Genomic DNA, 57,671 nt, shown 5'->3' with positions numbered 1-57,671 from the left:
GGGGCCCTCGTACCGCGTCGTTCGGCATGTGCGTTCCTCCGTTCCGGCCGCGCCCCGCCCCCGTGCGGGAGCCGTGACGACCGCGGCCGCGGGCGGCCATCATGACCCCGATCGGTCACGTGGAGTGAGTCGCCACGCCCGCTTCGTCGCTGAACGTGACTACTCTCGGTCGATCCGCCGACGATGCGGCCGTGATGACGCCGTCCTGGCCGAGGTGCAGGGCAGGGGGCGGCGTTGGTGATTCATTGCTCAACGAGCGTCCGCAGGAAACGGAGTTGCGCTATTCCGTGTGGCGGCACACAGCTGTCACTCGTCATGCGCGGGAGGGACCTGTGGAGGAGTATTGAAGTAAGTACTCTGCGCTCAAGTCCTTTGAAGGAACTGTCGGATTCTCAGTTGTCAGTAGCGCACTCGGTGTCGTTGAAATCGTGACAACACGGGGCAAATCCGTGCCGTGCGCTCTGCCATCAGCCACAGTCAGCCGGGTCAGGGCGATGCTCCCTTGATCCCGCGATCCGGCTGAAGCGCCTGGCTCCGCTCCCCGGATGTGAAGCGGAGCAAGCTGGACACGGAGGGAAGCCATGGGTGAGCTTCTCATCAACACGACAACCAGTGGCAGTCAGTCCCAACCGTGCGTCGACTCAGTGCGCGGTACGCAGTACGAGGCAATGTGGGCGGATGGGAGTGACGTCAGCATCAAGGGACAGACCTTGAATACGGATGGGGTCAAAGTCGGGCAGGAGTTCCCCGTTGCCGCACCGACTCCATCGGACGGCAACGCGAACCGGCAATGGCCGGCTCTGGAATTCTCGGGCTCGGGCTCGTTCGTCGTCTGGACGGAACAACCCTTCAACATTCCGCCACCCCTCCCGCAGGTGAAAATGCAAAGATTCTTCGACGGGCAACCGGCTGGGCCTCAAGTGCGGGTCAGCACCACCGACATCGACCCGACGAACCGGCCTTCCTTGACGCGCCTGATCGACGGCGGCTGCGTCGTCGTATGGACGGGGGCACGCCAGGACCAGCGGATTCGCGCCCAACGCTTCACCATCGAAGGCAACAAGTCCGGTCCTGAGATGACGGTCAACACCACCGAAGGGTTCCACAACAGCCCGGCGGTGACGGTGCTGGCGAACGGAAACTACGTCGTCGCATGGACGAGTGATCCCTCGTCGATCGGAGGAAATCGGCTCACCTACAGGGTGTTCAATTTCGACGGATCGCCCCGGGGAGGCGAGATCCAACCCAACGTGTCCGGTTTCCAGGGCAGGAACTCATTGACCCTTCTCGATACCGGGAAGTTCGTCATCGCGCACATCGAGGGCATCGGCCCCAGCGATCTCGGTGTCTCACAGACCACCGTGGAAGCCAGCATCTTCGACCCGAACGGTGACGGTTCGGTCATCACCAGTGTGATCGCAGGCCCGCCGCGCGACTTCAACCGGTCGTGGCCGGCGCTTGCCCCGATGCCGGGTGGGCGTTTCCTGCTGGCCTGGGTGGAAAAGAGCGCCGTCACCTTCCAGACCGTCCCCACCGTCATGGCGAAGATGTGCTCTGAGAGTCAGCTCTCGCTGAGTGAGAAGGTTCAGGTCAGCTCGGCGACGACCGGTGGCCGTGCCCAGGTCTGCGCCGCGGCGGCCTTCGGGGACGGAGCCGAAAGCGTGTTCATCGCGTGGTCGGACAGCGGGGGCGCCCAGGGGGACACCTCCGATGCCTCCGTGCGCGGGCGGGCCTTTCAAGTCACCTCATCGGGAGAACTGATCGGGTAGGAGTCCCGCCGTTGTGCGGAGCTCGGCCGCCTCAACCGGGTGCGTTGCCGCCGAGGCGGCTCGGCGTTGGTGCACTTCATCGCAGAACCGGGCAGCTGAGGGACGGCCTCCGGCCGGGTGCGGGTGGCAAGGGCGCCGTTTCTCTCGGCGGACCGGGTGATGATCGGCAACCATCCGCCTGGCAACCTGTCCGGCGTGGACGACGCTCTCATCGGCACCCAGGTGCCGCATCGACGACTGACTGATCCGGCTTCGGCGATTCAGGCTCTGGACCGGGCAATACCCGGGCTGCCTGCTCTGCGGCGTACGGGTCCCGCTGGCATTGACTGGGAGCGAGTGGAGACCGGCCTGGGCGTGCGGCTGCCCTCGGACTACAAGCTGCTCGGTGACACCTATCCGTCCCTGGCCTTCGGCGACTTCCTGTTCGTGGGCTTCCCGGCACCCGGACGGGAGAAGGCATGGGCAGAAGATTCCGACGATCTCGAAATCCTGGCGGAGTGGTGTGCGGACGCGGAGACGTCCCTTCCGCTGCGCCCTTTCCCGGCGCCGGGGGGCCTGCTGCCGTGGGCCACGTCGTACTCGGGCGACTACTTCCTCTGGACCACCGCCGGGGCCGGGTCTGACGAGTGGACTGTCACGGTGGCTTCACGCAATGGCGACTGGTGGCACTACGAAGCAGGTGCTGTTCAGTTCCTGGCGGACTTGATCAGCGGGTCTCTGGAGCCGTGGGGGCTGCCGACGGTACGGCCATCCGTCAAAGGCTGCTGAGCGAACCAGGCGCTCCACGTGACGACGGCATGCGCTCCGGGTGCGGCCGGGCAGGAAGGGCTTGGGCTCCAGTACCGCGTCGCGCCAGGAGGCAGGGGAACTCCTCCTGGCGCGACCAGTCATCACTCCCGACTGGCCCTCACTTCATCGCGCACGGCGCGAACGGACCGAATCGCGGTGATTATCTTCTGGGAGAGAGCAGGGACCTGGTCGAAGAGGTGTCCCACGACAGTGAAACCCCCAACGACCGCCGCAGTCCCGACAGTCACCCATCCCGCGAGTTCCATGTAGCTCCTTTCGAAGAGGGATCGGCTAAGGCGCCGTGCCCGCACCCGATCCCCTCTCAGGAGCGACGCGGTACGCCTGTCAGTGCCGACCTCTTCCCGAACTACACAGCCCTTCGGGCCACTTGAGTTTATCCGCCCCCGCCCTGTCGTGTCCTCGTGATCCCAGATGCGATGCGGGGCCGTCGCGGAGATCGCGGGCGCCCGGGGCAGCGGTGCACAGGGGTGGCGTCCGCGTGATGGGGGACGCGGTCGCGGGGAGTGAAACGGGTGGCCGGATCGGTCAGGAATCGAGAAGCGCGGGGAGACGCGGCCCACCTAGCATGACGGGCATGGACATCACCATTCACACCAGTTTCCTTCCGCACGACGACCCCGACGCGTCCCTGGCCTTCTACCGCGACGTCCTCGGCTTCCAGGTCCGCAGCGACGTGGGACAAGGGAAGATGCGCTGGATCACGGTCGGCCCCGCCGATCAGCCCGGCACGTCCATCCTCCTGGCGCCGCCCGCCGCTGACCCCGGGGTGACCGAGGACGAGCGTCGCACCATCGCCGAGATGATGGCCAAGGGCACGTACGGCTGGATCCTGCTGGCCACCAGAGATCTTGACGCCACCTTCGAGAAGGTGCAGGCCCACGACGCGGAGGTCGTGCAGGAGCCGACAGATCAGCCGTACGGCATCCGCGACTGCGCCTTCCGCGATCCCGCGGGCAACCTGATCCGCATCCAGGAGCTGCGCTGAGCCGTCCGGTCGTCGATTCGGCCGCGACGGCCACCGTCGTGACCACTTGAGAGGAGTACGGCGGCCGGTGCTCGCGGGCCACCGTCGAGTACCTCGACGCCTGCCAAGGCGTGCGACCCAGCACTCACGGACATCGACGAAAGTGGAGATACCTCATGTGTCACCCGTCCTGGGGGCGCGCCCGCACCGCGGCGCAGCGCCTGAGCGACCTGGCGCGACTGCGCCGCGTCCGCGACCGGATCGACCGGCAGTATGCCCAGCCGCTCAATGTCGAGGCACTCGCCCGCGGAGAGAACATGTCCGCCGGGCACCTCAGCCGCCAGTTCCGGCTTGCCTACGGGGAGTCGCCGTACGCCTACCTGATGACGCGTCGCATCGAGCGCGCGGCAGCGCTCCTGCGCCGTGGCGACCTCAGCGTCACCGACGTCTGCTTCGCGGTGGGCTGCTCATCGCTGGGCACCTTCAGTACACGCTTCAGCGAACTGGTCGGCATGCCGCCCGGCGCTTACCGGCGCCATCCGACGGGCCCCGCGCAGGGGATGCCGCAGTGTGTGGCGAAACAGGTGACCAGACCGGTCAGGAATCAGGAAGCGCCGGCCGCCGAGCCGCAACCAGCGTGATGGCCATGGCATCGATGGCATCCGTCCCCACTCGAATCGAAGCGCCGCGCAATGTGGTGCTGCCCGCCGCGCGGTGTGGCGCGGCGGGCCCCACGTGGGGATGACGAGGTGCACGCCCGGCTCGGGATCGAGATACCGGCCACCATGAGGTCCCGCGAGTGAAGGGGCGCGGGGTACGGGGTACGAGGGCCGGCCCGGCGGTACTACACGAGCCCGAGCTGCTTGCATTCGGCCTTGAGCTTGGGGATGCAGATCTGCTCCACTGAGTAGAGGCCGTCAGCGACGACGGTCTCCTTGATGTTGTCCTCCGTCACCGCGATGACGGGGATGCGCACCGTCGGGACGGACTTCTCGGTCGGGGTGTCGATGTCCGTGTGCGCGGCGGCGCCGAGCGACATGTGCCTGGCCAGCAGGATGGCCATCTCCGCGGCGGCCTCTGCCTCCGGTGCGTACTGCTTGTAGACGGTCATGTACTGATCACCGGCAACGATGCGCTGCACGGCCGCGAGTTCGGCATCCTGGCCGGTGACCGGCGGAAGGTCGGTGACACCGGCGGCCTTGAGCGCGTCGATGATTCCCCCCGCCATGCCGTCGTTGGCGGAGTAGACGCCGGTGATGGCGTCCTTGCCGAGGGCGGCGATCGCGGCCTGCATGTTGGCCTTGGCGTTCTCCGGCTTCCAGTCCTTGGTGTCGTACTCGACGCCGATCTCGACCTTGCTGTCCAGCTCGGTGTGGGCGCCCTTCTTGAACATGGCGGCGTTCGGGTCGGTGAGGGCGCCGTTGATCATCACGACCTTGCCCGACGCCGCCCCGGACCCCGAACCGGCCCCGGCCTCGCCCGACAGGGCCTTCAGCAGGGACTTGCCCTGGATGTGGCCCACCTGTTCGTTGTCGAAGGAGACGTACCCGTCGATGGGGCCCTCGGCGAGGCGGTCGAAGGCGACGACCGGGATGCCGGCGTCGTCCGCCTTTTCTATCGCGCCGGCTATGGCCTTGGAGTCCACCGCGTCCACGATCAGCACGTCGACGTCCTCCGCGATCATCGATTCGAGCTGCCGCGTCTGAAGCTCGGCGTCGTTCTTCGCGTTGGCGTAGCGGACCCTGCCCTTGCTGTTGGTCTGAAGCGCGATGCGCTCCTCGATGACCGGCTTGTCGAACTGCTCGTAGCGCGCGGCCTGGTTCTCCGGGAGCAGCAGACCAACAACGATGTCGTCACTCAGCCTCACATTCGGTTCCTCGTTCGTGCCGCATCCGAAGAGGGACATGGCCATCGCTGAGGCGGCGGCTGCGACTGCGGTACGACGCAGAAGTGCGTTCATTGGTTGAATCCAAGCTCCCTGGCAGGCCGCATCAATTGCGGCCAAGGTGGCCGAAAGCCAACTATGTGGTTGGGGAAGCGTCAAGATGCGTACGATTAACGTGACCGCAACGTGATTCTCTGTAAACAACCGTGTAAGCATCTGTGATCGCGGGAGCTGCCGGGCCGTCAGCCGGTAGCCGGGCTGCTCACGAGGGCGGGCCGAGGCGTGCCGGAGCGAGATGAGTGTGAAGGGCTCCCGGGATCCCCCTGCCGCCGGTCGCACTGCCAGCGAGAAGTGACGATAAGTCAGCCCTACGGGCGGTAGGGCCGGGGCGCCGGGGGAGGAGAGCAGGGCAGCCGGGTCAGGCCGGCCTCCCTGCGTACGGAAGGCCGAGGGAACGCGCCCGCTGGGGTCGTATCCTCGTAGCCCCTCTCCGCCGGGGAGCCGGGTCGCCACTGTGTCCGGAGGGGATCAGCGCACCGGTGCCAGGCACAGTGCCGAACCGTCCCTGCTGTAGTCCGGATAGAGGACGTACGCGCCGGCGGGACAGGAATCGTCCGGCGACACGCGGTACTGGCTGTCACTGTCGGAGCAGCTGATGCGCTCGATGTCCTGCTCGGGCCAGGCCGCGTTGTTGCGGACGCAGTCACCGACCGACACCTGGGCCGCCGCCCTGTCACCGCCCGCCACCAGGCCGATGACTGCCAGAACGGTCACCATGGCGAGCGCCAGGCCGACGGCGAGGAGGGGGATGAGGGCCGGGGGCCGGGCCAGTACACGCTTACCGGGGTCGAGAGGACGCCGCACGGCACCGACCGGAGCGGTCAGGCGGCGGAAGACGGCGCGCGACCCGAGATTCAGGAGCACGGTGAAGGGCGTGATGACCATCGACAAGGGGCCCCACCAGCCTTGCCACAGCGTGTCGGAGGTCATCCGGCGGTAGAACGCCGTGCCGCAGTCGCGGCAGAAGTCACCTTCCCGCTTGAGGAAGCGCATGATCACCAAAAAGCCCTGATGTCCACGTATGACCGCGTGCGCGGCCGGCCGCGCACCGCACACCTGGCATGAAGGCCCGGCGGGGGGCCCGTACGGAGCACCCCACGGGAACGTCGCATGCTGTGCGTACGGCGAGGAGCTTGCGTGCGGTGCACCGCCATACGGGGCACCCTGATGGGCGGAGGAGTACGAGCCGAGTGGCGGCGGGGTGGACACGACGATCTCCCGGTAGTTGACGACGGGTCACCCTAGCGGACCACCTCACGACCATCCTGGGTGGTGATGCGGCCGGACGCCGTGCCCTGACCCACGTCGCCCGAGCAGCCAAACGCTGAACCCGGCCGGACGGCTCAGCCCGGCAGGTTCGCCAACACCCGGTCATCTCCTGACCGTGCACTGACTGCCCAGCCGCAACGATGCCGGCACGACCGCCCAAGCGGCGCACGGGAGCGGGCGGTCAGGGAAGCCTGCGCCGCAGCACCCAGAACGCGGCGCCCACCGTAGCGGCGGTCAGTGCCAGGACGATGCCGGTCTCGACCAGTTGGATCGGCCAGTAGTGCGAGGTCGGGTGGATCTTCGCATAGAAGTCGACTGCCCCGTGATCCGACAGGCACGTACTGAGATCGCCGGGCGCGGCCTGGTTGTGGCAGTCGAGACCGCTGACGCGCTCCCCGGATTTCATGATCATCCCAAGTTCGAGCTGATCGACATGGTTGAGTGCCGAGTCCCACGGGCCCCGCACCTCGCTCGCAGGCCAGAGGGAAGACCGGACTCGGTCGCCCAGGTGGTACGCCAACCCGATGCCGACCAAGGCCAGGCCCATCGCGGGGGCGGTGCGGCGGGTGAGCAGCGCCGCCAGCCCGCCAAGCGCCAGTCCGAGCAGAACGTACGCCGGGCCCACTGCTCCGGCGGCGTGGAAGTATTCGCTGTTCCACCGGTTGATGCCGTCGCCGGGACCGGACAGCCACGCCCACCGGAACATCAGGGTCAGCACCGCCGTACCAGCGAGGAGAGCCACCGCCGGCACAGCGAGCTTCGTGGCGAGCCAGCGGACGGGGGACACCGACTGGGTCCACGCCAAGGTGGTGGTGCCGTGCTCCAGTTCGCGGCCGATCAGTGCAGCGCCTGCGCAGGCGGCGATGGCGCACGGAAGCCAGGCGAGGAGCTGGGCGTACCGGAGTTCAAGACCCCAGTGGCGCACGCCTGCCGTGCATTGCAGCAACCCCGCGCCATCACCACAGCGCTCACTGTACGAAGCAGCTCCCTGTCCCAGTTCGTAGAGCCAGAGCAGCCCGCCGGCCCCGGCGACGACCATGGCCGCCCAGACCCCGAGCGGCACCCGGTGCAGCCGCAGCACCGCCCAGGTCAGGCCCCTGCGTGGGAAATGCGAGAGAGTGGTCATGCGACAGCCTCCTGGCTCGGTGCGGACGAAGCGCTTCTCGTGAACAGGGCGGGAGCGCCGGGGTTGCGGAGGTGGGTCAGGATCAGCTCCTCCATGGAGGGTTGCTCGACCAGCCACGAGGCCGTGTCGACCGGACCCCGGGGGCGCACGAGGGCGGTATGGCCGCGGCCTGTGGCGCCGGACTCCACGACGGCGTGCGGCGTGAAGTCGGACGAGGTGCCGGTGAGGCGCGCGTGCGCGGTCAGTACCTCCTCGCTCTCCCCGGCGAGCCTGATCTGCCCGCCCCCGAGCAGCAGGACGTAGTCACACGCGCCCTCCAATTCGGTGAGGACATGAGAGGACATGACGACGCTGGTGCCGTGCTCGACCGCGACGGCCAGCAGGGTGCCCATCAGCTGGTGGCGGGCTACTGGATCGAGGTCCGCCATCGGCTCGTCCAGCAGCAGCAGTTCGGACCGTTTGCCCAAGGCCAGCGCCAGGGCGACGCGGGTGCGCTGGCCACCGGAAAGGGTACGGATCCTGGTCTTCGGATCCAGACCGGCGGCGTACGCGGCGCGTTCGGCGGCTTCTTGGTCCCAGCGGCCCCTGTTGAGCTCGGCGCCCAGCCGGAGCGTCTCCGCCACGGTGAGCTGGGGATGGAGCGGACGAGTCTGCGCCACGTAGCCGATCCGCGGCCGAGACTCGGCGGGGCCGGCCCCGAGCACCCGCAGCGTTCCCCCCGTCGGGCGGAGAATCCCCGCCGCCAATGCCAGTAGCGTGGACTTGCCGGCGCCGTTCGGGCCGACCAGTGCGCATATCCGACCGGCGGGCAGCCGGAAGGAGCAGTCCCGCAGGACCGGATCGCGGCGGCGGCCGTAGCGCATCACGAGTCCTCGGGCCTCAAGCGCGGCCGGTTCCCTGCTCATTGCTCCCCCTCCGTGAACTCCTGCTCCAGAGCGGAGCTGAACAGTGCGGCGACGTCCTCGCGAACGAGTCCGCCCAGGTGGGCTCGCTTCATCCAGTCGGCCAGCTCGTCGGCGAGCGGAGACTGAGTCGCCGCCGCCTCCAGCGACTTCTGCACGAACGTGCCGAGGCCGCGTCGTGCCTGCACCAGGCCCTCGCGCTCCAGCTCCCGATAAGCCTTGAGCACGGTGTTCGGGTTGATGGCTGTCGCCTCCACGACCTCGCGGGCGGTGGGCAGCCTGTCGCCCGGCTCGAGCAGGCCCAAGCGCATGGCGCGCTTGGTCTGTTGCACGATCTGTAAGTACGTGGCTATGCCTGTGCCCCGGTCGATCCGGTATTCGATCACTACAACCCCCCTTCAACTAATCAAGTAGTGAAAGGGTGATGGATGGTGGCGGTCCAGGTCAAGCCCTGGCGCGTATCCGGTGTGAAGCCGGCTGTTCCGCCTACGCCACCGCAGTCCCGGCCGCGGGTGCTTCGGGCGGGGGCGGCCGGCGCGCTTCCCGACCGGTACGGACCACCGGGGGACGGTCTCCTGTTGGCCGGCGCGGGCAGCACGTCTGCGCCGGTCCCGGCCCGGCAGGGCAGGCCGGTCGGGTACGCCGACGTGGCTCGGTCGCTCCGCGTGTGCCCCGCTGCTCGAACCACGTCGTTCGGATCTCGGCGGTGGACTCCGCCAACACGTCGAGGTCAGGGCCGTCGCTGTCCGGCGAAGCCGACTGTGAGCTGATCGGGTTCCACTCCGCCTGCGTGCCGCGCGGAGGAACGACCGAGCGTTCTACCTCTGATCTTGCGCAGTGCTTCACCCTTCAGCACTCTGCTGAGAATCCGCGAATCGGGCTGTCAGACCGCGAGGATGAGGGCTTCGAGGTGGGAGGAGCGCGTGCCGCCGAGCGGGGTGCCGGCGGTCAACGTCGCCAAGGCCGCCGGACTGGCGGTATCAGCCTGCGGAGCGCGGGTAAGACCGGGACCCGTCCCGGCGCAGCGCGAAGAAACAGGAACCCACCCGAAGCCCAAGCCGGTGACCACCGCAGGCAGGCGGGAATCTCCGCCCTTTAGGACCCCGTTGCTGATCTTTCATTTCGAGGGGCGCGCGAGGAGGCGGCATAAGTGGGTGGTGCGGGTGCGCTCAGGGCGGTGGCCTTGCTGCCAGGCATCGATCCGGATGAGGTTGACGGCCGTGGCGGCAAGGCAGTGTCCGAGGTGGGTGGCGGCTGCGGTCCGGTAGCGGCTGCGGCGTGCGCGGGTGCGGTGGATGATCTGGCAGACGGTGGCCTCGATTCCGGCGCGTCGGCGGTAGCGATCCCGCCAGGCGTCGGTTTCCTGTTCGCGGCGGCGCTGCTGGAGGGCCGCTCTCTGGGCGGGCTCGCGCAGGGTGAGTGCCCGCCCCCACTTGCCGTTGCCCGCTGTCGTGCACTGCGAGCGCAGCGGGCAGACACGGCAGGTCGCCGCGTCGAAACGGATCTGGACCAAGGGGACGCGTGTGCGGCGACTGCTGCGGGTGGCAGCCCAGGAGACGCTGGTGTGCCCACCCGGACAGATCGCCTCACGTCGAACGTCGTCGATCTGGAAGTGGTCGTGGCCGAACCGTTGGAGGCCGTCGCCTCCGGCGACAGGGCGTGCAGGGCCGACGAGGTCGATGCCGTGTTCCTGACGGGCGCTGACCAGGGTGCCGGCCGTGACGTAGCCGCTGTCGACGAGCTGCTCGGTGGGCAGCAGCTTCCGCTCGGCGAGGCGGGTATGGATGCCGGGCAGGGCCTCGCTGTCCCCGTCGGCCGCGGTAGCGGTCGCAACGTCCGTGATCAGCCGGGGTGTTTCGTCGTCGCAGGTCTCGGTCAGGTGCAGCCAGTAGCCCGTCCAACTGATGGTCTTCTTGGTGCCGTAGCGCGCCTCGGTGTCATAGGGGCTTACCAGCATCTGGTGCGCAGGGGGCAGGTCCTCGCCTTCACGGACGTGCACGCCGCCCGGACCACGGTGGTACTGCTGCACCCACACCTGGCGCAGGATCTGCAGGGCGGGGATGCGGCGCAGCCAGTCGGGCGCATCGGGCCTCCAGGTAGCCGTGAGCAGGTGGAATCCGTCCTCGCCGACCTGACGCAGCCAGCTGTCGCGGTCCTGGCCGTCGGGCAGCCCGTGCCAGGAGTCCACGCGCTCTCCGTACCGGCCCAGCCAGTCGGTCTCCCGTTCTGCCAGGGACTGCTCCAGCCAGTCCGGTGCAGCAGCGGCGAGCGCCTCCAGGGCAGCACGCAGGGTCTCGGCGACGAACTCCATCCGGTTCAGCAGGCGCACGTCGGCGACCACCCGGGTGGAGTCGGTGCGCTGGCGTCCGCCCCGGCGCAGCAGCCCCTGGCCCGCGGCGGCCTCCAACACCGCCTCCAGGACGCGCTCTTCAAGTCCGTGTGCGACCAGCCGGGCCCGGAACCGGGCCAGCAACGAGTGGTCGAACCCACTGTCGTCGAGATCCAGGCCCAGCAGGTATTTCCAGTCGATCCGCGCCCGCACGGCCTCGGCGGCCTGGCGGTCGGACAACCTCTCGGCGTACTGCATCACCGACACCATCGCCAGCGCGCCGGGCGAGGCTGCCGGCCGCCCATCAGCCGGGAACGCGGCCGCGAACAGTGCGTCATCGAAGATCTGTCCCAGACTGTCGCGCAGCCGTATCGCCAACGAGCTCTTCGGGAAGGCCCTGCGCGCCACCCGCCGGGTCAACTCCGGGATCTCTCCACCCGCCCACGACTCCAACGACACTTGAACATCACCGCCAACGAACTCGATCCTCCACCCCACCATCCCGCTTCCGCACCGGGTACGAGGGGAGATTTGAGAGATCAGCAACGGGGTCCTTTAGGGCGGAGAGGATGTCAAGGTGGGCTGATGCGACCAGTTCCCCGGTGGGCCCTGCTTTCGTCGGGGTGCGCCCCCGTCCTCTTGGTCGGCGGCTGGACGATCGCGGCACTACAGCAGGGGCCCGGCTACGATCCGGTTACCCAGACGATCAGTGTCCTTGGGGCCCATGGGGCCCATGGGGCTGCGGGATTCTGGGTGATGACCGGAGCACTCCTCGGTCTGGGCCTCTGCCATCTGCTCACCGCCTGGGGGCTACGCGCAGCCGCGCTTGCCGGACGTGTGGCGCTGGGCGCCGGTGGAGCGGTGGCGTTGGTGGTGGCTCTGCTCCCGGTGCCGAGCAGCGGGGGGTCACTGGTCCACGGGTCGGTCGTCGCGGTCGGTTTCACTCTCCTGGCGGTGTGGCCGGTCCTGGCCGCCGATCGCGGCGGAACCGCACCATGGGGACTGCGGCCCGCGCCCTCCATCACGGTGACGATTCTCATGGGCGTCGGCGCAGGCTGGTTCCTGATCGAAATGCAGCGTCAAGGTGCCGCCGGTGTTGCCGAACGTTTTGTGACATGCGTTCAGTCCCTTTGGCCCCTGATGGTCGTCGCTTCATGTCTCTGCCGTCGCTGCGACGACGAACCTTCCAGGTGACCGGGCGCGGGCGGCCGGACAGGTCGGCCCCGGCCGCCAGGACCCACGAGCCCACGGGCTCACGGGCCTACGACGGTGGCCGTACGTCCGGTGGTCCCAGTACGTCGGGTGACCCAGTACGTCCGGTGAGACCCGGTGCGCATGGCCGCGTTGCAGGGGCATCGCCTGCTGACCCGGAGCCGCGTCGGGCGTGGCGGCCGGGTCAGCGGCCTGGCGTCAGGGCTTGATGATCAGCTTGCCCCGCGCATGTCCGGCCTCGCTCAGCTCCTGCGCCTTCGCCGCGTCCGCGAGCGCGAAGACCTCGGCGATACGGACGTCCAGCAGCCCCTCGGCGGCGAGACGGGCGTGTTCGGCCAGCCCCGCCCGGATGACCTCGGGCGCCGTACCGCCGGCAGAGAAGACCACGCCGTGGTCGGCGGCGTTGGTATCGGCGATGGTGACGACACGGTCGGCGGCGCCGCCGAGCAGCTCGATCGACAGCGGGAGCACGCCGTGCCCGGCCGTGTCGAAGACCGCGTCCACGCCCTCAGGGGCGGCCGCCCGTACCCGCTCGGCCAGCCCGTCCCCGTACCTGACGGGAACCGATCCGAGCGCACGCAGGTACTCGTGGTTCGCCTCCGACGCCGTGCCGACGACCGTGACTCCGGCGGAGGTCGCGAGCTGTACGGCGACCGAGCCGACCACGCCCGCCGCGCCGTGCACCAGCAGCACCTCGCCGGACTTCACGCCCAGCAGGTCCAGTACCCGCTGGGCGGTTTCGCCGGCCACGGGCAGGGACGCCGCCCGCTCCCAGGAAAGGGCGGCGGGCTTGGCCGTGATGTGCCCGGCCAGCGCGTACTGGGCGTAGGCGCCCGTCGTCGTCCAGCCGAGCACCTCCTCACCCACCGCGGTGTGGGTGACACCCTCGCCGACCGCGTCCACGATTCCGGCGAACTCCAGGCCCGGTACGGCCGGCAGTGTCGTCGGGTAGAACTCGTCCATCCATCCGTTGCGGATCTTATAGTCGAGCGGGTTCACTCCGGCCGCCATCACCCGCACCCTGACCTGGCCCGCTTCCGGCTCCGGCTTACGCACCTGGTCGTGACGCAGGACCTCCGGACCGCCGAACGTGTCGTGAACGATCGCTTCCATGACTGACTCCCCGCTGCTGACGCTGATCGGTTGACGTCCACAGCCTCCGCCGCCGGGACGGCCGTTCGGACAGGTCTTCGGGACAGTCCGTACTGGCCGAAAGACCAGCCGTACGCGACCCGGCCCTGGCTACGCTGGCCGAATGGAGCTGACAACCACCGGGACCGTGACCTTCCTGCCCACGGCGGACACCGCTGCCGCCGACGCGCCGGCCCTCTCGCCCGGCGCCACCGCCCTGGCCGCACTGACCGCGGGTTACGACGTCATCCGGCAGCCGCTGGGGCAGATCCTGCCCCGGCTGTCGGCGGTTCTGGCGGAGGCGGTCCCGCACCTGGCAGCCGCCGAACTGTCCACCCACTGCGCGCACTCGCCCTTCAAGGTGGCCGGTGAAGCGCCGTTCGCCACCCGGATCGGCGCGGCCGACCTGGAACCGCTCTTCCTCGCCGGTGTGCCCGGCCGGCCGTGGCAGGGCGCGGCCACGATCGCCGGGGCCGAGCGGCCCGTGGTCGCCGTGATGTCCGACGCGACGCCGCGGGGCGCGCTGCTGGTCCTCGTACGCGAGGCCGGCGCTCTACCGGTGGAAGAGGGCGCGCTGGCCGTAGTGCAGGCCCTGTGGTCCCTGGTGACCAGCCACTTCGACCGGCTGGCGACGGAGGCGACCCCCGGCGCACTGGCCCGCTCACGCGCCGCCGCCGACACCCGGGCCAGGGTGATCGCGGAGCTGAGCGAGAGGCACTCGGCCGCGCTGACCGGGCTGTTGGGGGTACTGCGCAGCCGTAACCTCGACGACGCGGCCGCGCGGGCCACCGCCACGGAGCTGGCCGTGACCGCGCTCATGGAACTGCGGACCGAGACGGACCGGGACAAGGCCGTCGCCGAGGAGCGGGCGGACGAAGCCTTCGGCCGGCTCGCGGACTCGCTGCGCGCGCTGCTGCGCCACAGCCGCGTCCAACTGGAACTGGGGCCTCTCGACTCCGTCCGCGGGGTCGCCGCAGACGTGGCGCACGCGGCGCGGGCGATCGTGCGGGCGGTGGTGCTGACCGTGCTGGAGCAGGAGACGACGACCCGGGTGCGGGTGGGCTGGCAGATCACCGAGCAGGAGTTGCGCGCGACCGTACGGGACGACGGGCCGGGCACGATGTCCGTGTGCGAGCTGGGGTCCGCCCGCATCGCCGACCGGCTCGAAGTCCTCGGCGGGCGGCTGGAGGTGGACGCGGTGCCCGGCTGGGGGACGACGGTCACCGCGGTGGTCCCCCTGGCTACGCCCGCCGCCCCGGCATCCGCCGATCCGCTGAGCTCTTTGGGGGCGCGGGAACTGGAGGTGCTGGCGAGACTCGCGCTCGGGCACCGCAACCGGGTGATCGCGCAGGAACTCCACATCAGCGAGTCGACCGTGAAGTTCCACGTCGCGAAGATCCTGACGAAGCTGGGGGTCGCCTCGCGGGGCGAGGCGGCGGCCCTGTTCCACGCGGCGGCGTGAGCACGGCCCGCTGCCCGGCTCCGCGGCGGCGGGACGGGGCAACGGGCCGTCACGGTCAGCGCCCGGCGGGACCGGTCAGCGCCCGGCAGAGGGCCGGGCAGCGGGTTGTCGGCCGGTCAGCGCCCGAGCAGGCGCTTGACCTTCTTACCCTTGGCCGACTCGTCGAGCGTCTTCCACAGCTTGGCGGAGCCGGTGTAGGTGTAGACGCCCGGGGCTCCCTGCTCGGCGCAGCCGTCTCCGTACGACACGATGCCGATCTGGTAGACGCCCTGACGGCCCGGCAGCTTGCGGAACAGCGGGCCGCCGCTGTCGCCCTGGCACGAGTCCTTGCCCTCGACGCCTGCGCAGACGTTGACGCTCTTGTCGTAGCCGGGGTAACTGGCCTTGCACTCGATGTGCGAGAGCACTGGCACGTTCACCGCACGCAGCCGGTCCGGGTACTTCGGGACCTCGGTGTCGGTGTTGCCCCAGCCCGCGACCGTGGCCGAGGCGCCGGGCCGGATCAGGGCGTCGGTCCCGGCGGTCGGCAGGTGGACCGGCGCCGTGCCGCGGACCGGCTTGTCCAGTATCAGCAGCGCCATGTCGTACGCCTCATTGCCCTTGGCGTACCTCGGGTGGACGACGATGTCGGCCACGTTGCGCAGCGATCCCTGCCGCTTGTCCGACAGCAGGGTGCGGCCGACCGTGACCTCGATGGTCTTGGCCTTGGTGCCCTCGACGCAGTGCGCGGCGGTCATCACTACGTCCTGCGAGAGCAGGCTGCCGCCGCAGAACTGCCGGTCCACGGCGCTGTCCCTGCCCTTGTTCAGCAGTGCGGCCATGAAGGGGTACGTACCGTTGGGCTTCGCTGCGCCGCCGATGATGTAGGCGCTGGGCCGGTCGCCGTCCTTCGCCACCGGTGCGGCCTGGGCCGTACTCGCACCCGATATGCAAAGGGTGAGCGCCGCGCCGGCCGCCAGACCGGCGACGGTCGTCCGCCCGGAGCGGCGGAGGAATGGAATTCGCATGGGGGGTTTCTCCGATTCGGTGAAATGACACAACGGCCGCATACGAGCGCATGACGAACCGACGGATCGTCAAAAGCCGTCTCAGCAGCGTGTGTTGTAACGCTGACCTACATTAGAAGCCCGAATATGAGCACGTCAAAGAAGGAGTGCGAGATTTCGTCGCCGACATCTCGCGCTGTCTTTCCCGCACATGTTCCCGCGCATGGTTCCCGCCTCTCTCAGACGGAAAAAGGGAGGGGTGGGTTCACTCGTCAGCCGGATTTCTTAACCGTCACCGCCCATCGCCGCCCACGGCCGCGACCCATCGCCGCCCATGGCCGCGCCCCCATCAGGCGCTATCCGTCTCCCGCCCACGCGGTGGCCTGCCCACGTGCCCGCCGTCGCCCCCCGGCCCCGCTCGCCGCACGCCACGTCCTGCCGCTCGGCGGTGAGGGGGCGCCATCCGTACCGCCGGGCCGAATGTGGCGGAATCATCACGGTTTCGCTGAGCCCTCGCCCTGGGCTAACCGACTGCTTAGCATGGTGGCTTCCCGGAGGACGCCGCCGCCTTCCACGCTCCGGCGGCCGACCCTGTGGAGAAACCGCACAGCGCACCGCACAGCGCACCGCGCAGCACACACTTGGCGATCCGCCGCGGTGTTTTGGCACGTCCCGTCCGTTTGGAGGGTCCATGCACACCAACGCCATTTCCGGCAGCGCTCGTACCACCACCCCTGTCGGCACCGGCCGCGGCGACGAGCGCCTCCCGGCGACGACCGGCAAGCTCCGCGCCGAGCTGAGCCGGGAGGGCGCTCGCGGCCACGACGAGGCCGTCGGCGGGCCGCCCGCCGCCGCGGCGGAGTCCACCGCGCTCCAGCTCTTCGATCGTGCCTGCCGACGCCTGCTGGGACGCGGTACCGACTTCACCGACACCGTCGTCGAGAAGATCCGGACCGAGGTCCAGTACTACGCGGACCCGCTCGCCCCGCCCGACCTGCGGCGGTCCGTGAGCACCGGCGTCCGCCACGGGCTGGAGGCGGGCCTGGACCCGGGCAGGCTCGTGGACGTCGAGCGGTACACCAGGGAACTGGGCATCCGGCGCGCCGAAGAGGGCCGCCCCCTCGACGAGGTGATGCACGCCTACCGTGTCGCCGGCTCGGAGGTCTGGAGCGGGATCGTCCGTGCGGTGGAGCGGCACGGGCTCGGCGACTCGCGCCAGCTGGTGCACGTGGCCGAGCTGGTGTGGAAACACAACGACCGCGACGCCGTCCTGGTCGCCGACGCCTACCGGCAGGTCGCCAAGGGCGTCGCCAGCCGGCACGGTGAACGCGTCCGCCTGATCCTCGCCGCCCTGCTGGAGAGCCGCAACGAACCCGACTTCGCCCGGGACGCGGCGGCGATCCTCGATCTGCCGCTCGACGGACGGTTCGCCGTGGCGATGATAGGAGCCACACCGCCGTACGGCCGCCTGCCGGAAAGCGTCCCGGAGGTGCACGGGATACGGGTCCTGCGCCATACCCGCGGGCAGCGCGCTGTGCTCGTCGCGCACCTGGGCGACCGTCCCCTGGACGCCCTGGCGTCGGGCCTGGTCGCCGGTACCGGACTGCGCATCGGCATCAGCCCGGTCGTACAGGGGCTGCACAGCCTGTCCCGGGCCCGTGACATGGCCGGACTCGCGCTGCGTACGTGCCGGGCCGACGGCGAGATCGCCCGGCTCGACTCCCGCCTGCCCGACGGCCTCCTGCTCTCCCGGCCCGACCTGTCCGCCGAACTGACGCTCCAGGTGCTCCAGCCCATGTACGACCTGGAACCCGCGGACCGCGACACCCTGTTCGCCACCCTCGGAGTCTGGATCGAGAAGGGCGGCTCCGCCGTCCAGACCGCCCGGCACATGCTCTGCCATCGCAACACCGTGCTCAACCGGCTGCGCCGCTTCGAGCAGACAACGGGTCTCGCTCTGTCCCGGCCCCGCGATCTGGTGCAGCTCACCCTCGCCCTCGACGCACTCCGGCTGCTCGGGCCGGCCGCCGCCCCCGGCGCGTCCGGCGCCCAGGAGCCATCGCGTCCCCCGTCGGCCCTCTGACGACCCGTGGCCCTGAGGGGCGCGGCCGTGGTGGGCATCGGCACAGTGAACACACCGTGCCGTTGGGCGTCGACAACAGCGCGGGCACAGAGCGTGGACCGGCCGGGCCGTAGCTGTTCTGGTAGGCCCGCATCAGCGGGTAACCCGCCCGCCCTCCACGCCCGCCAGGAGACCGCCATGTCCCGCCAGCACGCTCCCCGGCTTCATCATCGGCCCCATCCGTACCGCCCGGGCCGGTCCTTCGCCCTGGTCAACGGAGTGACCTTCGGCGTACACCTGCTGCTCGCCCTCTTCGCCGCCGAGTTCATGGCCACTCGTACCTGGGGAGAAACGAACATCGGCATGCTGGCCATCCTCGCCCAGGGCTCCCTCCTGCTGTGGACGGCGGTGCGGTACGACCGCCACGCGGACGTGGAGTACTGATACCGATGACGACCGCTCAGCTCGTGCTCGCCGCCTCACCCGGTGCCGGCGTCCTGGACTCGGACACGCGCGGCATGGTTCTCGTGGGATTCCTCGCGTTCATCGTGCCCATCCTCTTCATCTGCGTTCTCAGCGGTCCCGCGCGGGACCGGGTCAACGACTTCTACACAGCCGGTCGCGCGCTCTCGCCCCTCCGCGGCGCCCTCGTGCTGTCCGGCGTCTACCTGTCGGCGGCCACGGTGCTCGGTACAACAGGAACCGTCGCGGTCTTCGGCTACGACGGTCTCTTCATAGCCCTGTGTACGGTGCTGTCCCTCGGCGTACTGCTCCTGCTGGCCGGCCCCCTGCGTGAGCGCGGCCTCTACACCTTCGGCGACATCTTTGCCCTGCGGGCCCCCGGGCCCGCAGCGAGGATCGCGGTCGCCGTCGTCACCTTGAGCGTCTGCGTCCCGTACCTGGTGGTGCAGCTCTCCGGTGCGGGAGTGACCACCGCGATGCTGCTGGGGCTGTCCGGTCCGGGCCCCGAACAGACGTCCATTGTCATGATCGGCCTCCTCGTCGTCTGCGCGACGACGTTCGGCGGGATGCGCGGCATGATCACCCTCCAGGTACTCAAGACGGTCGTACTGCTGGGCATGGCCCTGGTCGTGGCGGCGGTGGTGCTCGACCGTTTCGGCTGGAGCACCGACTCCCTGATCCACGCCGCCGGGCAAGGCAGTGGCCGTCCCGCCGCCTACCCGCAGCCCGGGCTGCGCTTCGCCGGCACCGGCGGAGCCGAAGGCACACTCGACTACATCGGTCTGATGATCAGCATCGTGCTGGGTGTGGCATGCCTGCCCCACGTCGCGATGCAGCTCAACACGGCACCCGACGGGGCCGCCGCCCGCCGTACGGTGCGCCACACCATCGGCATGGTCGGTGCCTTCTGCCTCACCACAGCCGTGCTGGGCTTCGGGGGAGCGGCGCTGGTCGGTGCTCCGAAGATCCTCACAGCGGATCCGGGAGCCACCAGCACGCTGCTGATGCTCACCGGCGAACTGGCGAGCGGCTCGTCCACGGGCGACGCCTGGCTCGTCGTCCTGGTCTCCTGCGCGGTGTTCCTCACCACGCTGGCGGTGGTCGCGAGCGTCACCCTGGCGGCGGCGGGGGCGGTCGCCCACGACCTGGTCACGCATGTCGTGCGCCGAGGCCGCACGACGGAGGGCCGCGAGGTGGCCGCCGCCCGCATGGCGTCCGCCGGGGTCGGACTGCTGAGCATCGGGCTTGCGGTCGGCGTACAGGGCTGGAACGTCGGGTTCCTGTCTGCCCTCGCCCTGGCGGTGGCAGCCTCCTGCCTGCTGCCGGCCCTGGTGTACTCGCTCTTCTGGAGCCGCTACACCCGCGCCGGACTTCTCTGGACGCTGTACGGAGGTCTGTTCTGCGCCATCGGGTTGCAGATCTCAGGACCGGTCTTCTCGGGCTCGCCGATGGCGCTCCTGCCGGACCGCCACTTCGACTGGTTCCCGCTCCAGACGGTGGTCCTCGTGTCGATGCCGGTCGCCTTCCTGCTCGGCGGGCTGGGCAGCATCGCCGGAAGACGCCGGACGCCGGCGTTCACCGAGCACATCCCGGCATGAGCCGGGGAACCGGTGGCGGGGCTCGCTGATCAGCCCGCTGAGAGCGCCGCCTGCGAAGGGATGGGTACGGGCACGCCGAAAGGGTGCCCCGCGCGGGTGCGTTCGTACGAGCGCGACGCGGGGCACCCTGTCGATCCGGTGGAGAGAGTCAGTTCCCCTCGGTTTCGAAGGCGCGCAGCAAATCGGCAGCGACGCTCACGGCAATGGTCGCGGGTTCCTTGCCGGTGATGTCGGCCAGCCCGATCGGGGTCTTGATCCGATCGATGGTGGCCTCGTCTTGACCGCCCTCGGTGGCGAGGCGCTTGCGGAACCGTACCCACTTGGCCGCCGACCCGATCAGCCCGATCGAGCCGAGGTGGTTGGTGCGCAAGGCGGCGTCGCACAGGGCGGCGTCCTCGGCGTGATCATGGGTCATGATCAGGATGTGGGTACCGCGCGGCAGCTCCTCCAGCACCTCCTCGGGCAGCAGCGGCGTGTAGTGCACGTGCACCTGCGCCACCGCGTCCGCCAGTACGTCGAGCCGCTCCTCGGTGAGGATGGCGGAGCGGGTGTCGATCAGATGGAGGTCGAGGTTCTGACGTGCCAAGATGCGCGCCAGTTCCAGCCCGACGTGCCCGACGCCGAAGATGGCCACGGCCCGTACCACCGGCAGCGGTTCGAGCAGCACCGAGACCGTGCCGCCGCAGCACTGCACGCCATGCTGGTTGGTCACCTTGTCGTTCAAGGCGAAATCGATCAGCTCCGGCTCCTGCTCCGGGTTGGAAGCGGCGATCATCTCCCGGGCCCGGTCGATCGCGACGGCCTCGACGTTGCCGCCACCGATCGAGCCCCACGTCTCGGTCTGCCCCACAACAAGCTTCGCACCGGCGTCGCGTGGGGCATGGCCGCGCACGGTCGCGACAGTCACGAGCACGCCGGACTCCCGTCGTGCCCGCAACCGTGCGACCGCGGCGACCCACGTCATGTCAGGCACCGCTCAGCACTGTTGCGTCGGCGTCGGTTCGGGTCGTGCCTTCGGTGGCGTCCCCGGCCGATCCGTTGCGGGCGTGCCCGTTCCGGGACGCATCGCCCCGGTGAGCCGTCTCGATCGCCCAGTACACCGCTTCCGGCGTGGCGGGCGAGGCCAACTCCACGCTGGCACCGCTCGGTCCGAACGCCGCGGCGGCCTGCCGCAACGCTTCCCGTACCGAGAACGCCAGCATCAGCGGAGGCTCACCCACCGCCTTGGACCCGTACACCGAGCCCTCTTCGGTGGCATTCTCCAGCAGCGTGACGTTGAACTCCTCGGGCATCTCCGAGAAGCTCGGCAGCTTGTACGTGCTCGCCGCCTGGGTCAGCAGCCGGCCGCGGTTCGGCCCGTCAGTGGCGTCCCAGCGCATGTCCTCCAGCGTCAGCCAGCCCGCCCCCTGCACGAAGCCACCCTCGACCTGACCGATGTCGATCATCGGCGACAGGCTGTCGCCGACATCGTGCACGATGTCCACCCGCCGGATGCGGTACGCGCCGGTGAAGCCGTCCACCTCCACCTCGGCCGCGGCGGCGCCGTAGGAGAAGTACTTGAACGGCGAGCCCCGGAACGTCTTCGCGTCCCAGTGCAGCCCCTCGGTCCGGTAGAAACCGGCCGCCGACAGCTGAACCCGCTGGAAGTACGCGGTGCGTACCAGGTCGTCCCAGGCCAGTTCCTTGTCGCTGCCCAGGGTGCGCGCGACGCCCTCGACGATGCGTACGTCCGAGGCGTTCGAACCCAGCTGCGAGGCGGCCACCGACAGCAGCCGTTCGCGCAGCTGCTCGCAGGCGTTCTTCACCGCCGCACCGTTGAGGTCCGCCCCGGAACTGGCGGCGGTGGCGGAGGTGTTGGGCACCTTGTCGGTTCGCGTCGGGGCCAGCCGCACCTTGTGCAGCGGGATACCCAGCGTGGTCGCGGCCACCTGGAGCATCTTGGTGTGCAGGCCCTGGCCCATCTCGGTGCCGCCGTGGTTGATCAGGACGGAACCGTCCTTGTAGATCAGCACCAGCGCGCCGCCCTGGTTGAAGGCGGTCAGGTTGAACGAGATGCCGAACTTGATGCCGGTGACCGCGAGTGCCCGCTTGGTGTGCGGGTGCGCGGCGTTGAAGGCGGCGATCTCGCGCTTGCGATCGGCGACGCCGCCGTTGTCCAGGGTCTTCTGCCAGACGGCCGAGATCCGTTCGGGCTGGGAGACCTGCTGTCCGTACGGTGTCGCCTGCCCCTGCTGGTAGAAGTTGCGCTCCCGCAGCTCCATGGGGTCCAGGCCGAGCAGCGGCGCGCAACGGCCCATGATGTCCTCGATCACCAGCATGCCCTGCGGTCCGCCGAAGCCGCGGAAGGCGGTGTTGGAGACCTTGTTGGTCTTGGCGATGCGACCGGCGATGCGGGCGTTGGGAATCCAGTACGTGTTGTCGATGTGGCACAGCGCGCGGGCCACCACCGGCTCGGACAGGTCCAGGCTCCAGCCGCCGTCCGCGGTCAGGGTGGCGTCCAGCGCCCGGATACGGCCGTCCGCGTCGAAGCCGATCTTCCACTGGGCGTGGAACCCGTGCCGCTTGCCGGACATGGTCAGGTCCTGCGTCCGGTTGAGCCGCAGCCGGACCGGCCGGCCGGTCAGCTTGGCGCCGAGCGCGGCGACGGCCGCGAACCCGTGCGGCTGCATCTCCTTGCCGCCGAAACCGCCGCCCATCCGCAGGCACTGCACGGTCACCTCGTGGCTGTGCAGACCGAGTACGTGCGCGACGATCTCCTGGGTCTCCGACGGGTGCTGGGTGCTGCTCTGGACGAACACCTGCTCGGACTCGTCGATGTGGGCCAGCGCCGCGTGCGTCTCCAGGTAGAAGTGCTCCTGGTCGGAGAACTGGAACTCGCCGGTGAACACGTGCGCGGAATCGGCGAAGCCGGAGTCGACGTCACCGGTCAGCATCACGGGCCGAGCGCCGTGGAAACTGTCGGCCGCGATCGCGTCCTGAAGTGTGATCACGGATGGCTGCTCGTCGAGTTCCACCTCGACGGCCGCCGCGCCGAGCCGGGCCGCCTCCAGGGTCTCGCCGAGCACCCAGGCGACCGCGTGGCCGTAGAACATGACCTCGTTGGGGAACAGCGGTTCGTCGTGCTTCATCCCGGCATCGTTGACGCCCGGCACGTCGGCACCGGTCAGTACGCGGACGACGCCGGGCACGGCGAGCGCGGGCTCGGTGCGCAGCGCGGTGATCCTGCCGTGGGCCTTCATGACCTGGACCGGGTAGGCGTGCAGGACGTCCTTGGTGCGATGGACCAGGTCGTCGGTGTAGAGCGCGGTCCCGGTGACGTGCAGGGTGGCACTCTCGTGCGGCATCGAAACGCCGACGACAGGCTTTTCGGGGCGTTCGGACAAGTTACTCATGACGACACCGCCTCGGTGGTTTGCGCGTACAGCTTCAGCAGGCTCTGGCCCAGCATCGCGGAGCGGTAGAGGGAGCTGGCGCGGTGATCGCTCATCGGGGTGCCCTCGCCCCGCAGCTCCCGGGCCGCGGCCTCGACCGTCTCCGCCGTCCACGGCTTGCCCTCCAGGGCCGCCTCGGTGGCGAGGGAGCGGATCGGGGTGGCGGCCACGCCGCCCAGGCCGATACGTGCCTTGCGGACGATTCCGTCCTCGATGTCGAGCGCGAAGGCGACCGCGACGCTGGAGATGTCGTCGAAGCGCCGCTTGGCGATCTTGTGGAAGGCCACGACCGGCGACAGCGGCAACGGGATGCGTACCGAGCGGATCAGCTCGCCGGGACGGCGCACGCTCTGCCGGTAGCCGGTGAAGTAGTCCGCCAGGGGGACCTCGCGCTCACCGTCGGCGTCGGCGAGCACCACCGATGCCTCAAGCGCCAGCAGCACCGGCGGGCTGTCACCGATGGGGGAGCCGGTACCCAGGTTGCCGCCCAGGGTCGCACCGTTGCGGATGAGCCGGGACGCGAACTGCGGGAACAACTCTGCCAGCAGCGGGACTTCACCGTCGAGGCGGCGTTCGATCTCGGTGAGCGTCAGCGCCGCCCCGATCTCGATGCGGTCGGCTTCGACGCGCAGCTCCCGCAGTTCGGACAGCCGGTCGATGGCGACGACGCAATCCGCCCGGCGGGAACGGATGTTGACCTCCACGCCCCAGTCGGTCGAGCCGGCGACCACCACCGCGTCGGGCCGCTCGCGCAGCAACCGCAGCGTTTCGGCCAGGGAACTCTTCCGCAGGAAGGCGCTGTCGTCCTGGGTGTACTCAGTGGTAGCCGGCGCGGGCGGGGACTGCTCGCGACGCTGCGCCAGCGGGTCCTCGTCGGAGGGCGTACCGACGGCGAAGGCGGCATCGCGGATCGGGCGATATCCGGTGCAGCGGCACAGGTTTCCGCTCAGCGCGTGCAGATCGAAACCGTTCGGCCCGTGCTCGGCGTCGACGGTTTCGCCCGAGCCCGAGCCCGAGCCAGCGTGCGAGTCCGGGTCGGAGCCCGAGTCCGCGTGCGCGCCCGAGTCCGAGTGCGCGCAGCGGTCGGGGCGGTAGTACTCGGCAGCCATGCTGCAAACGAATCCCGGCGTGCAGTAACCGCATTGGGAGCCGCCGCGGACCGCCATCTCCTCCTGCACCGGGTGCAGGGTGGGCGGCGTGCCGGGTTCGCCGGCGGTGGCGAGACCTTCGGAGGTGACGATCTCCTGACCGTCGAGTGCGGCGACCGGAACCAGGCAGGCGTTGACCGCCACCCAGTCGGTGGGCTTGTTCACCCCGGGACGCGCCACCAGGACCGAACAGGCGCCGCATTCACCCTCGGCGCAGCCCTCCTTGGTGCCGGTGAGGCCACGATCGCGCAGAAAATCCAGCGTTGTGGTGTGGGGCGCAGCCGGTGAAATCGGTGTTTCTTTCCCGTTGACCGTGATCCGCGCCGCTACCATGACGGACCTTCGATGCGGTGCGCGATGGGTTGATTCATCATGTTCGCCAATTTCAGGCAGCTTTCTGTGTTCAGGCGCGCCACAGGAGACGAGCGGGCGCAAAACGGCACGCAAGAGCGACGTGCGGGGAGGTGGTGACGGGAAACCCGGAACGTGCCACGGACGGGCACATCAGAACGGCGTGTCAGCAGCCGTGCGCGATCCGACCCGGAACCCAGGCTGTGCACTGGGCGAGGCGACCAAGATCAGAGCTGGTGTACATCTGCTGGTCGCCTCCTTTCGGGAGTCATGGGTCGACGTCTACCGCAAATTAGTGGGCTGGAGCCGCCGAGGTCAAGAGGTTGACCTCGGTGTCTCGACATGTGTCGACAACCGATACGGACTGAGGCCCTGCCGCGGTGCGCCACCCGCCGAGCCGCGTCGCCTTGCGCGGCTGCCACGTCGAGCGTTCGAGGACGAGGACGATCAGGAGCTGTCCGGCCGATCGTTTGCCGTATCGCGTGGCCCGGTCCGCGAGCCGGCCGGGTCATTGAGCGGCGCGGTCGAATGAGCACGAGAGCCCCGGAAGCGGGCAGTCGGCTTACGGCAACGAGCGGGTTAGCCAGACGACTTCACCGTTGTCTTCCGTGGAAACGTGATCCCGCTCGAAGCCGAGCTTCTCGAGGACACGGAGCGACGGTGTGTTCCACGCGCCGACGGTCGACCAGAGCCGTTTCCGCCCGGTCGCGACAGCCGCATCGAGCACCGCGCTTGCCGCCTCGGTGGCGTAGCCACGCCCATGCGCGCGCTGAAACAGCTCATACGCGATTTCAGGCTCCTCCAGGGTCGAGCGGCCGATGATCAGCCCGCAGTAGCCGATGAAGTCGCCTTCGTCACGGCGCTGGATGGGCAACAGGGCGATCCCCGTGGTCGCCGTCTCGGTGAGCAGCTCCGCGATCGACGTCCGAATGTGCTCAACCGCGGGCGTCCCCTTGCCGCGTTCGGAGAGAAGGGCGCAAAACTCAGCGGCGTCCGACTCGGCCCACGGCCGTAGTATCAGCCGCTTGGTCTCGAGGTGGAACGGCATCGTTTCGTACGTAGTCATGCCCCCACTCTGCCGCACGGGTCATCGCAAACCACGGCTGGAGTATGAGGTCCGCCGAGGCCGTGAAGTCACTCGGCCTGCATAGCGTCTGCCGGAACCTCGAAGACGATCTCGAGTCCGTCGCGCTCGTTCCCCTGCTCGCCGACGCGCGTGAATCCGAAGCCCGCCATGGTGGCCAGGGAGGCGGTGTTGTCGGACCTGATAGTGGCCCGTACGGTCCTGACGCCGGGTTCGGCGGCGGCCCTGACGAGCAGCGCCGTCAGCATGGCACGGCCATAACCCTGGCGGCGGTACCGGGGAACGACGGAGTACCCGACCTCGACCGTGCCGTCCTCGTCCGGCGGCCCGTGGAACCCGGCGTCGCCGACAACGGCGCCGTCCGACTCAGACACCGCGGCCCGCGTGATCCAGGGCGCGGCAGACGGGTCTTCGGCGAGCTGGTCAGCGCGATAGCCGAAAATATGGCGGGCCCGGTCGCAGACGAAGTGTTCGTCAAGGGCGACCCCGGCCTCGGCGCTGCCGCTGGCGAGGTCACCGTCGGCGAGCGCCCGCAGTGCCTTTGCGCTGAGCTGGACGAAGCGGACGCGTTTGGGGATGGAGCGAAGTTCGTTATTCATCGCGGAGATGCTCGCCGAGCACCGGAGAGCTGTCCACCGCTTTACGGACGGGCCCTCCGGCGCGCAGCCGGCCGGTGCGAAGGGTCAGCGGATCACGGCGACATGTGGTCCGCCTCGCGCCGCCCTGCCGCCGACTCCTCGTTCAGCGCACCGCCGAACACCGCATCGATCGCCGCCAGGTCGGTGTCGGTTTCCGATCGGGATCGGCGCAGCGCGGAGATGAGCCAGAGACCCGCCGCGAGAGCGAGCAGACCCCACATCGCCCCCGAGGCGAAGCCCGCTACGTGCTCCGGGCAGGCTCCGCCGGGAAACGACCTACTGCCCTTGTAATCAGGGTTCGAGCACTGCGCCACGGCGGAGGCGGGTGCACCGAGGACGAGCAGCGCGGTTGCCGTGGCCAGGGCCGGCAGTCGCACACGCCTGTGGTTGATCATGACGGGACCTCCTGCGCCGATGGTGAAGACGGACGAACGGCCGGTACGACAAGACCTTTCAACTCCAGCACGCGTGCACGCAGCGGAGCGTCGTTGGCCACGGCAGAGTCGGCTCCCGAAGACGTGCGGTGCCAGTGCTGCGTGGCCAGGTCGAGCTGCGCCCGGTGGAGACGTCTCAGGTGGCGTACGCCCGCGAGTCCGTCCCGGCGCCACACCCGCAGTTCGAGCAGGAGGCGACGCCGCGGGGAGAGCAGCACGTCCGCCTCCGGCCGGGTGACCGCGCCCGTGCCGACGCCCGCTTCCCCCCGCAGTGCCTGAGCGAGGCCGACGGCCTGCTCGCGCAGACCCCGCCGGAGGATGACCACGGACGCGAGAACGAACGGCCCCGAAGTGACGGCGGTGACGAGCGGCACGCCCACGAGCAGGTCGAGTGTCTGGTTGTGGGAGAAGAGGTCCTCGGTCAGTGTGGCGAGCCTCGGCATGGTCGCGTCCGTGACGAAGTGCCCGCCGATGGCGGCCACGGCGCCTCCGCCGATGACGAGCAGACGGTCCTTCCGCACGGACAGCCCACGGGCCGCGCCGAAGCCGGCGCCCACCACGGCGGAGAACGCCACGTGGACAGCCATCAGCCCGACCACCTGCCGTATCCAGAACTGCGTGGCTGCCTGGCCGGGATCGATGACCGTCATGAACCGGACGGTCTCGGTGAGATTGAAGCCGAGCCCCACCGCCGCTCCGACGACAGCGCCGGAGACCACCCCGTCGAAGTGCCGTCGGAAGAGGAGGTAGAGGACGGCGACCCCCGCGGCCTTGCCCATTTCGGAGAACATTCCGGCGTTGAGAGACAGCAGCGTGTAGAGCGAACGGATCGCGTCCCGGGGGTGTTCCCAGTCGAGCAGGTAGCCACCCGCGTACCGCTGGAACCACACGATCATGACGGTTCCGAACCCGCCCCCGATCAGCACACCCCAGCCGAAGCCCGTCAGCAGCAGCCATCCCGGCAGGCGACGGTACAACTGCACACGATGCACGCACAGCAGTGCCACCGCGGTGGTGGGCAGGCACATCACGAGAACCAGCGGGGCACTGGCGAGTACGTCAAGCGGCATGACGGCGTAGGGCAGCAGCAGAGCGCCCAGGATGCCAAACTGGCAGGCCCGCACGGTTCCGACACGGCCGCCGGTGCCCGTCCCCGATGTGCGTCGGTACATGATCAGGAGCAGCAGACCGAGGGCTGCGGCGATCATCCAGCCGACGTGGAGGAGCCTCTTCGTCAAGGTGAAAGGAGCCGGCTCCGGGAGCCTGAACACCCGCATCCACGGCAGTGGGGAAGTGATGGTGGGCTGTGCCCAGTACAGGATCTGGCCCATGGCGAAGGCCAGCGACAGGGCGACCGCCACCGTGATCGCGGCGGCCATGCCGTGGCGTGGGATGCGGGGAGCAGGCGGCGGTCCCGATGGCGGGAAGAGGACTACTTGGGCCGTCGTCATCGGGTACCTCCGGACTTCGGGATCGAGCCGTCCGCGGGGAAGCCACTCGGCAGCCCTCCGGAGAATTCCGTCGGGAAATCGGTGGGGAAGCCGGTCGGCATCTCGGTGGGGACGTCGGTGGGCAAGCCCGTGGGCATCTCGGTGGGGATGTCGGTAGGGAAACCCGTGGGCATTCCGGTGGGGAAGCCCGTGGGCATCTCGGTCGGCAAGCCGGTCGGGAACCCGCTGGGCAGTGTCCCCGGTCCGGTCGGCAGGCCCGAGGGCATGCCCGGCCTGGTGGGCAACGTCGGCAACTTCTCCGGCAGCGGGAAGGCCGGATCGGTCGTGAAGCCGACCAGCACGCCGATCAAGGCGGCTACCGCACCCATCCCGCCGAGCGCGGCCATCAGCCGCACGTAGGGGCGGCGCTCCGGCTCACCCGAGGCGCCCCTCGTCTCTTGCAGGGGCGGAGAAGAGCCGGAGACCGGGAGAGGGCCGGAAGGCGACGCCGCCGGGTCCTGTGCTGCGGATTTGTCGGTGGGAGAGGTCATGACGGCCTCCGGAAGGTGTTGCTCGTACGGGTGGAGGACGCCGCCGCACGACGCAAGGGACTTGCGGAGGCGGAATCGCTCAGCCGGCGGCGGCGCCACCACAGCAGCGCAGCCAGGGGAAGCAGCAGCACAGGGAGCAGGCGCAGCGCCAGTGCGGCGGGGGAGGTGGGCTCTTCGGACGGTCCGAGCCCTGCGGCCTGGCGTGGAGTGGGTGCACCGAGCAGGACGGTGCCTCCGGACGCGGGTCGGGGCGCGTTCAGCGACTGGTCGATGTCCTTGGCGAGACCTGCGTGCTGCGCAGCGAAGCGGTCGTCCGAGACCTTACGGAGGGGAATCCTGGTGAGGTCGACGCCGCCGTAGGAGTAGGTACGGACGTAGATCTTGTTGCCGCTGGTCGTCCTCTTGCTGACTTTGAACTCGCCCTTGGTGTGAGAGCGGACGTACTGGTCGAACGTGTCGGTGGGCTTCCAGTCGCTCTCGGTCTGCCAGGGGGTGATGTCACCCTTGTCGACGAGGTCGCGATAGGTGGTGGGCTTGGTACGGCTCAGCTCGCGGTACCACTCGGCGGCCACACGGGCGAGGTAGACCCTCCGCAGTTCGGCGTATTCCGGCGCCGTGTTGATGGAATGCTTCAGCTTCGGCAGGATCAGGCTTCGGAACAGCCGCTCATTGCGGTCTTCGGCGGCTTTGTCCTGCTGAGGGCATGAGGCGGTTTTGGAAGCGCCGGTCTTCTGCTGGTACTGGGTCTCCATCTTTACGTCGAGGGGCGCGTCGAGGATGTAGAGCTTGTCGCCGTTCTTGTGCACCGAGGCCGGCGCGGAGAGGATCCAGGTCCGGAACGACATACATGCGCCGGAGACGCGGTTCCAGAATTCCCGGCCCGTCGCGGCGTCGGGGTGGATCAGTTTGGCAACGGTCTTCTTCATCCGCAGGTCGGCCTGGAGCATGATGCGCCCGGCATCCGTACGGCCCAGCCGACTGTCGACGATGCGGTCCGGCTCGTTCGGCTTGAGATTGACCCAGAACGAACTCGGATGCAGTGACAGCCAGACGAAGAAGGCGTCGGAGGCCTGGTCAGCCGCCGTCAGACCGGTACGAGGCCGGTGATCTCCGCCGGCCACCGCCGGAGCCTCAAAGGAGTACTGGAGCCCGCTGCCGTCGCCGGGGTCGGAGAGATACCGCAGTTCGAGCGAGGAGAAATCGATCCCCCCTGACGCCTCGGCCATCGGTCCGGCCAGCGCCCTGGGCAGCCCCCCACGGCCCGCTCCCTTCGTGTCCTCTTCGGCGCAGGGAGCGGCAGGCGCGGCGAGGTACGCGACCGAACGCGCACGGGGTAACGCCAGCGAGGCCGACTGTGCGTGTACGCCGGCGGACTCATTGCCCGGCAGGGTCGACGGCGGCGCCTGTGTCGCGCACTTCTTCGGTGTGACCTTGCCGAACGTCTGGGCCAACCGTTCCGCTTCCCGCGCGCGCTTGTCCAGCACCATCTGACGGGTGCGGAGCACCGCCTTCTGGTTGCGTTCCCGGTCCGCGTCCGTCATTTGTGCCTCGTGGCTCGCGGCGGCGGCAGCGTTGAGTATGCGCTCCCTGCGTTGGAACGATCCTTTCCCGCTTTTCGTCATCCAGCGGACTTCGGTGTTCTCCGGAATCTCCGGAGCGCATCCGTCACAGGGGGAGAGATCGGAGTAGAGGAGAAACGTACGGCTGCGGTCCGCTACTCCCATGAACAGTAACTCTTGGGTGAAGAACACCATTTCGGAATGCGCGCCGTCGGCCTCCGACGTGGAGGGATTGTTGAAGGTGGGTACGATCACGAACCGCTCTATCTGGGGTCGGCGGGCGAGACCGAGCGACTTGTACAGCGCGGGATCACTCGTCTTCAACTCCTTGGGCACCACCACGCGGTATCCATTGGTGTCCACACCGTTCAAGCCGGTGATGTCCACGAAGCCGATGGCCAGATTGCGGCCGTACGCTGTGTCGAGCCCAGCAGTCCTGCGCGCCGCATAAGCCATGTTGCCGACAGGATCCTGGAACCACTTGGTGATCTGTTTGCCCCGAGGGCCCGGGGCGGGAAGCTTCTTGGGGCCGTTCTCAGCGCTGGCGGCAGACAATGTGGCTGTGTCTCGCGCCCCTGCCGCAGGATCCGCGCCCAGCAACACCGCGAGAGCCACCGTGAGCACCGCGAACCCGCGTAACCGCAGGCGACCTCTGTGCAAGACCATGACGTCCTTCTCCTTCGAAGACCCTTCCGATCAGTCAGCGCGCTGCGGCGAAGGCGGCTTCGAGGCGCGGGACGTAGTCGGCGAAAGCGGGGGCCCAACAGCCGTAGTTGTGGCCGCCGTCGCAGCTCGGGGCCAGTGACGCGCCGTTGCCGTAGTTGACGAGACGGCTGGGGATGCCCAGCTGGTCCAGGCGGGCCTTGACGGTCTTGGAGGCAGCCTCGGTGTGGACGTCGATGATGTCGTTGTTGCCGGTGTAAAGGGTGATACCGGTGCCGGACAGCTTGGCGAGGTTGGCCGGCGCCGCCGGATCGACCGCCTTCCATACGCGGTCGGCGTCGAAGAACGGGTACGGCGAACCGAAGATCGCGTCACTGTCCACGTAGGGGCCGAAACCGGTGCACTTGCCGGAGCCGGACGAGCTGCTCGCCGCGCACCAGGCGCCGGTGAGGTTGAGCTCGGTGGCCAGGACGGCCGCGCGGACCTGCGGCATGCCGAAGTCGATGCCTCCCGACAGTGCGGCGACGTGTCCGAAGAGGTCGGGCCGGGCCTCGGCGTAGTGGAGAGAGCCGTAGCCGCCCATGGACAGTCCGACGACAGCCCGGTGGGCCCGGTCGGCGCGGGTACGGAGGTTGGCGTCGATGAACGGGACGACCTGGGTGAGGTGGAAGGTCTCCCAGTTCGCGGCCCCTTCGGCGGTGTTCTGCATCAGCCAGTCGGCGTACCAGCCCTTCAGCCCGCCGTCCGGCACCACGGTGATCATCGAGTCCGAGTGCAGTGCCGGCGCCGCCGCGACGTCGTTCACTGTGCCGCCACCGCCGTGCAGGAAGTACGTGACCGGCCAGCGCCGGCCGGGGTCGGCGTCGTACCCGGCGGGCAAGAGGATGCGGATCTTGTGCTTCCCGGAGAGCTGCTTCGTGGTGACCGTGATCGTGAAGTCGGTGGGGCTGTGCACCTCGGTGGACCCCGGGACCACCGTCAGACCGTGACCGTCGGTGAAGGCGGGGACGGCGGAGGCGGAGGCAGCGGAGGCGGTGGCTGCGGGCGCGGCGTTCGGTGCGTCGGCGTGTGCCGCGCCGGTGCCCGTCAAGGCCGCGAGCGTGAAGGCCGCGCCGACCGTGGTGAAGCGGAGAAACGTCATCGGTTACCCGTCGTCGTGGGGTCCCCGCGGCGGCAGGATGAGCGCCGCGGGTCGGACGCTCCGATGCTGGTCTCCCGTGCCGTCGGACGGACAGGCCGTACGACCGGCCATTTGTGACCGGCCACCACCCGGGCCGAACGGTGCCGTCCAGGGCCGCTACCGGGCCCGTCTCTCACGCCCTCGCTGTCAGGAGGCCCCGGCTCGTGGGGGCGGGAAGGTGGCCGGTGCGAAGTCGGCGTGCTGTCGGCGGAACGCGTTCCCGAGGTGGTGTTGCAGCCGGACATGGCGGAACTGGTACACGGCGCCGGTCTGCCGCAGGACCCCGCGCCGGTAGGCGTCGTCCAGGAACGCGGCGGGGTCCCAGGGAAGCCTGCCGGTCAGCGGAAGCCAGACGCGGGAGAACACGAACCACTGTCCCCAGGCGGTGAAGGCGAGCACATAGGAGGCCGCGCCCCCGAGTCCGCCGACCGCTCCGATGAACAGGCTGTCCTGCAAGCCCCAGTTGAGTCGTCCCATCGAGCCCTGGAGCAGCTGGACGATCACGTACCCGCCGAAGGCGATGGCCAGTGTGAGTGTCGGGGCCAGTACCAGGAACTGTCGCACCATCGTCGTACGGTTCGAGGACAGCAGGCTGACCGGGGTGGCCGCCGTGGTGACGTCCACGGGTGCTTCGAGTGCGGCCATGAGCCCGAAGACGAGGCCGGCGGCCGAGCCGAAGATCAGCCCCAGGACCACCATGTTGATCAGAGTGCCTTCGATGACGCGCGGGTCGGTGAGAGGGCTCCCCGAGTACAGCGCGCGTTCGAGGGCGAGGGCGCAGGCGCATCCGATGCCCATGACGGTCCCCCCGAACAAACCGTGGCCGAACCGGACGATGAAGGTGCGCAGGGGCCGGCGGCCGAGACCGCCGTGGAAGCCGCGCAGCGTCACCCGTACTCGGGTCGGTTCGACGACCGCTCCGCCCCCGGACCTGTCCATGATCGCGTAGACGGACCCGAAGGCGATGCCCGCGACAGGCCCCATGAGACCGCCCTGCAACAGGAGTTCGCCGATCCCGATCGGTGTGAGCAGCAGGCCGACCAGCCAGTCGGCCAGGGCGACGCTCAGGGCGGTGGCCAGGAAGACGGCGAAGGTGCGGGTCGAGCGCGACAGCGAGTCGCTGAGCTGCCACCACGCGAGGTCGTGCCGGTCGCGGTCGAAGCGGACGAGGTGGTGGGCGAGGTGGCCGAGCCAGCGCTCGGCGCTCGCGGCATCCGGGCCAGGACTCCTCGGCTGCCGGCCGGCGGCGTCCCGTTCGGGGGGCCGGCGCCGGTAGACGGCGGGCACGAAGCCCGCCAGCAGGTGTTCCTCCACGCTCCTCACCGTGGGGAAGCGGGTGACGTCGAGGAGTTCGGCCGGATCCTGGCCGGGTATCTCGCTGTACAGGGTACGGGCGAGGATGACCATGAGCGGGGTGGTCAGGGCTGTCGCCAGGTTCGCGCTCCCCGGGCTCTCCCGCGTGCGCAGTTCTCCGATGACCGTCTCCCACGCCGTCCCTGGCCCACCGGCGCTGTCGTCTCCGCCCCCTTCCCGCGTGATCGTTCGCGTGGTGCGGGGCAGGTAGCCGGCGAGGTCGTCGAGGGTGAGGTCGCTGAGCACGACGCCCGCCGCCCAGACGAGCGGCGCGTGCGCGGCCCGGACCGCTTCGGCGTACTCGTCACGCCGACTGGTGAGGACGAGCGGCGACGAAGTGGCGTTGAGGGCGTCCAGGGCCTCCCGCCGCAGACCTTCGGCGATCTCGTCGAACCCGTCCAGGACGGGGAGGATCAGGTCGGCGTCGACCAGCGCGGCGGCCAGGGTCGCCCCGCGGGGGCCGCGACCGGCCAGATGGGGATGGTCGCGCAGCAGCAGGCCGACCAGCCAGTCCCGCAGTGCGGTGGTCGTCGGGTCCCAGGAGCCGATGCTGAAGATGACCGGCACACGGCCGTGCGTGACCGGGGCCTCCAGAAGGTCCAGTACGAACCTGATCGTGAGTACGGACTTCCCCGAACCGGCCCTGCCGAGGATCGCCAGTCGTCCGGACGGGATTCGGAGGTAGACGTCGGACACGCTCCGGAGGTCACCCTCCAGGTCCAACTCGCGCGCCGTCTCCCCGGGCCACAGACGCTGGATGTTCTCCGTTCGGTCGGTCAGACCGGCAGGCGCCGGCTCCCACCGGACCGGCAGGGGATACGGGTCGTGGACCCTGCGTTGCGCCTCCTCCCGGCGCCAGCGCCGCCGGACCTCCGTCGCGAGTTCTCGCGCGGCGGCGGCGACGGTGTCATGTACGGGTAAGCGGGTGGGCGTCGCGGACGTGCTGGGACCCGGCAGGGCCTCGCCGGGCCGCAGAGCGCCGGGTACGGGGGCGACCGACTGGCTTTGGGGGGCGACCGACCCGGTCTCGGATGCGGGCACGGGCGCGGCGGCCTCTTCGGGCACGGGCGCGGCGGCCTCTTCGGGTGCAGGTGCTCGGAAGGCCGGCCCGCCCCGCGGTGCGGTGATGGTCGCCGCCAGGCGTCGGCGGTCCTCCTCACCGAGTTCGAGCGCGTCCGCGAGCAGGTTCACCGTTCCCATGCGGTGGTTGGTGGAGTTGCCGCTCTCCAGTCGGCGAATGGTGCGCACGCTCACCCCGGACCGTTCGGCAACCTGTTCCTGGGTCAAATCCGCCGCATCGCGCAGTCGGCGCAACAACGTGCCGAGTTCATCTGTCACCGAGCGTCTCCCTGCTCGCCATTTCGCACGGCGGCGAGCCTACCGGCGGCCACCGGTCACGGATGGCCGGTTCCCCGGCCTGTTCAGCGAACATGACAAAGGTCACCGTCGGTCCTGTGCGCACACCGACGAAAGGCAAGGAGCCGACGTGGCCAACCGCTACTGGTGCGGCGAGTGCAGTTTCAAGACCCCGTGGCTCGAAGAGTCCGAGGGGCTGCGCCGGCAGATCGAGCACTACGCCCGCAAGCATCCCGGGACGCCCCCCGGTGGCCACGTCGAGACCCGCAAGAGGGGGCCGGGTACAAGCCACGCGTGCCTCCAGCTGGCGGCCATCGCGCTCGTCCTGCTGACCATCGTGGCCGCCTGCCGTCGCTGAGCCCACAGCCGAGTACGGGCTCGCCTTCGCACACGGAATGGCGATGACTTGCAAAAGCTCATGCACCAGAGACCGCGTAAGTCAACTGCTTTATCTCTGCCGCTAGTTGTACGAATCCGCAGCGCGGCGGTGATGTAATCTCCTGGCATGGACAAGAATGCCGTTACCGAGCTGGTCGAAAAGTACATCGCCATGTGGAATGAATCGGACGACCGGGTGCGGCAAACTTTGATCGACCAGGTTTTCACCGCGAACGCCACGTACACCGATCCCACTGTCGCGGCCAACGGCGCCGCGGCGATAGGCGAGTACGTTGCCGCCGCGCAGAAGAACTTCACCGGGATGCTCTTCACCTTTGGCGCGGTGCTGACTCACCACGACGCCGTCCACTTTTCGTGGCAGGTCGGCCCCACAGGTGGCGCACCGGTGGCGAGCGGGTTTGACGTCGCGTGGTTCGAGGGTGGCCGGATCAGCCGACTGTACGGTTTCTTCAACGGCCACTGACGTCTTCCCGAGCAGGACCAGGCTCCTCCGCACGCCTCCCGGTTCGGAGCGGCCGTCGGACGGGACCGTACGACCGTGCCAGCACGTGACTTGCTAGCGTTTCACCCGGCCGCGCACGGCAAGGACGGCGAAGCCGAGCAGGGCGGGTTCGACCAACCGGGAAGTCATCTCGGTGTAGGTACCGGCGGTGGTCAGGTCCTGGCCCGAGGCGCGGAAGACCACCGAGTTGATGACTACCCGCAAGGACTTCTCGAACCTCTTGGTCGACAGACGCTCCCGGTATGGCTGGTCGGGGTTGACCGGCTCGGGCCTGTTGATGGTCAGAGTGACGCTTCGGCCGGTCAGCGCAATGGGCTTCCCAGGCTTCGGGTCGTCCTTGGGAAGCCCCCACAGCAGCATCACCAGCACGGTCGCAGCCATGCTCCCCAGCAGCCAGCCCAAGGCGCGGGAGGCGCGCAGACCGTAACCGGACAGCGCCCAATAGGCGGTGAGGAGGGCTCGCTCGCTTCGGGGTATGTCATGGGCGTGGCGGCGCATTTCCATCTCGCCGTAGTAGAAGTCGGCGGCGCCGGGTTCGTGCTTGCCGTCCTCGAAGGCCTTGCGAAGCTGTCGGTACACCGGCGCCAGTGCGGCCGGCTCCAACGGCACTTCTCCGCCCGGTGCGGGGTTCCAGCCACCCGCACGGGCCGGGCGGGTGGCGCGCCAGTGATGCTCCTCGGCCAGTGTTCGGCGCGGCGTCCAGCGCACCGGCACCACCCCGCGCCGACGAAAACCGGTGGGGGTGGTGGCGAACACGTACAGTCCGTCCAGCCGTAACTGGTCGAGGTGGACGGTTCCGGCGAACAGGCAGTCGGTGAGGTCCACGTCGGTCAGCACCAGGTGAGCCGCATCTACGCCGCGCAGTGATGCCGCCCGCACGCGGGGGTCCGTCAACCCGAGTTCGGGGATCTCCCGTCCGTCCTCGGTGAAGCGTTTCGCCTGGGCGGAGATGCTCACTGGGTACTCCAGCACCGCGTCGCTCAGGTCCACGGTGGCGTGCCGCAGTCGCAGTGCGGCCGTGGAAGCCCATCGGGTTCGTCGGCAGCACACGGTGCCGGCTGCCGCCTCAATGGTCACCGCGGTTGCGAACACCGCCTCCGTCAGATCCAGTGCTCCTGTGCATACCAGTGGTCCTACGGTCGCGATGTGCTCGAACACCACCCTGCGGAACGTGGTGTCGCCGGCGATCGTGGCTCCGCCGAACCGGGCGTCGCCACCGAAGGTCACCCCTCCGAAGTCGGCGTGCCCTCCGATCGTCGCAGTGCGGAACGTGGCATCACCTTCGAAGGCCGCGCCGACGAACTGGGCGTCGCCGGCGATGGTAGCTCCGCGGAACGCGGCGTCACCGCCCAAGATCGAACCGCCGAACTGAACATGACCACCGATCGACGCACTCGCGAGCCAGGTGTCACTGCCGATCCGAGCCCTTGGGAACTGGGCGTCCTTGCCGATCTCGGCCCTTGCGAACCAGGCATAGCCGCCGATCGCGGCCCTGGCGAACTGGGCATGGCCGCCGATCCTCGCGCCGTCGAACTGGGCGTATCCGCGGATATCGGCGCTGGAGAACTGGGCATCACCGCGAATGTCGGCCTCCACGAACACGGCGTTGCCTCCGATCACCGCCCTGGTGAAGTCGACGTCGCCGCCGATCTCCACCTTGGTGAAGTCGGCGTTGCCTTCGATCTCCACCCCGCCGAAGTCGGCGTTCCCGTAGAACTTGGCCAGTCCGAAGAGAGCATGGCCGAGGCGAACCCTGGCTGATTCGGGTTCCATTACGGCGCGGAGCAGGCCACTCAGCAGTTCTTCCGAAATCGGCGTGCCTCGATGGTCGAGGTCCGCGCCGGGGTGCAGACCGGCGAGGTAGCCCGAGCGATCGGCGTCGCCCAGGTGGGCCAGGCATGCGGTGTGGGGCTCGACGAGGCGGCCTCGGCACCCCACGTCCACGTTGTCCGCTGTGGCGCCGTACCGGCAGTGCGGCCAAGGAGGTGCGTCCGGGGCGGCGTGGGGCGAGGTGGAGGTCATGCCACTGAGACGTGGAGCCGATACGCCTGGTTGCGGTGTCTCAGCAGCAGACCTTCGGGGCGTTCGACAAGGCGCGGTTGTAGGTCAGTCAGTTAGCCATTAGCCAGCCATCGGTCAGTCAGCCGAGGCGGGTGGCAAAGGTGCTGGCCGGCAGGGGCATCCCCTGGGGGCGAGGGTGACCGGCCTGGGTCGGGCTCCCGAGTGCGCTCGTCCATGACGGGCCGGCCCCTCGCCGCCGACTCGGATCGCCTGCCACCGGGAGGCGGGCCCCTCAGTCGTTCGCCGTCGGGCCGGTGCGGACGACGGCCTGGTCGCCGTGGGGGCCGAACAGGTGCAGGATTTCCACCGCTTCGGCGTGGGCGGGCCCGAACCAGTGGGGTTCAGTGGTGTCGAACTCGGCCACCTCGCCCGGCCGGAGAATGATGTCGCGCTCACCGAGAATGAGGCGGAGTTCGCCGGCCAGTACGTAGAGCCATTCGTAGCCGGAGTGGGTCACCAGTCTCGGTTCCCGGTGCGCGAGCACTTGCTTGAAGACCTGGACCCGGCCCGGGTACTGCGTCAGTGGGACAAGGACGTTTCCAGGCTCCCGGCTGTGCGGCTTCAGATGTATCCGTGGGTCACCCGTGGCCGGAGGGGTCACCAGTTGGTCCAGTGCGACGCGGTGGGCCCGGGCGAGCGGGATGAGAAGGTCGAGCGTCGGACGCCGCCGGCCGGACTCCAGGCGCGACAGCGTGCTCACGGAGATTCCGGTGTCCTTCGCGAGGGTTTCGAGGGTGAGGCCGCGGTCGCGCCGCAGGGCGCGCAGCCGTGGCCCGATGCTGTCGAGGAGTTCCGCGAGATCGTCGTCCATGCGGCCATTTTGCAGTCTCCGCAAAGTTCCTGGCTCTGAGCCCTCCCCTCACCCGAGCCTGGGCGGCGACCGATTCCGTAGAAAGAGGGCTCCCTGTGCTCGCGACATCCCTGGCCGCTCCACCCTCCCCGCTGAGCGCGCGCCGACGCTGGACGGTGCTGACCGTGTGCGCGCTCAGCATGTTCCTGGTGGGTGTGGACACCACCATCGTCAACGTCGGACTGCCTGAGATCGGGCACGGCCTCGGCGTGGACACTCGCGGTCTCGAGTGGGTGGTCAACGCCTACACCGTGGTCCTGGCCAGCCTCCTCATCGTCTCCGGCGCGCTCGCGGACCGCTTCGGACGCCGCCGCGTCTTCCAGTGCGGACTGGTCGTGTTCGGCCTGGCCTCCGTCGCATGCGCCCTCGCCCCGTCACTCGGCGTCCTCGTCGCCGCCCGGGCCGTCCAGGGGATCGGGGCCTCCATGCTGAGCCCCGTGGCCCTGGCGATCGTGGTGAACGCGATGCCCGACCCACGGGAACGGGCCCGTGCGATCGGTGTGTGGGCGTCGGTCTTCGGGCTCAGCATGGCGGCGGGCCCGGTCACCGGCGGCGCGCTCATCGCCGCGTTCGGCTGGCGCTCGGTGTTCTGGATCAACGCGCCTGTTGTCGTCGTCGCCCTCGTCCTGGTCGCCGTGTTCGTACCGGAGTCGCGCGCGAAGCGTGCCCGGAGACTCGACCTGCCGGGTCAGGTGCTTCTCACCGTACTTCTCTGTCTCTTTGTCGGCGTCCTCATCGAAGGACCCCGCATCGGCTGGGCATCACCCACAGCCCTCGTCGTCTACGCCCTGATCACGGCTGCGACGGCCGGGTTCGTCCGGGTCGAGCTGCGCCGCAGCCAACCCCTGATGGACCTCGGCCTCTTCCGCCGGCCGCCGTTCGCGACAGCGGTACTCGGCGCCATGGCGGTGTTCGTCGCGCTGAACGTGAGCCTGCTGCTCAATACCCTGTACCTCCAGCACACCCGTGGCTGGACACCGCTCGCGACGGGCGCCGCGACCCTCCCCATGGCACTCGGAGCCACCTTGTGCGCGCCCTTGGCGGGCAGCCTGGTGGGACGCCTCGGTCCGCGACGTCCGCTGATCCTCGCGGGCGCCTTCACCGCGGCTGGCGGTCTGTGCTTGGTCGACCTGGGCCAGGACACGAGCGTGGCGCTGATCCTCATCGCCTACCTGCTCATCGGCGTGGGGTTCGGCTTCGCCAACGCCCCTCTGACCAATACCGCGGTCAGCGGTTTGCCGCCGTCCCAAGCCGGTGTGGCCGGGGCGATCACCTCCACCGCGCGCCAGGTCGGTGCGGCGGTCGGAATCGCCGTCGCCGGGGGCCTGGTCGCGGGCGCCGAACGCGCCGGCCTCGCCGCCGCGTCGCGCCCGGGCTGGCTGCTCGTGGCGGCCTGCGGACTGTTCCTGCTCGTCGCGGCACGCGCCTCGCAGCCCACGGCCGCGCGCACCCTTTAGCCCGAGGGGCACCTCCTATGCCGAGCGACGCGCTGACTATCCATGCGGTCACAGCACGGGCAGTGCTTCGCCGAGCGTGCTCTCGGTGATCGCGGACGCGTTGCCGTATGACCCATTAGGGTGCTAGGTGTTCGATCTACTCCCGATATGATGCGCTTTGTGATCAAGTCCAGGCGGCTCCGGCGCCGTCGTCCTCCCTACGGCGGCAGGTGGGAAGCTGCCTGGCTGTCACCGGTGATCCTTACCGTCCTCATCGCCGGCCTGGCGTTCTCCACCCCCAGGGAGATCGCCTTCAGCCGCCTCCTGCCCGCTGCACCCGCCCTCGCCGCCGCGATGTGGCCCGTGGTCCCCACGATCCTGCTGGGCGCGTTCTGCCTGCTGGTCATGATTGGCCTCAGCTTCGCCTACACCGACCTGGGGACGCCGTACACGGCGGCTGCGATCATCACCGTCACCTTGGCGGCCGCATACGCGAGCCACGTCCGGCTCCAGCGGGAGGAGGCACTCTTCCACGTCCGGCTCGTCGCCGACGCCGCCCAGAAGGTTCTGCTGCGCCCCCTGCCGGGCCGCATGGCGGGCGTCGAGATCGAGTCGCTGTATCTGGCGGCCCAAGAGCAGGCCCGGATCGGCGGCGACTTCTACGAGGCGGTCGACACACCGTACGGAGTCCGGCTGCTCATCGGCGACGTACGCGGCAAGGGCCTGTCCGCGGTGGGGGCGGCCTCGGCGGTGATCAGCTCCTTCAGGGAGGCGGCGTACGACGAACCGGACCTGAGGGGCATCATTCGGCGACTGGAGATCAGCATCACCCGATACAGCGCGGCCTTCCCCTCCCCGGACCTGCCCGAGCGCTTCGCCACTGCTGTACTCGCCGAAATTCCTCACAGCGGCGGCCAGGTGAGGCTCCTCAACTGCGGCCACCCCCCACCGCTGCTCGTGCACGGTGGGGAGACCCGCGTCCTGGACCCCACCACAGTCTCGCCGCCCCTCAACCTCGCGACACTCCTCGGAAGCCAATACTGCGTGGACACCGTCGCCTTCACCCCGGGCGACCAGTTGCTGCTCTACACGGACGGTGTCACAGAGACCCGGGACCGCACCGGTGAGTTCTTCCCGCTGCCGGACTGGATGCCGAGGCAAGGCCCGACGCCGCCCCGCGAGTTGCTCGACCGGCTGCACCGGGACCTGCTCCAGTACAGCGGTGGAGCGCTCGGCGACGACATCGCGGCCCTCGCCGTGCGGTGCTCGCACGCCCGGGCATGGGAGCACCTCGCCTAGGCCGACGAGCGGATTCCAAGTAGGGCCGCACCGAATCGCGAGGCCGCTCGGCTCGTCCTTCGGATCGCCGACTCGATCACCGGCGGCGAAGCCCACACCACCGCGGCCCCCCGGACCGTGGCACCTTACCGGCCGCCTCCGCGGCCACTCCCGTTCCCCACAAGCCGGTGAGGGGAGAGGCCCGGGTTACGCCGCGGTGTCGTAGGTGTAGTGCCTGGTGTGATCCAGCATGTCGGCGGGTGTCACGTCGTTCCAGGGCCGCATGACGTCATTGAGGCTCACCACGTTGCGTGTTTGGACGGCAGGCAGGTACGTCGATCCCGGGTGCCGTGCCTGCCACTGGGCCCAGAGGCGGTCTATGAACGCATGGTGCATCCAGAAGACCGGGTCGTTGGGGGACACGCCCGTGCCCATCTGTCCGCCCACCCACACATGTACGCGGTTGTGCAGGTTGACGCCGCGCCAGCCCTCCAGGTGGTTGCGGAATCCGTCGGACGCGCTGTTCCAGGGCGCGGTGTCGTACGTGGGCATCGCGAGTACGGCGTCGACCTCCGCACGCGTGGGCAGCTGCTGTCCGCCGGATCCCAGGGCGCGGCGGAGGAAACCACGTCCGTCGACCCGTACGGACACGGGCCATTTGCCGGCGGTGACCGCGAATGCACCGTCGCTCACCTGCCCGTCCCTGCTTCGGCCGGTACCGCCCAGGAAATCGGCCGCCCACAGGGAGGAGGTGGGGGAGCGGTCCACCGTCCAGTCCCAGTAGGGCAGCGCCACCTCCGGGTTCACCGCCTGGAGAGCCTGCTCGAACTGTATGAGGAACCTGCGGTGCCAGGGGAGGAAGGACGGCGAACGGTGGCCCACACGGTCACCGTTGTCGGTGTCGCTCATGATGAACGCGTTGTGTGTGGTGACGAACGTGTCGTAGCGCCCGCTGCGCTTGAGTTCGAGCAGTGCGTCGACGAAGTTGCGCTTCTCGGTGGGGGTGAGGTGCGCCTGGTTCTTGCGTACGGTCATGGAAATGCCTTCGGGTCAGGGCTGGACGGCGTCGCTGGACGGCGGTGAGGCTCAGAGCAGGGGTTCGAGCTGCGATCCCTGAAGTTCGACCACGGCGGCGCGAGCCACGGCCCGCGGGCTGGTGAACGTCTCGTAGTGGTTGACCACGCTGATCCACGTGCCGTCGGCGTTCTGCATCACGTGCAGTTCCTCGCCGTCGATGTGCACGGAGTAACCCACGCCGTGGTGTCCTCCGTGATGTGACGGCGCACCTTGTATGCGACGTCCTTTGAAGGACTCGTCGAACGGCTTCGGCTGTGTGGGTGTGTGCCCGGAGCCCCCCGGGGAGTGAGCCCGGTTGCCGTGTTCGGCGGCCGGAGGACCGGACGGCGCGGCCGTGCGCACGAAGCCCGTCAGAGCGAGGCCGGCCAGAGCTGTGGCGGAGGCGCCTAGGGCGCGGCGTCGGCTTAGTTGAGACATGGGTGTTCCCCCTGGTTGGTGCGAGCTGGTTGCTGCGAGTCGATTGCGAGTCGGTGCGCCCCGGTGTCCCTGTGCCGGCGCGGGGCAGCACATTGACGACCCCTCACCGAGGAGGAGTCGGCTGGTCAGGCCGACCGGGCCCCGGCGGGCCGTCGGTGAATATGACTACAGCCTTGTGCCCGGCCGGACGAAGTCTCGGCACAGTCGGCGGTCGCTATGCGGACAAGGGCTCGCACATAGTGCGAAGTTGAACCAAGTTGATCTTCCTGTGATGCTCGTTGCGCCGGCGTAGATCAAAAGATTTTGCGGACAACTGAGGTGAGGATTGGAGAATTTGTTGTCGCATGCCGGCAATCGTGTCAGTCGTCACGTCGGGAAGCTGTCCGGATTCTGTGGGTGGACCTCGAGTGAAGGAGCGCGGCCTCGGGGGGCGACCGAGCCGATCGAGGGCTTCGGTATGTCCGCCGGTGGGTCGGTAGTGGCATCCGCTCCGACCGTCATCGGCCTGGTGGCCGGTTCCTGGTACGGGGCATCAGGTCGAAGCCGGGGAGTGGGTCATGTGAACCCCGGAACGAGCGTCGTTGGGCGTCGGTGTGCTCAGTGGCCGACGCCAAACTTGGACGTGTTCTTGAGCAGGCCCTCGGTGCTGTGGATGGTCCACGCGCCGCACGGGACGAACCGGTGAACAGTGCGGTGGACTTCCGCGACGGACCGGCCGCTCCTCCCCGTAGAGACAGGTGACAGTGTCCGCGCCCGTTGGGTGCGGCAGCGGGATGAGGAGGAGCCTGACATATGGCTGGACGGATACGCAGAGGTGTGACGGGGACGGCGGCCGCGGCGGCGGCCATGGTGGCACTGACCGGGTCGCAGGGGCCGGGTGCCGCGGCGTGGGCCTCCGCTCCCGAGAGGGCCGGCGCAGCACCACGCCTGGGCATTTCGGGTGATACGCACTATTACCGCGAGCTGCCCCCACTGGTGGTGCGCTACTTGTCCGGTTCATCCGCGCCTTCGTCCCCGGGAGCCGGCCCCGTCGTCACGATCGGCCGGGCAGCGGTGCCCGGCACAGTCCTCGCCGCGTACCGGAAGGCGGAGTCGGCGCTCGCCCGGAGCGCGCCGGAATGCGATCTGCGCTGGCAGTTGCTCGCGGCGATCGGTCAAGTGGAGTCCGGTCAGGCGCGGGGCGGGCGGGTGGACGCGGCCGGTACGACGTACACGCCCATCATCGGACCGCAGCTGAACGGCCGCGGATTCGCGGAGATCCGGGACACCGACGGCGGTGCGTATGACGGCGACAGCTCCTACGACCACGCCGTCGGCCCCATGCAGTTCATCCCGTCCACCTGGGCCAGGTGGGGCGCCGACGGCAACGGCGACGGCAGCGCGGACCCCCACAACGTCCACGACGCGGCGCTGGCGGCGGGCCGTTACCTGTGCGCGGGCGGTCGCAGCCTCTCGCGGTCACGAGACATCGACCGCGCGATCCTCTCCTACAACCACTCCCGGGAATACCTCCGTGTCGTCCTGTCCTGGTACGGCTACTTCAGGGACGGCCACCGCGTGGTGCCGGGCTTGAGCGGTACGGGTTCCGGTCCCGCTTCCGCTTCCGGTTCGGGTTCGGGTTCGCGTCCGGGTTCCGCTTCCGGTACGAAGCCGGGCTCTTCCGGCACCGCGCGGACGGCCACTCCGCAGCCGCGTGCCGGGGCGGTCCCCTCCCGGCCGGCGTCCGCGCCGCCGTCGGCCTCGTCGAAGCCGTCTCCGAGGGCCACTCCGAGGCCCACCCCGAAGCCGTCGCCGTCCGACAGCCCGGTCGGCGGGGTGGCGCCGGCGCCGCCTCCGGCCACCACTTCAGGCACCGGCATCGAGTTGCCGGGTGACGGTGTCCTCCCGGACGGTAACGGCGGGACGCTGGCCGGCAACGGTTAGGACTCGCTCCGGCGTCACCTCTCCACATCTCCGGATACCGGGCGGTAACCTCCCGGCCATCAGGCGTGAGTGCGAGGAGGGGCTTCATGGCGACGGATACGCACCCCGCTCACCTGGCGCGACCCGGTGACGAAGGGGCCCATCTGCGGTGGCAGCGCATGTGGGGCCATCGCGAGCACCTGCTCAAGGTGGCGCGTCGCCGCTCCATGAGCGCCGAGGACGCCGAAGACGCCGTACAAGAGGCCATGCTGCGCGGCGCGCAGTACGCGCACCTCGACGACGCGCGGATGGGCGCATGGCTGACGACGGTGACCATGCGCCTGTGCGTCGACCGGTACCGGCAGGTCCACCGGGAGGCCCAGGTGTCGGGCACCCGGACGCTCACCGCCCCCGGCCCCGTCCCCGTCGAGGAGACGGTGTGCGACCGGGCGGAGGCCAAGTGGCTGGCGAACCGGAGCAAGGAGCTGCCCGCCCGCCAGGCGGAGGCACTCCGGCTCAAGTCGGAGGACCGGGACGTCGGACAGATCGCCCGGGAGATGGACCTCAGTTACGAAGCGGTCGAGTCGCTGCTGGCCAGGGCCCGGCGTACGCTCCGCAAGTCGCTGGCCGCAACGCTGGCGCTCGGCCTGTGGCTGATCGGACGCGGCCGGGACCAGGCCAGTCAGGCGGGCGGGCATGCCCCGGCGCTCGCCGCGGCATCCGCGGCGGCGACGCTGGCCGTGGCAGGACTGGTCGTGCCCTTCACGTACGAGTCGGGTCAGCAACGGCCCGCGTCGCAGCCCGGCACGTCGGAGGTGCGGGAGGAGGTGGACGCGGCCGGCTACGAAATTCCGGGTGCTTCGCCGGACTCCCCGGACTCCCCGGACTCCCCGGACTCCCCGGACTCCCCGGACTCCCCGGACTCCCCGGGATCTCCGGGCCCGTCGGTTCGCTCCGAAGCCGCAGGCTCTCGCCCTCCGGGCGGGGAGACGTCACCGACCGCGCTGCCGACGGGGTCGGCCGAGGTTCCCCTGCCGGGGGTTCGGGCGCCGGAGGTCCGGGCACCGGAGGTGACACTGCCGGAGGTCTCGGCACCGCTCCCGGACGCCCCGGACACTCCCCAACTGCCCGCCGCACCGTCGCTGCCGGAGACCACTGCCGTGCCGGACGTTGTCGCGCCCGTCTCCACCACCGTTCCCGCGCCCGTCTCCGCCCCTCTCCCCGCGGACGTTCCCGCGGATGTGCCTGCCGACGTGCCTGCCGACGTGCCGGCCGGCACGTCGGACGAGGCTCCGCACACCGGCGTACGCCGCTGATTTCCGCCCGGTTAAAAATCTTCGTTTCTCCGCGACGGACCCGCCGCCCTTCCCCGTAGAGCAGATGTCAGAGCTGCTCCCCGCTGAAGGGTGAACCGGATGGGCGTCGAGATCTGCGTGGAAGGGTTGACGAAATCCTTCGGCCACCAGGTCATCTGGCAGGACGTGTCGTTGACACTGCCCGCCGGTGAGGTATCCGTCATGCTCGGCCCCTCGGGTACGGGAAAGTCGGTGTTTCTCAAGACGCTCGTGGGACTGCTCAAGCCGGAGCGGGGATCGATCAAGATCGCCGGACAGGACATCACCAAGCTCCGCGAGCGCGATCTGTACGAGGTTCGCAAGCTCTTCGGGGTCCTGTTCCAGGACGGCGCGCTCTTCGGATCGATGAGTCTGTACGACAACATCGCCTTTCCGCTGCGCGAGCACACCCGCAAGCCGGAGAGCGAGGTCAGACGGATCGTCCTGGAAAAGATGGACATGGTCGGTCTGATCGGTGCCGAGGACAAACTGCCCGGCGAGATATCCGGCGGTATGCGAAAGCGGGCGGGACTGGCGCGGGCGCTGGTGCTCGACCCGGAGATCATCCTGTTCGACGAACCGGACTCCGGGCTCGACCCGGTGCGAGTGGCCTATCTCAACCAGCTGATCGTCGACCTGAACGCGCAGATCGACGCGACCTTCCTCATCGTTACCCACGACATCGCCTCGGCCCGCCTGGTCCCCGACAACATCGGGCTGCTCTTCCGGCGCGAGCTGGTGATGTTCGGTCCGCGCGAGGACTTGCTCACCAGCGACGAGCCGGTCGTACGGCAGTTCCTCAACGGCCGTATGCAGGGACCGATCGGCATGGCGGAGGAGAAGGACGCCGCCCAGGTCGAGCAGGAGCTCGCCGATCTCGGCAACGGCGTCGGACAGAACGCCGGCGAAGAGTCCACGACGGCCATGACCCCGCGCCTGCTGCCCAGCCCCGGAGTCACCCGCCCGCCCCGCTGGCAGGCGATCGCCGAACGCGAGGTGGAGACGCGCCGAAAGGCGGAGCCCCCCGGGAAGGCGGAGCCACACGACCAGGCGGAGCCACCTCAGAAGGCGGAGCCACACGACGAGACGGAGTCACCCCAGAAGACGGAGCCACCCCAGAAATCGGAGCCACACGACGAGGCGGAGTCGCCCCGGAAGAAGGGAGAGGAGGTGGCGGACGCGTGAGTCTGTCCCCCACCGGAGCCCTGAAACACTCCGGCAGCCTCTTCGCCATGGCCCTGGACGTCCTCAGGACCCTCCCCAGGCGCCCCTTCCAGCTGCGGGAGTTCATCCAGCAGGCATGGTTCATCGCCAGTGTCACCATCCTCCCCACCGCCCTCGTCTCCATCCCCTTCGGCGCCGTCATCGCGCTCCAGATCGGCAGCCTGACCCGGCAGCTCGGTGCTCAGTCGTTCTCCGGCGCCGCCTCGGTGCTCGCCGTGCTGCGCGAAGCCTCACCCATCGTCACGGCGCTGCTCATCGCCGGCGCCGGCGGCACCGCGATCTGCGCGGACCTCGGGGCACGGAAGATCCGCGAGGAGATCGACGCGATGCAGGTGCTCGGCATCGACCCGATCCACCGGCTGGTCGTCCCCCGGGTGCTGGCCACGATGCTGGTGGCGGTCCTGCTCAACGGCCTGGTCTCCGTCGTCGGAGTGGCCGGTGGTTACTTCTTCAACGTCGTCATGCAAAACGGCACCCCCGGCGCCTACCTGGCCTCCTTCACCACCCTCGCGCAGCTCTCCGATCTGTGGGCGGCCGAGCTGAAGGCCCTCGTCTTCGGCGCCATCGCCGCGATCGTCGCCTCGTACAAGGGCCTCAACGCCCAGGGCGGGCCGAAGGGCGTCGGTGACGCCGTGAACCAGTCCGTCGTCATCACCTTCATGTTGCTGTTCGTGACGAACTTCGTGATGACCGCCGTGTACTTCCAACTCGTCCCGCAGAGAGGTTAGTTGTGCCACGACTTCTCGACCGCCCGCTCCGCTCCCTGGAGGAGCTGGGTACGCAGATGGTCTTCTACGGGCGATCCCTCGCCTGGACCGGCCGCACCCTGCGCCGCTACAAGAAGGAAGTGCTGCGCCTGCTCGCCGAGGTGAGCTTCGGCCGTGGCGCGCTCGCGGTTGTGGGAGGCACGGTCGGCGTCATCGCCTTCCTCTCCTTCTTCACCGGCACCGAGGTCGGCCTCCAGGGGTACGCCGCCCTCAACCAGCTCGGCACGTCCAACTTCGTGGCGTTCCTCTCCGCGTACTTCAACACCCGCGAGATCGCCCCGCTGGTGGCCGGACTCGCGCTGTCCGCGACGGTCGGCGCCGGCTTCACCGCCCAGCTCGGCGCGATGCGCATCAGTGAGGAGACCGACGCGCTGGAGGTGATGGGCGTACCGTCGCTGCCGTTCCTGGTCACCACGCGGATGATCGCCGGCTTCGTGGCCGTGATCCCGCTGTACGTCGTCGGCCTGCTGTCCTCCTACTTCGCCGCCCGCACCATCACCACCGGCTACTACGGGCAGTCCACCGGAACGTACGACCACTACTTCCAGCAGTACCTGCCACCGGTCGACGTGCTCTGGTCCTTCGGCAAGGTGATCGTCTTCGCCGTCGTGATCATCCTGGTGCACTGCTACTACGGCTATTACGCGAGCGGCGGCCCGGCCGGTGTCGGTGTCGCGGTCGGACGCGGCGTGCGGACGTCGATCGTGGCCATCAACATCCTCGACTTCTTCCTCAGCCTGGCCATCTGGGGAGCCAACACGACCGTACGGATAGCGGGGTAGGCGGGCCGATGCGCATACGAACAGCAAAACCCGCGCTTGCCCGGGTCACCCGGCTGCGGCTGTACGGGATCGTGTTCATCGCGGTCATCGCCCTGCTGCTGTCCCTGACAGTCGCCGTCTACCAGCAGGTCTTCACCTCCGTCGTACGCATCACCCTGGAGGCCGACACCCTGGGCAACCAGCTGGAGCCGCGCGCGGACGTCAAGCTGCGCGGCCTGCTGGTCGGCGAGGTTCGCGAGGTGCGGGCCGACGGCGAGAAGGCGACCCTCGGCATCGCGCTGAAACCGGAGCACGTCCGCCTCATCCCGGCCGACGTCCACGCGCGGCTGCTGCCCAAGACGCTGTTCGGTGAGAAGTACGTCGACCTGGTGGACCCGGGTAGCTCCTCGGCGCGGCACATTCGCGCCGGTGACGTCATCACCCAGGACCGCACCACGGTCGGCATCGAACTCCAGCAGCTGATGAACGACCTGCTGCCGCTGCTGCGCACCGTCCAGCCCGCCAAGCTGAACGCCACCCTGTCCGCCTTCTCCACCGCCCTCGAAGGGCGCGGCGACAAGATCGGTGACAACCTCGTCCGCCTGGAGGACTACCTGCACCGGCTCAACCCGCACATGCCCTCCCTCAAGAAGGACATCTCCAGGTTCGCCGATGTGGCCGAGGTGTACGGCGAAGCCGCCCCCGACCTGCTGCGCGTGCTGCGCAACACCCTCACCACCAGCCGGACGCTCGTCGAACAGGAGGACCAGCTCGCGTCGGTCCTCACCTGGACCGCCACCGCCGCGAACACCACCGAAGGCGTACTCGACGAGAACTCCGCCCGGCTCATCACCCTGGGCCGCGTCTCCCGTCCCACGCTGGCCCTCTTCGCCCGCTACTCACCGGAGTACCCGTGCCTGCTGGCCGGGCTGGTGCGGCAGGAGAAAGCCTCCGAACAGGCTTTCAGCGGCGGAAAGATGCGCATCACCCTCGAATTCGTCCCTCAACGTCCCTCCTACCGACCCGGCGAGGAACCGCGCTATGCCGACCGCTCCGGCCCGAACTGCCGAGGGCTGCCCCACCCTCGCGTCCCCGCACCACCGACCAAGCTCAACGACGGTACGTCGGCTTCGCCGAGCCCTGGCGGCGCCGTGTCCGGCACGCCGGTCGAACAGAACGCCGTCGCCTCGCTCGTGGCCCCGGCCATGGGCGTGCCCGCCGACGAGGTGCCGGCGGTCACGACGCTGCTCTTCGGCCCGATGGCACGGGGAACGGCGGTGAGCGTCGCATGAGCCGTACGAACGCGAGAACGACAGCCCCCCAGCTGATCAAGCTGGGCATCTTCGCGGTGGTGACGGTGACGGCGACCGCCGTGCTCGCGGCCACCATCGTCAATCTCTCCTTCACCCCCAAGGAGGCGTACACCGCCGTATTCAGCGACGTCACGAGCCTGGAGGAGGGTGACGACATCCGTGTCGCCGGGGTGCGTGTCGGTGAGGTCGAAAGCATCGACATCATGGACCGGACGCTGGCCGAGGTCACCTTCACCGTCTCCCGCGACCGGCCGCTGCTGACCAGTACCCGTGCCGCCATCCGCTACCGGAGCCTGATCGGACAGCGGTACATCGCGCTGATGGAGGGCACGGGGGACGCGACGCCGCTGAGCCCCGGCGGACGGATCCCGCTCTCCCGTACCGAGCCCGCCCTCGATCTCAACGCGCTGCTGAACGGCTTCAAGCCGCTGTTCGCCGCGCTGAGCCCCAAGGACGTGAACCAGCTCGCGACCGAGATCGTCAAGACCCTCCAGGGCGAGGGCGGTACGGTACGCAGCCTTCTCGCGCACACCGCCTCGCTCACCACGACGCTCGCCGAACGCGACAAGCTGATCGGCTCCGTGATCGACAACCTCAACACCGTGCTGAAGACGGTGGACCGGCGCAGCACCCGCTTCTCCGACCTCATCTCGCAGCTGCAACGGGTCATCTCCGGGCTGTCGGCCGACCGTAAACCCATCGGGGAGTCGCTCGCCGGCATCAACGGCCTCGCGGAGGCCACTTCGGGCCTCCTCAAGGACGCCCGCCCGCCGCTGAAGACCGACATCGCGGAGCTCTCCGAGCTCACCGGAACGCTGAACGACCACGAGAAGACGGTGGAGGGCGTGCTCCAGCGGCTGCCGAAGAAGCTCAACAAGCTGACCGGCACCGCTTCGTACGGCTCCTGGTTCAACTTCTACCTCTGCGACTTCGACGGCCGGATCGTGCTGCCGAAGACCGCGGAAGTCCTTACGCCGGAACTCCATGTCGCGCGAGCGAGGTGCGGCCGTTGATTCCCTTCCGTGAACGCAACCCCGTGCTGATCGGCGCCGTCGGCCTCACCACGATCGCCCTGGTGATCGCCACCGCGTTCCGTGTCCAGGACCTGCCGCTGATCGGCAGTGGCGAGACGTACAGCGCGGCATTCTCCGAGGCCGGCGGGCTCAAGCCGGGCGACGAGGTACGGATCGCCGGCGTCAAGGTCGGCAAGGTCGACGACGTCGGACTGGACGACGGCCACGTCAAGGTCACCTTCCGGGTGAAGGGAGACCCGGAGTTCGGGACGCGGACCGGTGCGTCCATCCGCGTCAAGACGATCCTGGGCGCGAAGTACCTCGCTCTGGAGCCGAAGGGCTCCGGGCTGCTGGAGCCGGGCAGCGAGATCCCGCTGAGCCGCACGGTCGCGGCGTACGACGTGGTGGAGGCATTCAGCGACCTGACGACCACCACCGAGAAGATCGACAAGAAGCAATTGGCCACCGCCCTGGACACCCTTTCCGCGACCTTCGAGGACGCGCCCGACGAGGTCAAAGCCTCCGTCGAAGGGCTGTCGAAGATCTCCCGGACCGTGTCGTCCCGCGACCAGGCCCTGCGCGAACTCCTCGACCACGCCAACGGCGTCACGGGTGTGCTGGCCAAGCGGAAGGGAGAGTTCAGCAAGCTGGTCAAAGACGGTGACAAGCTGTTCGAGGAGATCCACAGGCGGCGCGCGGTCATCCACGCCTTGCTCAAGAGCTCCGTCGCGCTGAGCATGCAGCTGTCGGGCCTGGTCCAGGACAACCGCGAGGCGATCGGCCCCGCCCTGACGCGCCTGAACACCGTGGTGCGGATGCTGGAGCGCAACCAGGCCGCCCTAGACCGCAGCGTCAGGCTGCTGGCGCCCTACACCCGGGTCTTCACTAACACCCTCGGCAACGGCCGCTGGTTCGACAGCTACATCGAGAACCTCGTCGTTCCCACACCGGTGACCCCACGGACCGGAGGGTCACGATGAAGATAAAAACCATGAGGATCAAGACGGTCGACCGGCGGCTCGTACGGCGCATCGCGCTCGCCACCGTGCTCGTGGTCACCGCCGTCATGGCCTTCGCCCACTTCTCCGAGTCGCCGGTGGTCCGGGTGACGGCGTACTTCCCCCGTACGGTCGGCATCTACCCGGGGTCCGACGTCCGCGTACTCGGCGTCCGGATCGGCGAGGTCAAGACGATCACGCCGCAGGGCGGCCGGGTGCGCGTCGAGCTGGAGTACGCCGCCGAGTACAAGGTCCCGGCGGACGCCAAGGCGGCGATCATCAACTCCTCGGTGGTCAGCGACCGTTACCTCCAGCTGCTCCCCGCCTACCGCTCCGGCCCGGCGATGAAGAGCGACGACGTCATCCCCGAGAGACGCACGGCCGTGCCGGTCGAGCTCGACCGCGTCTTCGACAGCCTGCGTACGGCAGGGGAGGCGCTCGGCCCGCGGGGTGCCAACAAGGACGGATCGCTGTCCCGGCTCCTGGCGGTCGGCGCCGACAACCTCCAGGGGCAGGGCGGGAAGCTGCACCGGACGGTCGAGGACCTCTCGCAGGCCGTCACCACCCTGTCCGGCGGCCGGAAGGACCTGTTCGGGACGGTGGAGAACCTTCAGGAGTTCACGGCTGTGCTGGCGGCCGACGATTCGAGCGTACGGGGGTTCAACCACAGCCTCGCCAAGGTCGCCGACCAGCTGGCCGGCGAGCGCAAGGACCTCGCCGCGGCGATCAAGCACCTGGCGGCCGCACTCGCCGATGTGACGGAGTTCGTGAAGAACAACAAGAAGGCGCTGACCGCGAACGTGAAGGGTCTCAGCAAGGTGACCAGCGTGCTGGTCACGCAGCGCGCGGCCCTTGAGGAGCTGCTCGAAGTGGCGCCGGCCGGACTGTCCAACCTCCAGAACGCCTACAACCCCGAATCCGGCACCCTCGACACCCGCAACAACGCCGAACAGCTCCACCAGGACCCGGCCTCCCTGCTGTGCTCGCTGCTGAAGACGACGGGGGAGACGGCCGGGAAGACGGCCGACTGCCGTGACCTGAAGAAGCTGTTCGACTCGCTGCCCGAGCTGCCGGAGGCCGACGCGGTCACCGGGGCGGTCCCGACGGGTTCAAACGGTTCGGCGGGTTCGGCCGGTTCGACGGACAAGACGCTCGGCGGAATCCTGGAGGCCCGTACATGAGAGCTGTCAGAGCTCCGCAGAAGGCGGCCCTGTGGGCGTCCGCCGGTTCCCTGCTGCTCACCGGCTGCGAGTTCAACGGGCTGTACGACGTCCCCCTGCCGGGCGGCGCCGCAGCCGACGGCAACAGCTACCGGGTCACGGTCGAGTTCCGCGACGTCCTCGACCTCGTCCCGCAGTCCACGGTGAAGGTCAACAACGTCACCGTCGGCGCCGTCGAGAAGGTGGAACTGGACGGCTGGCACGCACGGGTTCGGCTGCGCGTCGACGATTCGGTGAAGCTCCCCGGCAACGCGATCGCCGGCCTGCGGCAGACCAGCATGCTCGGTGAGAAGTACGTCGCGCTGTCGGCGCCGACGGACACCGAACCGGTGGGCACGCTCACCGACGGCGCGAAGATCCCGCTGTCCCGCAGCGGACGCAACCCGGAGATCGAGGAAGTGCTGTCGGCCCTGTCGGCGCTGCTCAACGGCGGCGGGGTCGCTCAGCTCAAGACCATCACGGTGGAGCTGAACAAGGCCCTGGACGGCCGTGAGGACCGGGTCAAGTCCCTGCTCACGGAGCTGAACACCTTCGTCGGTGGCCTCGACAAGCAGAAGAAGGAGATCGTCAGAGCGCTGGAGGGCATCGACAAGCTCTCCAAGACCCTGGCCAAGGAGAAGAAGACGATCGGCCGGGCCATCACCACCATGCCGCCCGCGCTGAAGGTCCTGGCCGACCAGCGGACCAAACTCACCCGGATGCTCACTTCGCTGTCGAAGCTGGGCAGGACAGGCACCCAGGTGATCAACGCGTCACGGGACGACACGATCGCCAACCTCCGCCGGCTCCAGCCGATCCTCCAGCAGCTGAACAAGGCGGGCGCCGATCTCCCCAACGCCCTGGAACTGCTGACGACGTATCCCTTCCCCCGCAACGTCGTGGACGCGATCCAGGGTGACTACGTCAACCTCAAGGTCACCGCCGATCTCGACCTGGCGAGCATGTACGGCAATCTCGCCGACGACTCGAAGAAGCCGGGCTCTCCGGTGAAGCCCGAGCTGCCCGGGGTACCCACGCCGGACCTTCCCGACGTGCCCCGGCTCCCCGACACTCCCCGGCTGCCGGACGCACCGGACCTGCCGGACACACCTTCGGCCCCGCCGGTGCCTCCGGCCCCTTCGGGTCGGCCGCCGGGGCCAGGGGGCGGTGACCTGGGCTGCCTGCCGCTGTGCACCGGCACCCACGCTTCGTACGCCGTGAATGCCGGCGGCGGTTTTCCGCGCGGTGTCGACGCGGCCCTCGCGGAGCTGCTGATGAAGGGGATGATGCCGTGATCACCCGCATGGTGAGGCTCCAGCTGCTCGCCTTCGCGATCGTCACCGCGCTCGGGGTGTCGTACGTCGGCGTCCAGTACACGGGCCTGGTGGACCGAATTCTGGACCGGGGCTACACCGTACGAGCCGAGTTCGCCGACTCCGGAGGCATTTACTCCGGCGCCGAGGTCACCTACCGCGGCGTGCCCGTGGGCCGCGTCGGCGAGCTGCGGCTGACCGGGGCCGGCGGCGTATCGGTGGCGCTAGATCTGAAGGACTCCCCGAGCATACCGGCGGACAGCCTGGCCGTGGTGGCGAACCGCTCGGCCGTCGGCGAGCAGTACGTCGACCTGCAACCGCGCTCTGGTAACGGGCCCGGCCTGCGGGACGGCAGCCGCATCCCGCGCCGGAACACGCGCATACCCGTACCCACCACCGAGCTGATCCTCAGCCTGGACCGGCTGGTCACCTCGGTGGACAAGCAGGACCTGCGGATCACGGTCGACGAACTGGGCAAGGCTTTCGCCGGCACCGGCCCGCATCTGAGCCGGCTGGTGGACTCGGGCAACGCCCTGATCGAGTCGGCCTCCGATTCGCTGCCCCAGACGATCGCGCTGATCGAGGACTCCCGGAAGGTACTGAAGACACAGGCGGACCAGGGCTCGTCGATCAAATCCTTCTCCCGCGATCTGGCCTTGCTCACCGGCCAGTTGAAGTCGAGCGACGGGGACATCCGCTCCCTGATGACCAGCGGCACCACGGCCTCCCGCCAAGTGGACGAGCTCCTGAAGGACAACCGGACCCATCTCCCGGTGCTTCTGGGCAACCTGATCAGCGGCGGTCAGGTCACCGCCGCCCGCCTGCCGGGTGTGGAACAGGTGTTGGTCACCTTCCCCGTGGTGGTCTCGGGCAGCTACACGGTCATCCCCGGCGACGGCACCACCCACTTCGGCATGGTCGTCAACGCCGACGACCCCCCGCCCTGCCGCCAGGGCTACGGCACCCAGCGCCGCGACCCCTCCGACACCACGGACCGCCCGGCCAACACAGGTGCCCGGTGCACCGCACCGCGCGGTGGCGACACCTCGGTCCGGGGAGCGCAGAACGCCCCGGGTGCGGACAGGGCTTCCGGCCGGGCGTCGCACGTAGCCGCCTACGACCCCGGGACGGGCACCGCGACCGGGCCCGACGGAACGCCCGTACAGATCGGCTCCACGGGCGGAGCACAGAGCCTCTTCGGAAAGGACTCCTGGCAATGGCTTCTGGTGGGACCCATGGCATGACCCGTGTACTCCTGACCCGCGCGGTACGGCCGCTGCGGCACCCGCGAGCCGTGGCGGTACTGGCCGCCATGGCCGCCGTACTGACGGTCTCGTCCGGGTGGCTGGGCCACCAGGTGTACGAGCGCCACACGACGGAGCGGCGGCACCAGGACATCCTGGCCGCCGCCCGCCAGTCGGCACTCAACTTCACCTCGCTCGACTACCGGCGCTACGACCGGGACAGCGAGACCGTCCTGAAGGGCGCGACGGGGGACTTCGAGAAGCAGTTCTCGGCCCAGACCGAGAAGCTGACGAAGATCGTCACCGACAACAAGTCGGTTTCCGAGGGACAGGTCCTCGAAGCCGGCATCGCGAGCGCGGACGAACGTACCGCCCGCGTCCTGGTGGTGGCTGACAGCAAGGTCACCAACGTCGCCGCTCCGCAGGGCACTTCACGCAACTACCGCCTTCAGCTGGACCTGGTCTTCGAAGGGGGACGGTGGCTGACGTCGAACGTCGAATTCGTCGGCTGAAGCCCCACCCCCCCATCCCATCCCGCAGGACTTCAGAACTCCCGTACTTCGCCTTGTACCACCCGTGAGGAGAACACCGTGGCGAACCAGACCCTCCGAGGCCGCGGCGGCGCCGGCACCCCCCGGCAGCGTTCCGTAGCAGCGGCCACCCGCGCCGCGGCCAAACGCGCCGAGAGAATACGACGTCCGACCGAGCCGGCCCCCGAGCCGGCCGCCCAGCCGCCGACCGGGCAGGCGGACAGGCCCACGCGCAGCCGCCCCGGCCTGCCGACGGCGGGGCTCGCCGTCCTCATCCCCCTCGGCCTGGTCGCCACAGCGGCGCTCGGACTGCGGTACCAGGAGGCCGGGCGCACGACCGAGGCCCGCACGGCCGCGCTCGCGGCGGCCCGCAAGGCGGCCCCGGTCATCCTGTCGTACGACTACCGCCACTTGGACCGCGACTTCCGCGCGGCCCGCGCCCACCTCACCGCCCCGTTTCTCGACCAGTACGGCAAGACCACCAAGGCCGTGGTCGCGCCGACAGCCAAGAAGTACCGCGGAGTCGTCAAGGCCACGGTTGCCAAGCCCACGGGCGGCGACGCCCCGGCGGCCTCGGTGGTGTCGGCCGGCCCGGACCAGGCCGTCGTCCTGATCTTCATGAACCAGGTCACCACCAGCACTCAGGTCGCGGACCGGCGCCTCGACCTCAACCGCGTCCGGATGACGCTCGTGCGTACTGAGCACGGCTGGAAGGTCAAGGCGGTGGACGCGCTGTAGCGAGCGGGGGCAGGGGCGGAGGGGGTGGTCGCGGATGCCCGCCGTGGAACACGTTCCACGGCGTCGAAAGGCGCCGGAAACGGATCGACCGGAGAGCCCGCGTCGAGGCT

48 protein-coding genes and 1 pseudogene are annotated in these 57,671 nt (G+C 69.2%); 27 read left to right on the top strand and 22 right to left on the bottom strand.

What is annotated here, in order from left to right; all coding sequences use genetic code 11:
- Nucleotides 1–581 precede the first annotated feature (581 nt).
- The 4 genes from AS594_RS02940 to AS594_RS02925 all read left to right on the top strand — a co-directional run bounded on the left by AS594_RS02940 (nt 582) and on the right by AS594_RS02925 (nt 4,184).
- Nucleotides 582–1,769, top strand: coding sequence for a hypothetical protein (locus AS594_RS02940; protein WP_069925514.1), 1,188 nt, complete (start codon nt 582–584; stop codon nt 1,767–1,769).
- Between the two features lie 195 nt (nt 1,770–1,964).
- The gene (locus AS594_RS02935; RefSeq protein ID WP_069930227.1) at nt 1,965–2,537 is read left to right on the top strand and encodes an SMI1/KNR4 family protein; all 573 of its coding nucleotides are present in this window, start codon (nt 1,965–1,967) and stop codon (nt 2,535–2,537) included.
- 616 nt (nt 2,538–3,153) lie between these two features.
- A complete protein-coding gene (locus AS594_RS02930) occupies nt 3,154–3,564 on the top strand; it encodes a VOC family protein (protein ID WP_069930226.1) in 411 nt (136 codons plus the stop codon).
- Between the two features lie 155 nt (nt 3,565–3,719).
- Nucleotides 3,720–4,184 carry a helix-turn-helix transcriptional regulator gene (locus tag AS594_RS02925; protein WP_069925513.1) on the top strand — a complete coding sequence of 155 codons (465 nt, stop codon included), beginning with the start codon at nt 3,720–3,722 and terminating at the stop codon, nt 4,182–4,184.
- A gap of 203 nt (nt 4,185–4,387) precedes the next feature.
- Here the strand turns inward: AS594_RS02925 and AS594_RS02920 are convergent, their stop codons facing one another.
- The 6 genes and pseudogenes from AS594_RS02920 to AS594_RS02895 all read right to left on the bottom strand — a co-directional run bounded on the left by AS594_RS02920 (nt 4,388) and on the right by AS594_RS02895 (nt 11,573).
- Nucleotides 4,388–5,503, bottom strand: a complete 1,116-nt coding sequence (locus tag AS594_RS02920; RefSeq protein ID WP_069925512.1) for a sugar ABC transporter substrate-binding protein — start codon at nt 5,501–5,503, stop codon at nt 4,388–4,390.
- 453 nt (nt 5,504–5,956) lie between these two features.
- Nucleotides 5,957–6,481, bottom strand: a complete 525-nt coding sequence (locus AS594_RS02915) for an LppU/SCO3897 family protein (RefSeq protein WP_069933996.1) — start codon at nt 6,479–6,481, stop codon at nt 5,957–5,959.
- Between the two features lie 457 nt (nt 6,482–6,938).
- A complete protein-coding gene (locus AS594_RS02910) occupies nt 6,939–7,883 on the bottom strand; it encodes a hypothetical protein (RefSeq protein ID WP_069933491.1) in 945 nt (314 codons plus the stop codon).
- Between the two features lie 403 nt (nt 7,884–8,286).
- Nucleotides 8,287–8,746: pseudogene (locus AS594_RS48360) on the bottom strand (ATP-binding cassette domain-containing protein); the annotation flags it as partial.
- Nucleotides 8,747–8,784: 38 nt separating this feature from the next.
- Entirely contained in the window at nt 8,785–9,171 is a 387-nt protein-coding gene (locus tag AS594_RS02900) for a GntR family transcriptional regulator (RefSeq protein ID WP_069933493.1), read from the bottom strand.
- Between the two features lie 731 nt (nt 9,172–9,902).
- A complete protein-coding gene (locus AS594_RS02895) occupies nt 9,903–11,573 on the bottom strand; it encodes an IS1182 family transposase (protein WP_079144794.1) in 1,671 nt (556 codons plus the stop codon).
- Nucleotides 11,574–11,699: 126 nt separating this feature from the next.
- Here AS594_RS02895 and AS594_RS40795 point away from each other — a divergent pair, with 126 nt between their 5' ends.
- On the top strand, nt 11,700–12,308 hold the full coding sequence (locus AS594_RS40795) for a DUF998 domain-containing protein (RefSeq protein ID WP_079148323.1): 609 nt from the start codon (nt 11,700–11,702) through the stop codon (nt 12,306–12,308).
- A 216-nt stretch (nt 12,309–12,524) separates the two neighbouring features.
- Here AS594_RS40795 and AS594_RS02890 read toward each other — a convergent pair whose 3' ends face one another.
- Entirely contained in the window at nt 12,525–13,439 is a 915-nt protein-coding gene (locus AS594_RS02890; RefSeq protein ID WP_069933494.1) for an NADP-dependent oxidoreductase, read from the bottom strand.
- Between the two features lie 142 nt (nt 13,440–13,581).
- Between AS594_RS02890 and AS594_RS47180 the strand changes: the two genes are divergently transcribed.
- Nucleotides 13,582–14,919: a helix-turn-helix transcriptional regulator gene (locus AS594_RS47180; protein ID WP_079148324.1), complete on the top strand. Its 1,338-nt coding sequence runs from the start codon at nt 13,582–13,584 to the stop codon at nt 14,917–14,919.
- 116 nt (nt 14,920–15,035) lie between these two features.
- Here the strand turns inward: AS594_RS47180 and AS594_RS02880 are convergent, their stop codons facing one another.
- The gene (locus AS594_RS02880; RefSeq protein WP_069933495.1) at nt 15,036–15,926 is read right to left on the bottom strand and encodes a S1 family peptidase; all 891 of its coding nucleotides are present in this window, start codon (nt 15,924–15,926) and stop codon (nt 15,036–15,038) included.
- Nucleotides 15,927–16,596: 670 nt separating this feature from the next.
- On the opposite strand from AS594_RS02880, the gene AS594_RS02875 reads away from it, so the two are divergent.
- The 3 genes from AS594_RS02875 (at nt 16,597) to AS594_RS02865 (ending at nt 20,027) form a co-directional block, all read left to right on the top strand.
- On the top strand, nt 16,597–17,988 hold the full coding sequence (locus AS594_RS02875; RefSeq protein WP_079148325.1) for a PucR family transcriptional regulator: 1,392 nt from the start codon (nt 16,597–16,599) through the stop codon (nt 17,986–17,988).
- Nucleotides 17,989–18,165: 177 nt separating this feature from the next.
- Nucleotides 18,166–18,411, top strand: a complete 246-nt coding sequence (locus AS594_RS02870) for a DUF485 domain-containing protein (protein WP_069934937.1) — start codon at nt 18,166–18,168, stop codon at nt 18,409–18,411.
- A gap of 5 nt (nt 18,412–18,416) precedes the next feature.
- Nucleotides 18,417–20,027 carry a sodium/solute symporter gene (locus AS594_RS02865; protein ID WP_069925505.1) on the top strand — a complete coding sequence of 537 codons (1,611 nt, stop codon included), beginning with the start codon at nt 18,417–18,419 and terminating at the stop codon, nt 20,025–20,027.
- 148 nt (nt 20,028–20,175) lie between these two features.
- On the opposite strand, the gene xdhC is transcribed toward AS594_RS02865, so the two are convergent.
- The 7 genes from xdhC to AS594_RS02830 form a co-directional block, all read right to left on the bottom strand.
- Nucleotides 20,176–20,991 (bottom strand): xanthine dehydrogenase accessory protein XdhC, encoded by an 816-nt coding sequence (xdhC, locus tag AS594_RS02860; RefSeq protein ID WP_107357994.1) that lies wholly within the window; start codon nt 20,989–20,991, stop codon nt 20,176–20,178.
- Between the two features lies 1 nt (nt 20,992).
- Complete coding sequence (xdhB, locus tag AS594_RS02855) at nt 20,993–23,419, bottom strand: xanthine dehydrogenase molybdopterin binding subunit (RefSeq protein WP_069925503.1); 2,427 nt, start codon at nt 23,417–23,419, stop codon at nt 20,993–20,995.
- Nucleotides 23,416–24,939, bottom strand: coding sequence for a xanthine dehydrogenase small subunit (locus AS594_RS02850; RefSeq protein ID WP_069925502.1), 1,524 nt, complete (start codon nt 24,937–24,939; stop codon nt 23,416–23,418). Before AS594_RS02850 ends, xdhB begins: the two co-directional genes overlap by 4 nt.
- Nucleotides 24,940–25,519: 580 nt before the next feature.
- Nucleotides 25,520–26,023 (bottom strand): GNAT family N-acetyltransferase, encoded by a 504-nt coding sequence (locus AS594_RS02845; protein ID WP_069925501.1) that lies wholly within the window; start codon nt 26,021–26,023, stop codon nt 25,520–25,522.
- Between the two features lie 68 nt (nt 26,024–26,091).
- Complete coding sequence (locus tag AS594_RS02840; protein ID WP_069925500.1) at nt 26,092–26,640, bottom strand: GNAT family N-acetyltransferase; 549 nt, start codon at nt 26,638–26,640, stop codon at nt 26,092–26,094.
- Nucleotides 26,641–26,732: 92 nt separating this feature from the next.
- Nucleotides 26,733–27,074, bottom strand: a complete 342-nt coding sequence (locus tag AS594_RS02835; protein WP_069925499.1) for a hypothetical protein — start codon at nt 27,072–27,074, stop codon at nt 26,733–26,735.
- Entirely contained in the window at nt 27,071–28,492 is a 1,422-nt protein-coding gene (locus AS594_RS02830) for a PrsW family glutamic-type intramembrane protease (RefSeq protein WP_069925498.1), read from the bottom strand. Before AS594_RS02830 ends, AS594_RS02835 begins: the two co-directional genes overlap by 4 nt.
- A gap of 153 nt (nt 28,493–28,645) precedes the next feature.
- On the opposite strand from AS594_RS02830, the gene AS594_RS47175 reads away from it, so the two are divergent.
- Nucleotides 28,646–28,963: a hypothetical protein gene (locus tag AS594_RS47175; protein ID WP_069933499.1), complete on the top strand. Its 318-nt coding sequence runs from the start codon at nt 28,646–28,648 to the stop codon at nt 28,961–28,963.
- Nucleotides 28,964–29,090: 127 nt separating this feature from the next.
- Here the strand turns inward: AS594_RS47175 and AS594_RS02820 are convergent, their stop codons facing one another.
- The 3 genes from AS594_RS02820 to AS594_RS02810 all read right to left on the bottom strand — a co-directional run bounded on the left by AS594_RS02820 (nt 29,091) and on the right by AS594_RS02810 (nt 35,187).
- Complete coding sequence (locus tag AS594_RS02820; protein WP_069933500.1) at nt 29,091–31,109, bottom strand: hypothetical protein; 2,019 nt, start codon at nt 31,107–31,109, stop codon at nt 29,091–29,093.
- 244 nt (nt 31,110–31,353) lie between these two features.
- Nucleotides 31,354–32,457, bottom strand: a complete 1,104-nt coding sequence (locus tag AS594_RS02815) for an alpha/beta hydrolase (protein ID WP_069933501.1) — start codon at nt 32,455–32,457, stop codon at nt 31,354–31,356.
- Between the two features lie 186 nt (nt 32,458–32,643).
- On the bottom strand, nt 32,644–35,187 hold the full coding sequence (locus AS594_RS02810; protein ID WP_069934936.1) for a helix-turn-helix domain-containing protein: 2,544 nt from the start codon (nt 35,185–35,187) through the stop codon (nt 32,644–32,646).
- Nucleotides 35,188–35,335: 148 nt separating this feature from the next.
- Here AS594_RS02810 and AS594_RS02805 point away from each other — a divergent pair, with 148 nt between their 5' ends.
- Nucleotides 35,336–35,563: a hypothetical protein gene (locus tag AS594_RS02805; protein WP_069925493.1), complete on the top strand. Its 228-nt coding sequence runs from the start codon at nt 35,336–35,338 to the stop codon at nt 35,561–35,563.
- A 147-nt stretch (nt 35,564–35,710) separates the two neighbouring features.
- Complete coding sequence (locus AS594_RS02800) at nt 35,711–36,067, top strand: nuclear transport factor 2 family protein (RefSeq protein WP_069925492.1); 357 nt, start codon at nt 35,711–35,713, stop codon at nt 36,065–36,067.
- Nucleotides 36,068–36,160: 93 nt separating this feature from the next.
- Here the strand turns inward: AS594_RS02800 and AS594_RS02795 are convergent, their stop codons facing one another.
- Both AS594_RS02795 and AS594_RS02790 read right to left on the bottom strand, forming a co-directional pair.
- A complete protein-coding gene (locus AS594_RS02795) occupies nt 36,161–38,128 on the bottom strand; it encodes a pentapeptide repeat-containing protein (RefSeq protein ID WP_069933503.1) in 1,968 nt (655 codons plus the stop codon).
- Nucleotides 38,129–38,399: 271 nt separating this feature from the next.
- Nucleotides 38,400–38,978, bottom strand: a complete 579-nt coding sequence (locus tag AS594_RS02790; protein ID WP_069925490.1) for a helix-turn-helix domain-containing protein — start codon at nt 38,976–38,978, stop codon at nt 38,400–38,402.
- A 95-nt stretch (nt 38,979–39,073) separates the two neighbouring features.
- Here AS594_RS02790 and AS594_RS02785 point away from each other — a divergent pair, with 95 nt between their 5' ends.
- Nucleotides 39,074–40,474 carry an MFS transporter gene (locus AS594_RS02785; RefSeq protein WP_069933504.1) on the top strand — a complete coding sequence of 467 codons (1,401 nt, stop codon included), beginning with the start codon at nt 39,074–39,076 and terminating at the stop codon, nt 40,472–40,474.
- A 234-nt stretch (nt 40,475–40,708) separates the two neighbouring features.
- The gene (locus AS594_RS02780) at nt 40,709–41,752 is read left to right on the top strand and encodes a PP2C family protein-serine/threonine phosphatase (protein WP_069925488.1); all 1,044 of its coding nucleotides are present in this window, start codon (nt 40,709–40,711) and stop codon (nt 41,750–41,752) included.
- Nucleotides 41,753–41,938: 186 nt separating this feature from the next.
- Here the strand turns inward: AS594_RS02780 and melC2 are convergent, their stop codons facing one another.
- Nucleotides 41,939–42,766, bottom strand: coding sequence for a tyrosinase MelC2 (melC2, locus tag AS594_RS02775; protein ID WP_069925487.1), 828 nt, complete (start codon nt 42,764–42,766; stop codon nt 41,939–41,941).
- A gap of 51 nt (nt 42,767–42,817) precedes the next feature.
- Complete coding sequence (melC1, locus tag AS594_RS02770; RefSeq protein WP_069925486.1) at nt 42,818–43,225, bottom strand: apotyrosinase chaperone MelC1; 408 nt, start codon at nt 43,223–43,225, stop codon at nt 42,818–42,820.
- A 792-nt stretch (nt 43,226–44,017) separates the two neighbouring features.
- Between melC1 and AS594_RS02765 the strand changes: the two genes are divergently transcribed.
- The 13 genes from AS594_RS02765 to AS594_RS02705 all read left to right on the top strand — a co-directional run bounded on the left by AS594_RS02765 (nt 44,018) and on the right by AS594_RS02705 (nt 57,561).
- The gene (locus tag AS594_RS02765; protein ID WP_069925485.1) at nt 44,018–45,148 is read left to right on the top strand and encodes a lytic transglycosylase domain-containing protein; all 1,131 of its coding nucleotides are present in this window, start codon (nt 44,018–44,020) and stop codon (nt 45,146–45,148) included.
- A gap of 86 nt (nt 45,149–45,234) precedes the next feature.
- Nucleotides 45,235–46,443 (top strand): RNA polymerase sigma factor, encoded by a 1,209-nt coding sequence (locus tag AS594_RS02760; RefSeq protein ID WP_069934935.1) that lies wholly within the window; start codon nt 45,235–45,237, stop codon nt 46,441–46,443.
- 99 nt (nt 46,444–46,542) lie between these two features.
- Nucleotides 46,543–47,646 (top strand): ABC transporter ATP-binding protein, encoded by a 1,104-nt coding sequence (locus tag AS594_RS02755; protein ID WP_240508914.1) that lies wholly within the window; start codon nt 46,543–46,545, stop codon nt 47,644–47,646.
- Entirely contained in the window at nt 47,643–48,413 is a 771-nt protein-coding gene (locus tag AS594_RS02750) for an MlaE family ABC transporter permease (RefSeq protein WP_069925483.1), read from the top strand. The genes AS594_RS02755 and AS594_RS02750 overlap by 4 nt, the downstream gene beginning before the upstream one ends.
- Nucleotides 48,414–48,469: 56 nt before the next feature.
- Entirely contained in the window at nt 48,470–49,234 is a 765-nt protein-coding gene (locus tag AS594_RS02745) for an ABC transporter permease (protein ID WP_069930222.1), read from the top strand.
- Nucleotides 49,235–49,242: 8 nt separating this feature from the next.
- Complete coding sequence (locus tag AS594_RS02740; protein WP_069925482.1) at nt 49,243–50,505, top strand: MCE family protein; 1,263 nt, start codon at nt 49,243–49,245, stop codon at nt 50,503–50,505.
- Nucleotides 50,502–51,539 (top strand): MCE family protein, encoded by a 1,038-nt coding sequence (locus tag AS594_RS02735; RefSeq protein WP_069925481.1) that lies wholly within the window; start codon nt 50,502–50,504, stop codon nt 51,537–51,539. The genes AS594_RS02740 and AS594_RS02735 overlap by 4 nt, the downstream gene beginning before the upstream one ends.
- Complete coding sequence (locus AS594_RS02730; protein WP_069933999.1) at nt 51,536–52,519, top strand: MCE family protein; 984 nt, start codon at nt 51,536–51,538, stop codon at nt 52,517–52,519. The genes AS594_RS02735 and AS594_RS02730 overlap by 4 nt, the downstream gene beginning before the upstream one ends.
- Before the next feature lie 11 nt (nt 52,520–52,530).
- The gene (locus AS594_RS02725) at nt 52,531–53,718 is read left to right on the top strand and encodes an MCE family protein (RefSeq protein WP_107357996.1); all 1,188 of its coding nucleotides are present in this window, start codon (nt 52,531–52,533) and stop codon (nt 53,716–53,718) included.
- On the top strand, nt 53,715–55,031 hold the full coding sequence (locus tag AS594_RS02720) for an MCE family protein (protein ID WP_069933506.1): 1,317 nt from the start codon (nt 53,715–53,717) through the stop codon (nt 55,029–55,031). Before AS594_RS02725 ends, AS594_RS02720 begins: the two co-directional genes overlap by 4 nt.
- Nucleotides 55,028–56,293 (top strand): MCE family protein, encoded by a 1,266-nt coding sequence (locus AS594_RS02715; RefSeq protein ID WP_069933507.1) that lies wholly within the window; start codon nt 55,028–55,030, stop codon nt 56,291–56,293. The genes AS594_RS02720 and AS594_RS02715 overlap by 4 nt, the downstream gene beginning before the upstream one ends.
- Nucleotides 56,290–56,805 carry a hypothetical protein gene (locus AS594_RS02710; RefSeq protein WP_069925478.1) on the top strand — a complete coding sequence of 172 codons (516 nt, stop codon included), beginning with the start codon at nt 56,290–56,292 and terminating at the stop codon, nt 56,803–56,805. The genes AS594_RS02715 and AS594_RS02710 overlap by 4 nt, the downstream gene beginning before the upstream one ends.
- A gap of 78 nt (nt 56,806–56,883) precedes the next feature.
- Nucleotides 56,884–57,561: a hypothetical protein gene (locus tag AS594_RS02705; protein ID WP_069933508.1), complete on the top strand. Its 678-nt coding sequence runs from the start codon at nt 56,884–56,886 to the stop codon at nt 57,559–57,561.
- The last annotated feature ends 110 nt before the right edge of the window (nt 57,562–57,671 follow it).

It is taken from the genome of Streptomyces agglomeratus, assembly GCF_001746415.1.
GTDB lineage: Bacteria > Actinomycetota > Actinomycetes > Streptomycetales > Streptomycetaceae > Streptomyces > Streptomyces agglomeratus.
The sequence above is the reverse complement of the archived record's forward strand: the minus strand, read 5'-3'. Positions and strand labels throughout refer to the sequence as shown.

Coding starts and splice junctions, on each gene's coding strand:
- AS594_RS02940 (WP_069925514.1), top strand. CDS start 582: ATGGGTGAGCTTCTCATCAACACGACAACCAGTGGCAGTCAGTCCCAA.
- AS594_RS02930 (WP_069930226.1), top strand. CDS start 3,154: ATGGACATCACCATTCACACCAGTTTCCTTCCGCACGACGACCCCGAC.
- AS594_RS02925 (WP_069925513.1), top strand. CDS start 3,720: ATGTGTCACCCGTCCTGGGGGCGCGCCCGCACCGCGGCGCAGCGCCTG.
- AS594_RS02920 (WP_069925512.1), bottom strand. CDS start 5,503: ATGAACGCACTTCTGCGTCGTACCGCAGTCGCAGCCGCCGCCTCAGCG.
- AS594_RS02915 (WP_069933996.1), bottom strand. CDS start 6,481: ATGCGCTTCCTCAAGCGGGAAGGTGACTTCTGCCGCGACTGCGGCACG.
- AS594_RS02910 (WP_069933491.1), bottom strand. CDS start 7,883: ATGACCACTCTCTCGCATTTCCCACGCAGGGGCCTGACCTGGGCGGTG.
- AS594_RS40795 (WP_079148323.1), top strand. CDS start 11,700: ATGCGACCAGTTCCCCGGTGGGCCCTGCTTTCGTCGGGGTGCGCCCCC.
- AS594_RS02890 (WP_069933494.1), bottom strand. CDS start 13,439: ATGGAAGCGATCGTTCACGACACGTTCGGCGGTCCGGAGGTCCTGCGT.
- AS594_RS47180 (WP_079148324.1), top strand. CDS start 13,582: ATGGAGCTGACAACCACCGGGACCGTGACCTTCCTGCCCACGGCGGAC.
- AS594_RS02880 (WP_069933495.1), bottom strand. CDS start 15,926: ATGCGAATTCCATTCCTCCGCCGCTCCGGGCGGACGACCGTCGCCGGT.
- AS594_RS02875 (WP_079148325.1), top strand. CDS start 16,597: ATGCACACCAACGCCATTTCCGGCAGCGCTCGTACCACCACCCCTGTC.
- AS594_RS02870 (WP_069934937.1), top strand. CDS start 18,166: ATGTCCCGCCAGCACGCTCCCCGGCTTCATCATCGGCCCCATCCGTAC.
- AS594_RS02865 (WP_069925505.1), top strand. CDS start 18,417: ATGACGACCGCTCAGCTCGTGCTCGCCGCCTCACCCGGTGCCGGCGTC.
- xdhC (WP_107357994.1), bottom strand. CDS start 20,991: ATGACGTGGGTCGCCGCGGTCGCACGGTTGCGGGCACGACGGGAGTCC.
- xdhB (WP_069925503.1), bottom strand. CDS start 23,419: ATGAGTAACTTGTCCGAACGCCCCGAAAAGCCTGTCGTCGGCGTTTCG.
- AS594_RS02850 (WP_069925502.1), bottom strand. CDS start 24,939: ATGGTAGCGGCGCGGATCACGGTCAACGGGAAAGAAACACCGATTTCA.
- AS594_RS02845 (WP_069925501.1), bottom strand. CDS start 26,023: ATGACTACGTACGAAACGATGCCGTTCCACCTCGAGACCAAGCGGCTG.
- AS594_RS02840 (WP_069925500.1), bottom strand. CDS start 26,640: ATGAATAACGAACTTCGCTCCATCCCCAAACGCGTCCGCTTCGTCCAG.
- AS594_RS02835 (WP_069925499.1), bottom strand. CDS start 27,074: ATGATCAACCACAGGCGTGTGCGACTGCCGGCCCTGGCCACGGCAACC.
- AS594_RS02830 (WP_069925498.1), bottom strand. CDS start 28,492: ATGGCCGCCGCGATCACGGTGGCGGTCGCCCTGTCGCTGGCCTTCGCC.
- AS594_RS02820 (WP_069933500.1), bottom strand. CDS start 31,109: ATGGCTTATGCGGCGCGCAGGACTGCTGGGCTCGACACAGCGTACGGC.
- AS594_RS02815 (WP_069933501.1), bottom strand. CDS start 32,457: ATGACGTTTCTCCGCTTCACCACGGTCGGCGCGGCCTTCACGCTCGCG.
- AS594_RS02800 (WP_069925492.1), top strand. CDS start 35,711: ATGGACAAGAATGCCGTTACCGAGCTGGTCGAAAAGTACATCGCCATG.
- AS594_RS02795 (WP_069933503.1), bottom strand. CDS start 38,128: ATGACCTCCACCTCGCCCCACGCCGCCCCGGACGCACCTCCTTGGCCG.
- AS594_RS02790 (WP_069925490.1), bottom strand. CDS start 38,978: ATGGACGACGATCTCGCGGAACTCCTCGACAGCATCGGGCCACGGCTG.
- melC2 (WP_069925487.1), bottom strand. CDS start 42,766: ATGACCGTACGCAAGAACCAGGCGCACCTCACCCCCACCGAGAAGCGC.
- melC1 (WP_069925486.1), bottom strand. CDS start 43,225: ATGTCTCAACTAAGCCGACGCCGCGCCCTAGGCGCCTCCGCCACAGCT.
- AS594_RS02765 (WP_069925485.1), top strand. CDS start 44,018: ATGGCTGGACGGATACGCAGAGGTGTGACGGGGACGGCGGCCGCGGCG.
- AS594_RS02760 (WP_069934935.1), top strand. CDS start 45,235: ATGGCGACGGATACGCACCCCGCTCACCTGGCGCGACCCGGTGACGAA.
- AS594_RS02755 (WP_240508914.1), top strand. CDS start 46,543: ATGGGCGTCGAGATCTGCGTGGAAGGGTTGACGAAATCCTTCGGCCAC.
- AS594_RS02745 (WP_069930222.1), top strand. CDS start 48,470: ATGGTCTTCTACGGGCGATCCCTCGCCTGGACCGGCCGCACCCTGCGC.
- AS594_RS02740 (WP_069925482.1), top strand. CDS start 49,243: ATGCGCATACGAACAGCAAAACCCGCGCTTGCCCGGGTCACCCGGCTG.
- AS594_RS02735 (WP_069925481.1), top strand. CDS start 50,502: ATGAGCCGTACGAACGCGAGAACGACAGCCCCCCAGCTGATCAAGCTG.
- AS594_RS02725 (WP_107357996.1), top strand. CDS start 52,531: ATGAGGATCAAGACGGTCGACCGGCGGCTCGTACGGCGCATCGCGCTC.
- AS594_RS02720 (WP_069933506.1), top strand. CDS start 53,715: ATGAGAGCTGTCAGAGCTCCGCAGAAGGCGGCCCTGTGGGCGTCCGCC.
- AS594_RS02710 (WP_069925478.1), top strand. CDS start 56,290: ATGACCCGTGTACTCCTGACCCGCGCGGTACGGCCGCTGCGGCACCCG.